The organism is Streptomyces sp. NBC_01003 (assembly GCF_045162695.1).
Lineage (GTDB): Bacteria > Actinomycetota > Actinomycetes > Streptomycetales > Streptomycetaceae > Streptomyces.
Map to the genome: position 1 here is coordinate 7,571,934 of NZ_CP108707.1, position 43,067 is coordinate 7,615,000.

General features: G+C 70.6%; 43 protein-coding genes and 1 pseudogene (1 of these 44 only partly in view). 25 read left to right on the plus strand and 19 right to left on the minus strand.

Going from position 1 to position 43,067, the window contains the following annotated elements; genetic code table 11:
- From OG698_RS34540 to OG698_RS34560, 5 genes are all read left to right on the plus strand, one after another.
- A protein-coding gene (locus OG698_RS34540) for an amidohydrolase family protein (protein WP_406107692.1) crosses the window boundary here: on the plus strand, window positions 1–184 show its 3' portion. 1,043 nt of this gene lie to the left of the window's left edge; the window shows 184 of its 1,227 coding nt (coding positions 1,044–1,227); its start codon lies beyond the left edge, outside the window; its stop codon occupies window positions 182–184.
- 21 nt (window positions 185–205) lie between these two features.
- Window positions 206–928, plus strand: coding sequence for a VIT family protein (locus OG698_RS34545; RefSeq protein ID WP_406107693.1), 723 nt, complete (start codon window positions 206–208; stop codon window positions 926–928).
- A gap of 124 nt (window positions 929–1,052) precedes the next feature.
- Window positions 1,053–1,955: a sterol desaturase family protein gene (locus OG698_RS34550; protein WP_406107694.1), complete on the plus strand. Its 903-nt coding sequence runs from the start codon at window positions 1,053–1,055 to the stop codon at window positions 1,953–1,955.
- A complete protein-coding gene (locus tag OG698_RS34555) occupies window positions 1,952–2,677 on the plus strand; it encodes a lysoplasmalogenase (protein WP_406107695.1) in 726 nt (241 codons plus the stop codon). Before OG698_RS34550 ends, OG698_RS34555 begins: the two co-directional genes overlap by 4 nt.
- 58 nt (window positions 2,678–2,735) lie before the next feature.
- Window positions 2,736–3,779, plus strand: a complete 1,044-nt coding sequence (locus OG698_RS34560; protein WP_399979696.1) for a zinc-dependent alcohol dehydrogenase family protein — start codon at window positions 2,736–2,738, stop codon at window positions 3,777–3,779.
- A gap of 18 nt (window positions 3,780–3,797) precedes the next feature.
- On the opposite strand, the gene OG698_RS34565 is transcribed toward OG698_RS34560, so the two are convergent.
- From OG698_RS34565 to OG698_RS34580, 4 genes are all read right to left on the minus strand, one after another.
- Window positions 3,798–4,820 carry a CopD family protein gene (locus tag OG698_RS34565; RefSeq protein WP_406107697.1) on the minus strand — a complete coding sequence of 341 codons (1,023 nt, stop codon included), beginning with the start codon at window positions 4,818–4,820 and terminating at the stop codon, window positions 3,798–3,800.
- Between the two features lie 93 nt (window positions 4,821–4,913).
- Window positions 4,914–6,320, minus strand: a complete 1,407-nt coding sequence (locus OG698_RS34570; protein ID WP_406107698.1) for a CoA transferase — start codon at window positions 6,318–6,320, stop codon at window positions 4,914–4,916.
- A gap of 87 nt (window positions 6,321–6,407) precedes the next feature.
- Window positions 6,408–7,955, minus strand: coding sequence for a S8 family serine peptidase (locus OG698_RS34575; protein ID WP_406107699.1), 1,548 nt, complete (start codon window positions 7,953–7,955; stop codon window positions 6,408–6,410).
- 103 nt (window positions 7,956–8,058) lie between these two features.
- The gene (locus tag OG698_RS34580; protein WP_406107701.1) at window positions 8,059–9,600 is read right to left on the minus strand and encodes a S8 family peptidase; all 1,542 of its coding nucleotides are present in this window, start codon (window positions 9,598–9,600) and stop codon (window positions 8,059–8,061) included.
- Between the two features lie 335 nt (window positions 9,601–9,935).
- On the opposite strand from OG698_RS34580, the gene OG698_RS34585 reads away from it, so the two are divergent.
- From OG698_RS34585 to moaA, 3 genes are all read left to right on the plus strand, one after another.
- The gene (locus tag OG698_RS34585; protein WP_406107702.1) at window positions 9,936–10,304 is read left to right on the plus strand and encodes a DUF485 domain-containing protein; all 369 of its coding nucleotides are present in this window, start codon (window positions 9,936–9,938) and stop codon (window positions 10,302–10,304) included.
- Window positions 10,301–11,929 carry a cation acetate symporter gene (locus OG698_RS34590; RefSeq protein WP_399979707.1) on the plus strand — a complete coding sequence of 543 codons (1,629 nt, stop codon included), beginning with the start codon at window positions 10,301–10,303 and terminating at the stop codon, window positions 11,927–11,929. Before OG698_RS34585 ends, OG698_RS34590 begins: the two co-directional genes overlap by 4 nt.
- A gap of 144 nt (window positions 11,930–12,073) precedes the next feature.
- Window positions 12,074–13,063, plus strand: a complete 990-nt coding sequence (gene moaA, locus OG698_RS34595) for a GTP 3',8-cyclase MoaA (protein WP_399979709.1) — start codon at window positions 12,074–12,076, stop codon at window positions 13,061–13,063.
- Window positions 13,064–13,073: 10 nt separating this feature from the next.
- Here moaA and OG698_RS34600 read toward each other — a convergent pair whose 3' ends face one another.
- Window positions 13,074–13,295 (minus strand): hypothetical protein, encoded by a 222-nt coding sequence (locus OG698_RS34600; protein ID WP_100592515.1) that lies wholly within the window; start codon window positions 13,293–13,295, stop codon window positions 13,074–13,076.
- A 196-nt stretch (window positions 13,296–13,491) separates the two neighbouring features.
- On the minus strand, window positions 13,492–13,878 hold the full coding sequence (locus OG698_RS34605; protein WP_406111467.1) for a DUF3099 domain-containing protein: 387 nt from the start codon (window positions 13,876–13,878) through the stop codon (window positions 13,492–13,494).
- A 215-nt stretch (window positions 13,879–14,093) separates the two neighbouring features.
- Here OG698_RS34605 and OG698_RS34610 point away from each other — a divergent pair, with 215 nt between their 5' ends.
- Window positions 14,094–14,369 carry a GlsB/YeaQ/YmgE family stress response membrane protein gene (locus OG698_RS34610; RefSeq protein ID WP_329574648.1) on the plus strand — a complete coding sequence of 92 codons (276 nt, stop codon included), beginning with the start codon at window positions 14,094–14,096 and terminating at the stop codon, window positions 14,367–14,369.
- 70 nt (window positions 14,370–14,439) lie between these two features.
- Here OG698_RS34610 and tyrS read toward each other — a convergent pair whose 3' ends face one another.
- The 3 genes from tyrS to OG698_RS34625 form a co-directional block, all read right to left on the minus strand.
- Entirely contained in the window at window positions 14,440–15,708 is a 1,269-nt protein-coding gene (gene tyrS / locus OG698_RS34615; protein ID WP_406107705.1) for a tyrosine--tRNA ligase, read from the minus strand.
- 82 nt (window positions 15,709–15,790) lie between these two features.
- Complete coding sequence (locus tag OG698_RS34620) at window positions 15,791–17,185, minus strand: metallopeptidase TldD-related protein (protein WP_406107707.1); 1,395 nt, start codon at window positions 17,183–17,185, stop codon at window positions 15,791–15,793.
- Window positions 17,182–18,705 carry a TldD/PmbA family protein gene (locus OG698_RS34625; protein ID WP_406107709.1) on the minus strand — a complete coding sequence of 508 codons (1,524 nt, stop codon included), beginning with the start codon at window positions 18,703–18,705 and terminating at the stop codon, window positions 17,182–17,184. Before OG698_RS34625 ends, OG698_RS34620 begins: the two co-directional genes overlap by 4 nt.
- A gap of 244 nt (window positions 18,706–18,949) precedes the next feature.
- On the opposite strand from OG698_RS34625, the gene fabG reads away from it, so the two are divergent.
- From fabG to OG698_RS34640, 3 genes are all read left to right on the plus strand, one after another.
- Complete coding sequence (gene fabG / locus OG698_RS34630; RefSeq protein WP_116502852.1) at window positions 18,950–19,666, plus strand: 3-oxoacyl-[acyl-carrier-protein] reductase; 717 nt, start codon at window positions 18,950–18,952, stop codon at window positions 19,664–19,666.
- A 5-nt stretch (window positions 19,667–19,671) separates the two neighbouring features.
- Window positions 19,672–20,439, plus strand: a complete 768-nt coding sequence (gene fabI, locus OG698_RS34635) for an enoyl-ACP reductase FabI (protein ID WP_406107711.1) — start codon at window positions 19,672–19,674, stop codon at window positions 20,437–20,439.
- 153 nt (window positions 20,440–20,592) lie between these two features.
- On the plus strand, window positions 20,593–20,970 hold the full coding sequence (locus tag OG698_RS34640; RefSeq protein ID WP_406107713.1) for a hypothetical protein: 378 nt from the start codon (window positions 20,593–20,595) through the stop codon (window positions 20,968–20,970).
- 27 nt (window positions 20,971–20,997) lie between these two features.
- Here the strand turns inward: OG698_RS34640 and OG698_RS34645 are convergent, their stop codons facing one another.
- A complete protein-coding gene (locus OG698_RS34645; protein ID WP_406107714.1) occupies window positions 20,998–21,681 on the minus strand; it encodes a FadR/GntR family transcriptional regulator in 684 nt (227 codons plus the stop codon).
- Window positions 21,682–21,798: 117 nt separating this feature from the next.
- On the opposite strand from OG698_RS34645, the gene OG698_RS34650 reads away from it, so the two are divergent.
- The 4 genes from OG698_RS34650 (at window position 21,799) to OG698_RS34665 (ending at window position 24,314) form a co-directional block, all read left to right on the plus strand.
- On the plus strand, window positions 21,799–23,091 hold the full coding sequence (locus OG698_RS34650; RefSeq protein WP_406107716.1) for a CynX/NimT family MFS transporter: 1,293 nt from the start codon (window positions 21,799–21,801) through the stop codon (window positions 23,089–23,091).
- Between the two features lie 60 nt (window positions 23,092–23,151).
- Window positions 23,152–23,271, plus strand: coding sequence for an SGM_5486 family transporter-associated protein (locus OG698_RS34655; RefSeq protein WP_264484672.1), 120 nt, complete (start codon window positions 23,152–23,154; stop codon window positions 23,269–23,271).
- A gap of 223 nt (window positions 23,272–23,494) precedes the next feature.
- On the plus strand, window positions 23,495–23,710 hold the full coding sequence (locus OG698_RS34660; protein WP_406111469.1) for a hypothetical protein: 216 nt from the start codon (window positions 23,495–23,497) through the stop codon (window positions 23,708–23,710).
- Between the two features lie 85 nt (window positions 23,711–23,795).
- The gene (locus OG698_RS34665; protein WP_406107718.1) at window positions 23,796–24,314 is read left to right on the plus strand and encodes a SixA phosphatase family protein; all 519 of its coding nucleotides are present in this window, start codon (window positions 23,796–23,798) and stop codon (window positions 24,312–24,314) included.
- Between the two features lie 98 nt (window positions 24,315–24,412).
- Here OG698_RS34665 and serB read toward each other — a convergent pair whose 3' ends face one another.
- Complete coding sequence (gene serB / locus OG698_RS34670) at window positions 24,413–25,651, minus strand: phosphoserine phosphatase SerB (RefSeq protein ID WP_100592527.1); 1,239 nt, start codon at window positions 25,649–25,651, stop codon at window positions 24,413–24,415.
- A gap of 113 nt (window positions 25,652–25,764) precedes the next feature.
- Entirely contained in the window at window positions 25,765–27,582 is a 1,818-nt protein-coding gene (locus OG698_RS34675) for a streptophobe family protein (protein ID WP_406107720.1), read from the minus strand.
- Window positions 27,583–27,810: 228 nt separating this feature from the next.
- Here OG698_RS34675 and OG698_RS34680 point away from each other — a divergent pair, with 228 nt between their 5' ends.
- Window positions 27,811–30,375 carry an FHA domain-containing protein gene (locus tag OG698_RS34680; RefSeq protein ID WP_406107722.1) on the plus strand — a complete coding sequence of 855 codons (2,565 nt, stop codon included), beginning with the start codon at window positions 27,811–27,813 and terminating at the stop codon, window positions 30,373–30,375.
- A gap of 87 nt (window positions 30,376–30,462) precedes the next feature.
- Here OG698_RS34680 and OG698_RS34685 read toward each other — a convergent pair whose 3' ends face one another.
- The 3 genes from OG698_RS34685 to OG698_RS34695 form a co-directional block, all read right to left on the minus strand.
- The gene (locus OG698_RS34685; protein ID WP_406107724.1) at window positions 30,463–31,161 is read right to left on the minus strand and encodes a transglycosylase SLT domain-containing protein; all 699 of its coding nucleotides are present in this window, start codon (window positions 31,159–31,161) and stop codon (window positions 30,463–30,465) included.
- Window positions 31,162–31,456: 295 nt separating this feature from the next.
- On the minus strand, window positions 31,457–32,539 hold the full coding sequence (locus OG698_RS34690; protein WP_406107726.1) for an S-adenosylmethionine:tRNA ribosyltransferase-isomerase: 1,083 nt from the start codon (window positions 32,537–32,539) through the stop codon (window positions 31,457–31,459).
- Window positions 32,536–33,237, minus strand: a complete 702-nt coding sequence (locus tag OG698_RS34695) for an SDR family NAD(P)-dependent oxidoreductase (protein WP_399979740.1) — start codon at window positions 33,235–33,237, stop codon at window positions 32,536–32,538. Before OG698_RS34695 ends, OG698_RS34690 begins: the two co-directional genes overlap by 4 nt.
- A gap of 201 nt (window positions 33,238–33,438) precedes the next feature.
- Here OG698_RS34695 and OG698_RS34700 point away from each other — a divergent pair, with 201 nt between their 5' ends.
- The 4 genes and pseudogenes from OG698_RS34700 to OG698_RS34715 all read left to right on the plus strand — a co-directional run bounded on the left by OG698_RS34700 (window position 33,439) and on the right by OG698_RS34715 (window position 36,101).
- Window positions 33,439–34,584, plus strand: a complete 1,146-nt coding sequence (locus OG698_RS34700) for a GAF domain-containing sensor histidine kinase (protein ID WP_406107728.1) — start codon at window positions 33,439–33,441, stop codon at window positions 34,582–34,584.
- Window positions 34,577–35,221 (plus strand): response regulator, encoded by a 645-nt coding sequence (locus OG698_RS34705; RefSeq protein ID WP_406107730.1) that lies wholly within the window; start codon window positions 34,577–34,579, stop codon window positions 35,219–35,221. Before OG698_RS34700 ends, OG698_RS34705 begins: the two co-directional genes overlap by 8 nt.
- 198 nt (window positions 35,222–35,419) lie before the next feature.
- Window positions 35,420–35,662: a chaplin gene (locus OG698_RS34710; protein WP_100592533.1), complete on the plus strand. Its 243-nt coding sequence runs from the start codon at window positions 35,420–35,422 to the stop codon at window positions 35,660–35,662.
- A gap of 189 nt (window positions 35,663–35,851) precedes the next feature.
- Window positions 35,852–36,101: pseudogene (locus OG698_RS34715) on the plus strand (chaplin).
- A 210-nt stretch (window positions 36,102–36,311) separates the two neighbouring features.
- Here OG698_RS34715 and OG698_RS34720 read toward each other — a convergent pair.
- Complete coding sequence (locus OG698_RS34720; RefSeq protein ID WP_399979749.1) at window positions 36,312–37,100, minus strand: hypothetical protein; 789 nt, start codon at window positions 37,098–37,100, stop codon at window positions 36,312–36,314.
- A gap of 123 nt (window positions 37,101–37,223) precedes the next feature.
- On the opposite strand from OG698_RS34720, the gene OG698_RS34725 reads away from it, so the two are divergent.
- The 3 genes from OG698_RS34725 (at window position 37,224) to OG698_RS34735 (ending at window position 39,590) form a co-directional block, all read left to right on the plus strand.
- Window positions 37,224–38,021, plus strand: coding sequence for an ABC transporter ATP-binding protein (locus OG698_RS34725; RefSeq protein ID WP_399979751.1), 798 nt, complete (start codon window positions 37,224–37,226; stop codon window positions 38,019–38,021).
- A 64-nt stretch (window positions 38,022–38,085) separates the two neighbouring features.
- On the plus strand, window positions 38,086–38,517 hold the full coding sequence (locus tag OG698_RS34730) for an NfeD family protein (protein ID WP_399979754.1): 432 nt from the start codon (window positions 38,086–38,088) through the stop codon (window positions 38,515–38,517).
- Window positions 38,518–38,657: 140 nt separating this feature from the next.
- Window positions 38,658–39,590 (plus strand): SPFH domain-containing protein, encoded by a 933-nt coding sequence (locus OG698_RS34735; protein WP_100592537.1) that lies wholly within the window; start codon window positions 38,658–38,660, stop codon window positions 39,588–39,590.
- 73 nt (window positions 39,591–39,663) lie between these two features.
- Here OG698_RS34735 and OG698_RS34740 read toward each other — a convergent pair whose 3' ends face one another.
- From OG698_RS34740 to OG698_RS34750, 3 genes are all read right to left on the minus strand, one after another.
- Window positions 39,664–40,170: an HNH endonuclease gene (locus OG698_RS34740; protein ID WP_399979758.1), complete on the minus strand. Its 507-nt coding sequence runs from the start codon at window positions 40,168–40,170 to the stop codon at window positions 39,664–39,666.
- Window positions 40,171–40,315: 145 nt separating this feature from the next.
- Complete coding sequence (locus OG698_RS34745; RefSeq protein WP_399979761.1) at window positions 40,316–40,855, minus strand: YbhB/YbcL family Raf kinase inhibitor-like protein; 540 nt, start codon at window positions 40,853–40,855, stop codon at window positions 40,316–40,318.
- A 95-nt stretch (window positions 40,856–40,950) separates the two neighbouring features.
- A complete protein-coding gene (locus OG698_RS34750) occupies window positions 40,951–41,733 on the minus strand; it encodes a sporulation protein (protein ID WP_326776450.1) in 783 nt (260 codons plus the stop codon).
- A gap of 193 nt (window positions 41,734–41,926) precedes the next feature.
- Here OG698_RS34750 and OG698_RS34755 point away from each other — a divergent pair, with 193 nt between their 5' ends.
- Window positions 41,927–42,568 carry a DNA-3-methyladenine glycosylase gene (locus OG698_RS34755; protein WP_406107733.1) on the plus strand — a complete coding sequence of 214 codons (642 nt, stop codon included), beginning with the start codon at window positions 41,927–41,929 and terminating at the stop codon, window positions 42,566–42,568.
- The last annotated feature ends 499 nt before the right edge of the window (window positions 42,569–43,067 follow it).

The following is a 43,067-nucleotide window of genomic DNA, read 5'->3' on the forward strand; positions in this document are numbered from 1 at the left end:
CGAGATCGCCGCGATGGTCGGCGGCAACACGGCCCGTGTCTACGGCTTCGACCTCGGTCTGCTCGACCCGATCGCGGCCCGCGTCGGACCGACCGTCCAGGAACTGGGCGAACCCCTCGACGAGGCGCCGAAGGACGCGACAAGTCCGGTGTTCGCCCGGGGAGGGTCGGTCCGGATCTGGTGACACAGGTGCGATGCTCGTCGGGTGACTGACGATGTGCAGGACGCACCGCACGAGGAGTCCCACGGCGGCGCGCTCGGAACGCGGCTCAACTGGCTGCGCGCCGCCGTGCTCGGCGCCAACGACGGCGTGGTGTCGACCGCCGGGCTGGTCGTCGGCGTGGCCGGCGCCACCGAGGACCGCAGCACGCTCCTGACGGCGGGCCTCGCCGGGCTGCTCGCCGGCTCCATGTCGATGGCCGCGGGGGAGTACGTCTCCGTGTCCACGCAGCGCGACTCGGAGAAGGCGGCGCTCGCTCAGGAGAAGCGGGAGCTGCGCGAGTACCCGGAAGCCGAACTCGTGGAGCTGACGGGGCTGCTCGAGGACCGAGGGCTCAGCCCCGAAGTGGCGCGGGAGGCCGCGGAGCAGCTCACCTCGCGTGACGCGCTGCGGGCGCACGCGCGCGTGGAACTCGGCATCGACCCCGACGCACTCACCAACCCGTGGCACGCCGCCTGGGCGAGCTTCCTCGCCTTCACCGTGGGCGCGCTGCTCCCGCTGCTCGCGATCGTCCTGCCGCCCAGCGCCTGGCGGCTGCCCGTCACCGTGGTCTCCGTGCTCGCGGCGCTCGCCCTCACCGGCTGGAGCAGTGCCCGGATGGGCTCGGCGGCGGTGCGGCCGGCGATGTGGCGGAACATGGCGGGCGGGGCGCTCGCGATGGCCGTGACGTACGGGGCGGGGTCGCTCCTGGGGGCGGCCGGGGTCTGAGTGAACGCGCGGGAACCGGCGGAGAGCAATGGGGGAAGGCACCAACAACGAGAGTCTTACCACTGGTAATACTTGTCGGTAACAACGTCTAGCCGTGGCCCGTCCGTGGCTCTACGGTGCAGGCATGTCGCCGAACCTGCCCGATGTCGTGCTCTGGTCGATCCCGGCCTTCGTGCTGCTCACCGTCGTCGAGATCGTGAGCGTGCGCATCCATCCCGATGACGACGCCGCAGGCTACGAGACCAAGGACGCCGCGACGAGCATCGGCATGGGACTCGGCAGCCTCGTCTTCGACTTCCTGTGGAAGATCCCGATCGTCGCGATCTACACCGCGGTCTACGAGCTGACGCCGCTGCGCGTGCCGATCCTGTGGTGGACGATCCCGCTGATGCTCCTCGCGCAGGACTTCTTCTACTACTGGTCGCACCGCGGGCACCATGTCATCCGCATCCTGTGGGCGTGCCACGTCGTGCACCACTCCAGCCGCAAGTTCAACCTGTCGACCGCGCTGCGCCAGCCGTGGACGAGCCTGACGGTGTGGCCGTTCTACCTGCCGCTCATCGCGTGCGGCGTGCACCCGGCCGCGCTCGCGTTCTGCTCTTCGGTGAACCTCGTCTACCAGTTCTGGATCCACACCGAGCGCATCGACAAGCTGCCGCGCGCCTTCGAGTTCGTCCTCAACACACCCTCCCACCACCGCGTCCACCACGCTTCCCAGGGCGGCTACCTGGACCGCAACTTCGGCGGCATCCTCATCGTCTGGGACCGCCTCTTCGGGTCCTTCGTGCCCGAGGTCGAGCGCCCGGTGTTCGGTCTGACCAAGAACATCAGCACGTACAACCCGCTGCGGGTCGCCACGCACGAGTACGCGGCCATCGCCAGGGACCTGAAGGCGGCCGGCAGCTGGCGCGAGCGCGGCGGCCGGGTGTTCGGCGGACCGGGCTGGCAGCCGAAGGACGCGCCCACGCCGGTCCAGGCCCCCGCCGCGGGCCGGACCACCGAGAAGGCGACCGAGGGCGCCGCGTGACGCCGACTCCCGCCCCGGCGCCTGGGGAGGCGCCGGCACCCGCTCGTGAACGCGCGGTCCGCCTCCTGCTCGCTGCCTTCGCGGTGGCGACCGCCGTCGACCTGATCGCCCTGCTCGCCGGGACCGACCTCGTCCACGCCGTCGCCAAACCGCTCCTCATGCCGCTGCTCGCCGCGTCCGTCGTCGTGCGCGGCGGCCCGCGGCTCCTGACTGCCGCGCTGCTGTTCGGGTGGGGCGGCGACCTGCTGCTGCTCTTCGACGCCGATCTCGCGTTCCTCGCGGGCATGGGGTCCTTCGCCGCCGGACACGTCTGCTATCTCGTGCTCTTCAAGCGCGCGGGCACGCCACGCGCGCGTGGCGGGCTGCTCGCGGCCGCGTACGGTATCGCGCTCGTGACGACCGTGGCGCTCCTGTGGCCCGACCTGCCGGCCGACATGCGCGGGCCCGTCGCCGGTTACAGCCTGCTCCTGACCGCCATGGCGTACGGCTCCTCGCGCATGGGCCGCACGGCGGGGTGGGGCGGCGCGCTCTTCCTGCTGTCGGACACGCTCATCGCGACGGGCGTCGCCGATTGGCCGCAGCTCCCGCGGCCCGACTTCTGGGTGATGCTCACCTACGTGGCCGCCCAGTACCTGCTGGCGCGCGGCGTGCTCGGACACCCCCTCGATGCGCGCGCGATACCGGTGGCGGCGTACCGTGAAAAGCGCACGACCACCTCCTGAGGCGCCCCGCACGCGATCCGTCAGCGGCGCCTGTGACCAGCACGAAGGACCCCCACTCATGCGCGCCACCACCATCCATGCCCCGTTCGACATGCGCGTGGAGGACGTGCCGGAACCCGTCGTCCAGCTCCCCACCGACGCCGTCGTCAGGGTCCTGCGGGCCTGCATCTGCGGCAGCGACCTGTGGGCGTACCGCGGCGAGGCGGCCCGCCAGCCCGGCCAGCGCATCGGACACGAGTTCCTCGGCCTCGTCGAGGACACCGGCTCCGAGGTGACCGGCGTCCGGCGCGGCGACCTGGTCGTAGCCCCCTTCATGTGGTCGGACGGTGTCTGCGACTACTGCACGGAGGGCCTCACCACCTCCTGCGAGCACGGCGGCTTCTGGGGCGCGGTCGGTTACGACGGCGGCCAGGGCGAAGCGGTCCGCGTCCCGTACGCCGACGGCACCCTCGTCCAGCTGCCCGCCGACGCCGCGTCCGACGACCACCTCCTGACCGCGCTGCTCACGCTCTCCGACGTCATGGGCACCGGCCACCACGCCGCGCTCGGCGCGGGTGCGCGCGCGGGCGCCACGGTCGCCGTCGTCGGTGACGGCGCCGTCGGCCTGTGCGCCGTCCTCGCGGCCAAGCGGCTCGGCGCCGAGCGGATCATCGCGCTCGGCCGCCACCAGGTCCGTACCGACATCGCGCGCCGCTTCGGCGCCACCGACGTCGTCGCCGAGCGCGGGGACGCGGCGATCGAGGCCGTCCGTGAGCTGACCCGCGGCCAGGGCGCCCACGCCGTGATCGAGGCCGTCGGCACCGAGCAGTCCATGAGCACGGCCGTGAACATCACCCGCGACGGCGGCGCCATCGGCTTCGTCGGCGTGCCGCACGGCAGCGGCACCGGTCTCGACCTCAGCGTCATGTTCGACCGGAACATCGCCCTGCGGGGCGGCGTCGCTCCCGTGCGCACGTACATCCCGCAGCTGCTGCCCGACATTCTCGACGGCAAGATCGACCCGTCGCCCGTCTTCGACCTGACCGTCGGCCTCGAAGGTGTCCCGGACGGCTACAAGGCGATGGACCAGCGCACCGCGCTCAAGGTGCTCGTCACCAACTGACGCCCCGCGCGCGGGGGCTCACGACCAGCGGATCGGGAGCGGCAGCGCGGTCAGGACGGCCGACACCGCTACCACTACGCCCAGGACCGCCACCTCCGCGCGCGCGGGCGCGTACGCGGCCCCCAGGCCGCCGTGGCGCTGCCGGCCCCGCGCGACCAGGGCCAGCACGGAGACGACGGCCACGAGGATCACCTTCGCCAGCAGGGTGCGCCCGTAGGCCGTCGTCACCAGCTGATCGAGGACCGTGCTCACCGGCATCCGCCGCAGCGTGCTGCACACGCCCGTAGCGGTGATGGCGGCGAGCAGGACGGCCGCCACGCGCGCGTAGAGCCCCAGCAGCGCGGCCCCCGCCTCAGGAGCCGTCGTACGCCAGCGGCGCAGCGTCCGCAGGACGTGCAGCAGACCGCCCACCCACAGCGCGGCACACGTCAGATGGGCGAGGGTCAGGGCCGAGCCCAGGTACGCCGTGTGCTCGGCCGGCGGGTGGGCGCGCAGCGCCTCGCCCACCACGACGGCGGCCAGTGGCGCGAGTGCGGTCGCCGGGCGGCGTGAGCGGGCGCACAGGGCCGCCACCACGAAGGCGTTGACCTCAAGGAGGGCGAGGGTGCCGTCCCTGGTCCCGTAGAGCCCGGCGATGTCCAGGTCGGAGAGCGCATGCGGCACGAGGTTGCCGTTCGCCACGATCGACGCGAGTCCCAGCGCGGCCAGGAACCCCGCCCAGGGCGCGTACGCCGCCCAGCTGCGCGGTGCGTCCCCGGGCGGAGCCCCGGGCACCCGCCGGGCGAGCCGCGCCGCGAACACCTCGCCCAGCTGCACACAGAGGGCGGCGAACAGGAGCGTCCGAAGGAGCGCCACACCGGTGACCCCGGGCGCCGCCGCCTCACCCGTTCCGTCGAGGACGGCGGAGGGCCCGAGCAGGGGGATCACCGCGGCGGCGGCCACGAGGACGAGCACGGCGACGGCCCGCCCGGTGGCGGGCCGCCGGGCGTGAGGGGCGGTGTCGTCCCCGGCCGGGGTGGGCACCTCGGTGGTCGGTCGCATGGAACTCACCTCAAGATCTTCACCAGCTGGGACAGATCCGGGCAAGGCCGGGAAAACAACTGGCGCAGCGGCATTCCGCCTGAGCGGCCGGCTTCAGCAATGGCGCCACTCGGGCGCGTCGGTACCCCAAAGCCCGGACGGGCGCGCCCAGTTGACGGGCCCTCCGGCGAAACCGGCCGGCGGCAGCGCGTGCCGCAGCCGCCCCGCGGGACTGTCGGTCTCCGTGAGCCAGCGCGCCGGGTCCTCGGCGTCGTACGTCTCCGTGGCCGCGGTGGGCCCGCGCTGGAGCTCCCGCGTCAGCCAGTGCGCGGTCCGGGCGAGCGCCAGCCGCAACGCGCGCGTGCCGCCCTCGTCCAGCTGCTCGGTGACGGCGCGCAGGACGGCCGCCGCGAGGAGATAGCCCGTGCCGTGGTCCAGGGCCTGCGCGGGCAGCGCCCCCGGCCGCTCCCCGGACCCTTCGACGGCCGCGATGCCCGTCGCCACCTGCACCACGCTGTCGAAGCCGCGCCGCTCGCCCCACGGCCCGTACGCGCCCCACGCGGACAGCTGCGCCACCACGAGCCCGGGCCTGCGGGAGGCCAGCGCCTCGGGAGCGAGGCCGAACCGGTCGAGCGAGCCGGGCCGGTAGCCGGTCACGACGACGTCCGCGCCCGCGAGGAGGTCGTCGAAGGCGCGCCGGTCCGCCGTGCCCGTCAGATCGAGCCGCGTGGACCGCTTCCCGAATCCGGTGTCCGCGTGGGCCTCCGGATCCTCAGGCAGCTGCGGGGCGTCGACGCGCAGCACGTCCGCGCCGAACAGCGCGAGGGTGCGGGTGGCGACGGGACCGCCGGTGACCCGCGTCAGGTCGAGGACGCGCAGCCCGGACGCGGGCAGCAGCGGGTCTCCCGTGAGCGGGGACGGCGATCGCGGCGCCGCGACGTCGAGCCGCTCCCGGTCGAGCAGCGGCCGTCCGGCGACCGCCTCCCCTTGCGGGTGCGCGGCCCACTCCTCCATGGTCCGCAGGGCGACGGCCAGGCCACCGGCGGCATACACGGTCTCCTCGACCTCGGCGGCCGACCGCTGCGCGAGCAGCGCGGCGACCCGTTCCACGGACGCGTCGTCGCCGAGCCCGAGGGCGGCCAGCAGGCGCGCGCGGTGGTGCGGATAGTTGGCGTGGGTGCGCAGCCATCCGTCCGCCGTGCGCCAGAACCGGGACAGCGGCGCGAAGTTGACCGTCGCGCGCCCGTCGATCAGCAGATGCCGCTCGCTGACGAACGCGGTGGCCAGCGCCCCGTCGTCGAGGACCACGCGCGGCAGTGGCCGTCCGGCGCGCCGGGCGGCCAGCTCGGCCGCGGCCAGCGAGCACGCGCCCACGCACGCACGCGCCAGGTCGATCACGGGCAGCCGCGCGGGCAGTGCCCCTTCGCGTACGACGGACGCGATGTGCGAGGTCAGGGCCGGGTCGCCGCCGAGAGCCGCCCAGGCCGTCCGCGTTCCCTCACCCACCGGTGCATGTGTCATGCAGGCACTATCGCGCACGGCCCGCGGAACGAAACAGGTGGGCCGGACGCAGCCGCCCGGCCCACCTGAACTGCTCTGCCTACGCGGTTACTTGGTCACCGCGTCCAGGGCGTCGGCGATGCCGTGCCCGTAGAAGCCGTTCTTGTTCTTGCCGCCCTCGCACACCGCGTCGACCTTGCCGTCGCCGTCGATGTCGTACGGGTCGGTGCACGGCGTGGCGTCGGCCTGCGCGTACAGGAGCGCCTTCACGGCCGCCGCGGACGCGTGCGGGTGCGTCGACTTGATCAGCGCGGCGACGCCGGCGACGTGCGGGGACGCCATCGACGTACCGGCCATGTAACCCCACTTGCCGCCGGGCAGCGGGCCGAGGATCAGGCCGCTCGTGGCGGGCGGCGCCGGCGTCTGGTACGCCGTCGAGTCGCCGCCGGGGGCCGCGATGTCGATGGTGCCCTGACCGTAGTTGGAGAACGACGACTTGAGGCCGTTGGCCCCGGTCGCCGCGGTCGTGACGACGCCCGGCAGCTGCGTCGGGATGTCGAAGCACTTGGACGGGTCGACGACCCGGTCGCCCGGGGTCGTGTCGTTCGGGCTCGACGGGTCGGTGATCTCGTCGGAGGCGAGGTCGTAGTTCTCGTTGCCCGCCGCCGCGACGTTCACGGCGCCCTTCTTCTCCGCGTACTGAGAGGCCCGCGCGACGGCCTTCACCAGGGCCTTCTGGTCCGGGTCGTCCGTGCAGTTGAAGTACCACGGGTCGGTGTAATAGCTGTTGTTGGTGACGTCGACGCCGTGCTCGGCCGCGAACACGAAGCCGCACACCACGGCCTCCGTGTAGAAGAAGCCGTCCGGGTTGCCCACCTTGATGCCCGAGACCTTCACGCCGGGCGCGACCCCCGTGATGCCGACGCCGTTCTTGGCGCCCGCGATCTCACCCGCGACATGCGTGCCGTGCGGGCTCTCCGAGGCGCTGGGACGCCAGGAGCCGTCCGTCGTGTCCGGCTTGCCCGAGACACAGTTCGCGGACGCCCCGCGGTCGAAGTTCGGCGCGATGTCCGGGTGGGTGTCGTCGACGCCGGTGTCGATCACCGCGACGGTGACCTTCTTGCTGCCGAGCGACTTCTCGTGCGCCTTGTCCGCCTTGATGGCGGGCAGGTCCCACTGCAACGGCTCCAGCGGGTCCTGTCCGGCGGCGGCCTGACCGGACGTGGCCTTCAGCTGGGCGGCGGTCAGCGCCTTCGGGGTGCCGAGGTCGGCCGTGGACTGGGCGGGCAGCGGAGCGGTGCGCGTGGCACCCGCCGAGTCGACCCCGCGGGCCTTGCGGATCGTCTTCGCGAAGTCCGGGTTCGAGGAGTGCGCGACGATGACACCGATCTTGTCGTACGCGATGACGACGGTGCCGCCGGCCTTGGTGATCTCCTTCTGGACCGCGGCCGAAGTGCCGTGTCCGGAACGCACGTTGACCACATAGCTGAGCGAGGGGCCGTCCGTGGCGACCGGGGCCTGAGGGGCCTGCGGGGCCTGACCCGCGGCCGACGCGGTCGCGTTCGGCAGGAACGCGAGCGCCGTGGCCATGACCATCCCGGCCGGGACGGCTATCGAACGGCGGATGGAGCGGGAGCGCGCGAGGGGCGCCGTCATGGTGTCTCCTGGGTTCGTTGCGTTCGGGATGCGTGGAGCGGCAGGCAGCCGGAGCCGCCCCAGGTACCTCTGGTGCAGGGCTGCCCGGCGGGTCGCGTCCGCGTCACTTCTTGACGGCGTCGAGCGCGTCGACGATGCCGAAGCCGTAGAAGCCGTTGACGCGCTTCCCGCCCTCGCAGGTGGCGTCGACGACACCGTCGCCGTCCCCGTCGTACGGGTCCGACGGGCAGCCCGGGTTGTCGGCCTCGGCCTTGAGCAGGGCCTGGAGCTGGGCCGGAGTGGCCGTCGGGTGGGCCGACTTGAGCAGCGCGGCGACACCGGCGGCGTGCGGCGACGCCATCGACGTGCCCTGGAGGAAGCCGTACTGGCCGCCCGGCATCGTCGAGAGGATGCGGCCGTTCTTCGACGGGGTGTCCGGGATCTGGAACTTGTCGCCGCCCGGCGCCGCGATGTCGATGACACCCTTGCCGTAGCTGGAGTAGTACGACTTGGCGCCCGTCGGGCCCGAAGCGCTGACGGTGACGACGCCCGGGAGCTGCGTCGGGATGTCGAAGCACTTGTGCGGGTCGATCGTGCGGTGGACCGGCGTCGAGTCGTCGGGGCTGGAGTCGTCGACGAGCGCGTCCGAGTCCAGGTCGTCGTTGGAGTTGCCGGCCGACGCCAGGTTGAGCGTGCCCTTCTTCTCGGCGTACAGCTGGGCCCGGTTGACCGCGTCGACGATGGCCTTCTGGTCCGGGTCGTCCATGCAGTTGTAGAGCCAAGGGTCCACGTAGTAGCTGTTGTTCGTGACCTCGACGCCGTGGTCGGCAGCGAACACGAAGGCGCAGACCACGTTCTCCGGGTAGAACAGGCCGTCGTTGGGGTCGCTGACCTTGATGCCCGCGACCTTCACACCGGGAGCGACCCCGGCGACGCCTATGCCGTTGCGGGCCGCGGCTATCTCACCGGCGACGTGCGTGCCGTGGTAGTCCTCGGCCGGGTCGTAGGGGCGCCAGGCGCCGGGCGAGGTGTCCGCCTTGCCGCCGACACAGTTCGCGGACTGCGACGCGGAGAAGTTGGGGGCGAGGTCCGGGTGGGTGTCGTCCACGCCGGTGTCGATGACACCGACCGTGACGTCGCGGCTGCCCGGGTTGATCCTCGCGGCCTGGTCGGCGCCGATCGCCCGCAGGTCCCACTGGTCGGCCTCGAGCGGCTCGGCACCCGAAGTTGCGTGCGCGGCAAGGGACTTGGCCTGCTCCTTCGACAGGACCTGGGCGCCTCCCTCGTCCGTGGTGCCGGCGGCGACCAGCGGGGACGTACGCGTGGCGCCCGCCGACTGCACGCCCTTGACGGCGCGGATCTGCTTGCCGAAGTCCGGGTTGGACGCGTGGACGACGATCACGCCGATCCGGTCGTACGAGGCGACGACGGTCCCGCCGGCCTCGGCGATCGCCCTCTTCACGGACGCGAGGGTGCGGTGGTCCGTCCTGGTGTTCACGACGTACGCGAGTGCCCCGGCGTCGGCCGTGGCCGAACCGGCCGTGGTGGCACGGGAGTCGGCGGGTGCGGCCGACGCGGCGCCGGGCAGGAAGCCGAGGGACGCGGTCAGCGCGAGGCCGAGCGGCAGGGTGAGCGCCAGCCGGCGTCTGGAGCGCAGATGAGCCATGGGATCTCCACATCATCCGTCGTATATGGAAAAGCCCGAACACAGTTGGTGCCCGGGCAGGTACATGACGCGTGGTGCTCGGGTGAACGTATCCCGGGTCCTCGCAGGCCAGCAATGAAATCCCAAAGAAAACGCATGACTGGGCAACGCGGTTGAACCGGTGTGCGCGTGTCCCCGTGACGTTGAGCAGGGGGCCTGCACACGATCCCCACCCCCTGTCGGATCACGCCGGGTGGCTCTACCATCGCCTCCCGGCCCAGGTGATCCAGATCACTGTGAGGTCTGAGAACCACATGTCCGTTTCACCCGCCGCACCCGCACCGCGAGGAGACTCCGTGGCCACCGATGCACCGCCACCGCCGAAAAGCGGCTCCCGCAACCAACCCGCACCGCCCTCCACGGAGGAATTCATCGCGGAGCAGGAGAGCGCGGAGTTCGCCGAACTGCGCCACGCGCACCGCTCGTTCGCCTTCCCGCTGACCGTCGCCTTCATCACCTGGTACCTGCTGTACGTACTGCTGTCGAACTACGCGGGCGACTTCATGGGCACCAAGCTCTTCGGCAACATCAATGTCGCGCTGGTCCTCGGGCTCGCCCAGTTCCTGACCACGTTCCTCATCGCCTGGTGGTACTCCCGCCACGCCGCCACCAAGCTCGACCCCAAGGCCGAGGCGATCAAGTCCCGGATGGAGGGCGGCGCATGAGCTCCGCAGTCACGCAGGTAATCGCCGCGGGTGAGGCCAGCGAGCACCGGCCGCTGATCATCTCCCTGTTCGCGGTGTTCGTCCTCGCCACCCTGGTGATCACCGTCTGGGCGGGCCGCCAGACGAGGAGCGCCTCCGACTTCTACGCGGGCGGGCGCCAGTTCACCGGCTTCCAGAACGGACTCGCCGTCTCCGGCGACTACATGTCCGCGGCCTCGTTCCTCGGCATCGCCGGAGCCATCGCCCTCTTCGGCTACGACGGATTCCTCTACTCCATCGGCTTCCTCGTCGCCTGGCTCGTCGCCCTGCTCCTGGTCGCCGAGCCGCTGCGCAACTCCGGCCGCTACACGATGGGCGACGTCCTCGCGTACCGGATGCGCCAGCGCCCGGTCCGCACCGCCGCCGGCACCTCCACGATCGTCGTCTCGATCTTCTACCTGCTCGCGCAGATGGCGGGCGCGGGCGTCCTCGTCTCGCTGCTCCTCGGCATCACGTCCGACGCGGGCAAGGTCGGCATAGTCGCCCTCGTCGGCGTCCTGATGATCGTGTACGTCACCATCGGCGGCATGAAGGGCACCACCTGGGTCCAGATGGTCAAGGCGGTGCTCCTGATCGCGGGCACGATACTGCTCACCTTCCTGGTCCTCCTGAAGTTCAACTTCAACATCTCCGACCTGCTCGGCAAGGCGGCCACCAACAGCGGAAAGAGCGCCGCGTTCCTGGAGCCCGGACTCAAGTACGGCGCCACGTCGACGTCGAAGATCGACTTCATCTCGCTCGGCATCGCGCTCGTCCTCGGCACCGCCGGACTGCCGCACATCCTGATCCGCTTCTACACGGTCCCCACCGCCAAGGCCGCCCGTAAGTCCGTGAACTGGGCGATCGGCATCATCGGCGCCTTCTACCTGATGACGATCGCGCTCGGCTTCGGCGCCGCTGCCCTCATCAAGCCGGACGAGATCATCGCGTCCAACCCGGCGGGCAACACCGCGGCGCCGCTGCTCGCGCTGCACCTCGGCGGGGTCGACTCGTCGTGGGGCGCGATCCTCCTCGCGACCATCTCGGCGGTCGCCTTCGCCACGATCCTCGCGGTCGTCGCGGGCCTGACCCTCGCCTCGTCCTCCTCGTTCGCGCACGACATCTACGCGAACGTCATCAAGAAGGGCAAGGCCTCCGAGAAGCAGGAGATGAAGGCGGCCCGCTGGGCGACCGTCTTCATCGGCATCGTCTCCATCGGCCTCGGCGCACTCGCCCGCGACCTGAACGTGGCCGGCCTGGTCGCCCTCGCCTTCGCGGTCGCCGCCTCCGCCAACCTGCCGACGATCCTCTACAGCCTCTTCTGGAAGCGCTTCACCACGCAGGGCGCGCTCTGGTCGATCTACGGAGGCCTCTTCACGGCGGTCTTCCTGGTGCTGTTCTCGCCGGTCGTCTCCGGCAACCCGAAGACGTCCATGTTCAAGGGCGTCGACTTCCACTGGTTCCCGCTGGAGAACCCCGGCATCATCTCGATCCCGGTCGGCTTCCTGCTCGGCTGGCTCGGCACCGTCCTGTCCAAGGAGAAGGCGGACGCCGGCAAGTACGCGGAGCTCGAAGTCCGCTCCCTCACCGGTACGGGAGCCCACTGACCTCGGGATTCGGACGGCCGCGTCGCAGATCCTCGTATGGATCTACGACGCGGCCGTCCCGCTCCCGTGGGATCGGGAGCCCGCTGATGTCAGGCCCATCACGTAGGCTCGCACTATTAGATCCGTATCGGAGAGGGGGCCCACGTGCTGATCGACACTTATGGCCGAGTGGCCACCGACCTCCGCGTCTCGCTGACCGACCGGTGCAATCTCCGCTGTACGTACTGCATGCCCGAAGAGGGCCTTCAGTGGCTGGCCAAGCCCGATCTGCTCACGGACGACGAGATCGTCCGGCTCATCCGGATCGCCGTCACCCAGCTCGGCATCACGGAGGTCAGATTCACCGGCGGCGAGCCCCTGCTGCGCCCCGGCCTCGTCGGCATCGTGGAGCGGGTGGCCCAGCTGGAGCCCCGCCCCCAGATGTCCCTGACGACGAACGGGATCGGACTCAAGCGCACCGCCGCCGCCCTCAAGCAGGCCGGCCTCGACCGGGTCAACGTCTCGCTGGACACCCTGCGCCCCGACGTCTTCAAGACGCTCACCCGGCGTGACCGCCACAAGGACGTCATCGCCGGCCTCGAAGCCGCCAGCGACGCCGGACTCACCCCCGTCAAGGTCAACTCCGTGCTGATGCCGGGGCTGAACGACGACGAGGCACCCGACCTCCTCGCCTGGGCCGTCGAGCACGACTACGAACTGCGCTTCATCGAGCAGATGCCGCTGGACGCCCAGCACGGCTGGAAGCGCGACGGCATGATCACCGCCGGTGACATCCTCGCCTCCCTGCGCACGCGCTTCGACCTCACGGCCGAGGGCTCCGACGAGCGGGGTTCCGCCCCCGCAGAGCGCTGGCTCGTGGACGGCGGACCGCAGCGCGTCGGCGTCATCGCCTCCGTCACCCGCCCGTTCTGCTCGGCCTGCGACCGCACCCGGCTCACCGCCGACGGACAGGTGCGCACGTGCCTGTTCGCCAGTGAGGAGACGGACCTGCGCGCGGCCCTGCGCTCGGACAGCGGGGACGAGGAGATCGCCCGCATATGGAAGCTCGCCATGTGGGGCAAGAAGGCCGGCTCCGGCCTGGACGACCCGAAGTTCCTCCAGCCCGAGCGCCCGATGTCCGCGATCGGCGGCTGACCCGGGGCGCTCAGCCCTCGCGGTCCCCGGACTCCCAGTCCTTCAGTGCGACGACGTCCTTCAGGAAGCCGCGCACACCGAGGAACTGGGAGAGATGTTCGCGGTGTTCGTCGCACGCGAGCCACGTCTTGCGCCGCTCCGGCGTGTGCAGCTTCGGGTTGTTCCAGGCGAGCACCCAGACCGCGTCGACGCGGCAGCCCTTGGCGGAACAGATCGGGTTTTCGTCACTCACAGGTACCGCCCCAAACACTTACGCGCCCAAACAAAGGCGACGCCGAGCAGCCACGGGGGGAGCTGCCCGGCGTCGGTCCGTCGCTCCGACGGGGGATGCGGAGCGCGTACGAAGTATGTCATGGGGGACCGGCCGCCCGGCACCGGAACTACATGATTGATCTGAGCTTTTCTTGAGCTTTGCGGATCGCCGGTGGTCAGCCGCGGTCACCCAAGTGATCACGCTGCTCCTCGTCGTGCGCACCGGTGTTGTCCTCCGGAACGGATTCCGCGGGGGCGGTGGCGGCGGGCGGTGCGAGCATCGGCCGCATCGGCGCGGTGACGAACGTCGACGGCAGTGAAGGGACGTTCTCCCGGCCCGCGTTGGCGATGACCACGGCGACGTAGGGGAGCAGCAGACCGAGCACCAGGGCCACGATCGCGACCGGGCGTTCCACGTTCCACAGGGCCGCGCCGAGGATCACGGCGAGGGTGCGGACCGACATCGAGATGACATAGCGTCGCTGCCTGCCGCGGACGTCGTCGGCGAGGCCCTGCCTCGCCCCGGTGATCCGGAAGACCTCACTGCTGCTCTGCTTCCGCATCACATTCCACCGCCTGCCTGCCATGCCGGACTCTCCCCGGTCCGGACTGCCTCCACGGTACGCCCGGCTTCCTCCGCGTTCGAGACCGGGGCGGGCCCGGCCTGCGCGTACTTGCTGCGCCGTACCGCGTACGGATGCGCCCGACATGCGCTGTATGGCGGATAAGCCGAGACTGGGCGCAGATGCGCGCAGAGCGCCACAGAGGAGGCGACGACATGAGCTGGTTGTGGGCGATCATCGTGGGTCTGGTGCTCGGACTGATCGCGAAGGCGATCCTTCCGGGCAAGCAGCAGATCCCTCTGTGGCTGACGGTGGTCTTCGGGATCATCGGCAGCATCTTGGGCAACTCGGTCGCCACCTGGATCGGCGTCAACGACACCAAGGGGATCGACTGGACCCGGCACCTGCTCCAACTGGCCGGAGCCGTGGTCATCGTGTGGCTGGGAGACATGGCCTGGGTGGCCATGCGAGGCAACAAACAGCGAGCCTGACACAGCCGGAAGGGCGGCCCCGCACCAGATGCGGGGCCGCCCTTCCGGCTGTGACTTCAGTCCTGCGCGCTCAGGCGCCGACGACCTCGATCGCCGCCAGGTTCTTCTTGCCGCGGCGCAGCACGAGCCAGCGCCCGTGCAGCAGCTCGTCCGCGGTCGGCACCGCGTCCTCGGCGGCGACCTTCACGTTGTTCACGTACGCGCCGCCCTCCTTCACCGTGCGCCGGGCGGCCGACTTGCTCGCCACGAGGCCGACCTCGGCGAGCAGGTCCACGACCGGGCCGAGCGTGTCGACCTTCGCGTGCGGCAGCTCGGAGAGTGCGGCCGCGAGGGTCGCCTCGTCCAGCTCACCCAGGTCGCCCTGCCCGAACAGGGCCTTGGACGCGGCGATGACGGCGGCGCACTGGTCGGCGCCGTGCACCAGCGTCGTCAGCTCCTCGGCGAGGGCCCGCTGGGCGGACCGCGCCTGCGGCCGCTCCTCGGTGACCTTCTCCAGCTCCTCCAGCTCCTCGCGGGACTTGAAGGACAGGATCCGCATGTACGTCGAGATATCCCGGTCGTCCACGTTCAGCCAGAACTGGTAGAACGCGTACGGCGTCGTCATCTCCGGGTCCAGCCAGACGGCCCCGCTCTCGGACTTGCCGAACTTGGTGCCGTCCGCCTTCACCATCAGCGGAGTCGCCAGCGCGTGCACCACGGCGTCCGGCTCCATGCGGTGGATCAGGTCGATGCCCGCGGTGAGGTTGCCCCACTGGTCGCTGCCGCCCTGCTGGAGCGTGCAGCCGTAACGCCGGTACAGCTCCAGGAAGTCCATGCCCTGCAGGAGCTGGTAACTGAACTCCGTGTAGCTGATGCCCTCCTGGGACTCCAGGCGGCGGGCCACGGAGTCCTTGGTGAGCATCTTGTTGACGCGGAAGTGCTTGCCGATGTCGCGCAGGAACTCGATCGCGGACAGGCCCGCGGTCCAGTCGAGGTTGTTCACCATCGTCGCGGCGTTCTCGCCCTCGAAGGACAGGAACGGCTCGATCTGGGAGCGCAGCCGGGACACCCAGTTCGCGACGGTCTCCGGGTCGTTCAGCGTCCGCTCGGCGGTCGGCCGGGGGTCACCGATCTGGCCGGTGGCCCCGCCCACGAGCGCCAGCGGACGGTGACCCGCCTGCTGGAGCCTGCGGACGGTGAGCACCTGGACCAGGTGGCCGACGTGCAGGGAGGCCGCGGTCGGGTCGAAGCCGCAATAGAACGTGACGGGACCGTCCGCGAGCGCCTTGCGCAGTGCATCTTCGTCGGTGGACAGGGAGAAGAGTCCCCGCCACTTCAGCTCGTCGACGATGTCCGTCACGGTCGTGTGTCTCCTTGAACAGTGCTGATGGGTCAAACAGTGCTGGTGAGTACTCGCCAGTGTATGGGCGAGTCTATGGGGGTCAGACGCCCTGACTGACCGAGCTCATGTTGAAGTCCGGCACCCGCAGGGCCGGCATGGCAGCCCTGGTGAACCAGTCGCTCCACTCCCTGGGCAGCGTCTTTTCCGTCCGCCCGGCCTCCACCGCGCGCCCCAGCAGGTCGACGGGCGACTCGTTGAACCGGAAGTTGTTCACCTCGCCCACCACCTCGCCGTCCTCCACGAGGTACACCCCGTCCCGGGTCAGACCGGTCAGGAGAAGTGTCGCCGGATCGACCTCGCGGATGTACCAGAGGCAGGTCAGGAGCAGCCCGCGCCCGGTGGCCGCGACCATCTCGTCCAGGGAGCGGTCCTCGCCCCCGTCCAGGATCAGGTTGTCGATCGCCGGCGCCACCGGGAGGCCGGTGAGGCCCGCGCTGTGCCGGGTCGTCGTCAGATGGGCCAGCTCGCCCTCGCGCACCCAGTCCGTCGCCGTCAGCGGAAGACCGTTGTCGAAGACGGAGGCGCTGTCGCCCGAGGCATGGGCGAGGACGAACGGCGCCGACTCCAGGCCCGGCTCGTTCGGGTCGCTGCGCAGCGTCAGCGGCAGCTCCGTCAGCCGCTCGCCGACGCGCGTGCCGCCGCCGGGCCTGCTGAAGACGGTCCGGCCCTCGGCGGCGTCCCGGGCCGCGGCCGACCACAGCTGGTAGATCAGCAGATCGGCGACCGCGGTCGGTGGCAGCAGCGTCTCGTAGCGGCCGGCGGGCAGCTCGATGCGGCGGCGCGCCCAGTCGAGGCGCTGCGCCAGCTCGGCGTCCAGCGCGCCCGGGTCGACGTCCTTGAAGTCGCGCGTCGAGCGTCCGGCCCACGCGGAACGCGTCCGGTCCGGCGACTTCGCGTTCATGTCCAGCGTCCCGTTCGGCTGGTCGTGCCGCAGGCGCAGGCCCGTCGACGTACCGAGATAGCTGGATACGAGCTCGTGGTTGGCGAAGCCGTACAGCTCGCGGCCTCCGGCCCGGGCGCGGGCGAACGACTCGCCCAGGGCCGGCGCGAAGTCCGCGAAGACGGCCGACGAGGTCTCGGCGGGCGCGTCCGTGAAGTCGCCGGAGTGCGGCACTCCGGACACCAGCGGGCCGGCGTCCTCCGCGGGCGCCGCGCCCCGGGCCGCGGCCTCGGCGGCCCGCACCAGGGGTTCGAGGTCGGCCGTGGTCACTCCCGAGCGCGAGACGACCCCGGAGGCCGTGCCCTCCTTGCCGTCGACGGTCGCGATGACGGTGAGGGTGCGCCCGCGCGTGACGCCGTTCGTCGTGAGCGCGTTGCCCGCCCAGCGCAGATTCGCGGTGGACGTCTCGTCGGCGATGACCATGCAGCCGTCCGCCGATGACAGTTCGAGGGCACGTTCGACGATCTCGTGCGGCTTGTTCGTCCGAGGGCTCATCGACCGGCCTCCTGCGTGGTGTTCAGAATGTTCACGCCCTTGAAGAGGGCGGACGGGCAGCCGTGCGACACCGCCGCGACCTGCCCCGGCTGGGCCTTTCCGCAGTTGAACGCGCCGCCCAGCACGTACGTCTGCGGGCCGCCGACCGCCGCCATCGAACCCCAGAAGTCGGTGGTCGTGGCCTGGTAGGCGACATCGCGCAGCTGCCCGGCGAGCCGTCCGTTCTCGATGCGGTAGAACCGCTGCCCCGTGAACTGGAAGTTGTAGCGCTGCATGTCGATCGACCAGGACCGGTCGCCGACGACGTAGATCCCGCGGTCGACGCCCCCGATCAGGTCCTCGGTCGACAGGCCGCCCGGGTCCGGCTGCAGCGACACGTTCGCCATGCGCTGGACGGGCACATGGCCGGGAGAGTCCGCGTAGGCGCACCCGTTCGACCGGTCGAAGCCCGTCAGCTTCGCGATACGGCGGTCCAGCTGATAGCCGACGAGCGTCCCGTCCCTGACCAGGTCCCAGGACTGCCCGGCCACGCCCTCGTCGTCGTACCCGATGGTCGCGAGGCCGTGCTCGGCGGTGCGGTCACCCGTCACGTTCATGATCTCGGAGCCGTACCTGAGCTTCCCGAGCTGGTCGAACGTGGCGAAGGAGGTACCCGCGTACGCGGCCTCGTAGCCGAGCGCACGGTCCAGCTCGGTCGCGTGGCCGATCGACTCGTGGATGGTCAGCCACAGGTTGGACGGGTCGACCACGAGGTCGTACAGGCCGGCCTCGACGCTGGGCGCCCGCATCTTCTCGGCGAGCAGCTCCGGGATCTCGGCCAGCTCGCGGTCCCAGTCCCAGCCGGTCCCGGTGAGGTACTCCCAGCCGCGGCCCACCGGCGGCGCAAGGGTCCGCATCGAGTCGAACTCGCCGCTCGTCCCGTCCACGGCGACGGCCGTCAGCTGCGGATGCAGCCGGACGCGCTGCTGTGTCGTCACGGTTCCCGCCGTGTCGGCGTAGAACTTGTTCTCGTGCACGGTGAGGAGTGAGGCGTCCACATGGTCGACGCCGTCCGCCCCGAGCAGCCGCGCACTCCAGTCGGCGAGCAGCCCGGCCTTCTCCTCGTCCGGCACGCGGAACGGATCGATCTCGTACGAGGACACCCACGTCCGGTCCTCGTGCACCGGCTCGGCGGCCAGCTCCACTCTCTCGTCCGAACCCGCGGCCTTGATCACCTGCGCCGACAGCTTCGCCATCGCGACGGCCTGCGACGCCACCTTCGCGGCGGCGTCCATCGTCAGATCCACGCCCGACGCGAAGCCCCACGTGCCGCCGTGCACGACCCGTACCGCGTACCCCAGGTCCGTGGTGTCCGACGAACCCGCGGGCCGCGCGTCCCGCAGCCGCCGCTCCGCGCTGCGCACCCGCTCCAGGCGGAAGTCCGCGTGGTCGGCGCCGAGAGCCCGCGCGCGGGCCAGCGCGGCATCGGCGAGGGCCCGCAGCGGCAGCGCCGCGAAGGCTTCATCGATCGAATGGGGCACGGATGTTCTCCCTGCTGTCGGAGACGCTGTCGTAAGCGCTGTCAGGAGCCTCGGGCACCGGCCGCTCCCGGGTGCGGGCACCGGCCGGCCTCGATCATGTCGCGTCGGCGGCCCCCGCGGCCACACTTTTCTGTAGGGACCCGACAGCGACTCTCCTGCGCCACTGTCGGTGGCCGATTCTCCGTATCCAGGGCGGTACCGATAGGTTTTCGAGGTACCAGACCGCTATGGAAAGGGTGATCCGTTGAGCCGCTCGGTTCTCGTCACCGGAGGAAACCGGGGCATCGGCCTCGCCATCGCCCGTGCATTCGCCGACGCCGGCGACAAGGTCGCGATCACATACCGCTCGGGCGACGCGGCCGAGCTGGAGAAGGCCGGCTTCCTCGCCGTCAAGTGCGACATCACCGACAGTGAGCAGGTGGAGCAGGCCTACAAGGAGATCGAGGAGAAGCACGGTCCCGTCGAGGTGCTCGTGGCCAACGCCGGCGTCACCAAGGACCAGCTCCTCATGCGCATGTCCGAGGACGACTTCACGTCGGTCCTCGACACCAACCTCACCGGCACCTTCCGCGTCGTGAAGCGTGCCAACCGCGGCATGCTGCGAGCCAAGAAGGGCCGCGTCGTGCTGATCTCCTCCGTGGTCGGCCTCCTCGGCTCCGCGGGACAGGCGAACTACGCCGCGTCGAAGGCGGGTCTGGTCGGTTTCGCGCGCTCCCTCGCCCGTGAGCTCGGGTCGCGCAACCTCACTTTCAACGTCGTCGCGCCCGGTTTCGTCGACACCGACATGACCAAGGCGCTCACCGACGAGCAGCGCGAGGGCATCGTGAAGCAGGTGCCGCTCGGCCGCTACGCGCAGCCCGAGGAGATCGCCGCGACGGTGCGGTTCCTCGCCTCGGACGACGCCTCGTACATCACTGGAGCCGTCATTCCCGTTGACGGCGGATTGGGCATGGGTCACTGATCACCATGAGCGGAATTCTCGAGGGCAAGCGCGTCCTGATCACCGGTGTGCTGACGGAGTCCTCCATCGCCTTCCACGCCGCGAAGCTGGCCCAGGAGCAGGGCGCGGAGATCATCCTCACCGCCTTCCCGCGGCCCACGCTGACCGAGCGCATCGCCAAGAAGCTCCCCAAGCCCACCAAGGTCATCGAGCTCGACGTCACCAACGACGAGCACCTCGGCCGCCTCGCCGAGGTCGTCGGCGAGGAGCTCGGCGGCCTCGACGGCGTCGTGCACTCCATCGGCTTCGCGCCGCAGGACGCCCTCGGCGGCAACTTCCTCAACACCCCGTTCGAGTCGGTCGCCACGGCCATGCACGTCTCCGCCTTCTCCCTGAAGTCGCTGACCATGGCCTGCCTGCCGCTGATGCAGAACGGCGGCTCGGTCGTCGGTCTCACCTTCGACGCCCAGTACGCCTGGCCGCAGTACGACTGGATGGGCCCCGCCAAGGCTGCCCTCGAGGCCACCAACCGGTACCTCGCGCGCGACCTCGGCAAGCAGAACGTCCGCTCGAACCTCATCTCGGCGGGCCCGCTCGGCTCCATGGCCGCCAAGTCCATCCCGGGCTTCAGTGAGCTGGCCGCCGTCTGGGACGACCGCGCCCCCCTGGAGTGGGACCTCAAGGACCCGGAGCCGGCCGGCCGGGGCATCGTCGCTCTCCTGAGCGACTGGTTCCCGAAGACCACCGGCGAGATCATCCACGTCGACGGCGGTCTGCACGCGATCGGCGCCTGATCACCCGTACGTGGCCGACGCCCCGTTCCCCGCAGCGCGCGGGGGGCGGGGCGTCACCCGTTCGGCCCACTGGCCGGGCGGGCGCGACGGGTGAGCACGCAGGCTGAGAAGGCGTTCGTTCCCCCTCTCCCGTACGGCCGAGGAGGTCCCCTTGTGCGCCTTTTCCCGCGCGGTACCCCGGTACTCGCAGCCCTCGTACTCCTCTTCGCGGTGCCGTACGACGCCGCTTCCCACCCCGTCCGGACCGCGCCCCACGCGCGCGTGCCCGACAGCGGGGAGGACCGCAGGACCGAACCCTTCGGAGCGGACTGCCGGGTGACTGTCGCCGGTTCGGACGTGACGGCGTACTGCCACAACCCGTATCCGGCGACCGACGCGGTCAGCCTCCACGTCGAGTGCGACCGCTGGTGGGACATAGACAGCGACGGCGGGCAGGTCCCGGCCGAGGCCGCCGAGACCGTGCGGCTCACCGGCCGGTGCTGGAAAGAGGTCCGCTCGGCCTGGATCAGCCACGCCAAGGTCGACAGCTGAGCGCTGGGCCCCCGCTCGGGTCTCTACTCAGTGAGCGGCGGGCCGGCCCGGCAGGCACAGGAACGGATAGCGCGCCGCCTCCGCCGCGGCGGCCTCCGCGTCGCCCACGCGGATCGCGTCGAGCAGACCCGCGTGGTCCATGTGGTTCTCGGGCCGCAGCTCATCGCCCACGTCCACGCGCAGGACGTCCCGCAGGACCTCGCCGAGGTCCGCGTACATCGCTGTCATGACGTCGTTGTGGGACGCGGCCACGACCGCCAGGTGGAAGGTCGCGTCGGCCGCCACGAACGCCTCCGCGTCACCCGACGCCCACGCGTCCTCCCGGCGCACCATCAGCGCGTCGAGCTGCTTGAGATCGCGCTCCGTACGGCGCTGCGCGGCGAGGCTCGCGGCGCTGGACTCCAGGGTCGAGCGCAGCTCGGCGATGTGCCGGGGGTCGGCGTCGGCGAACCTGCGCTGCATCACGCCCGCCAGCTCGCTGGTCGCGACGACGTACGTGCCCGAGCCCTGCCGGATGTCGAGCAGGCCGTTGTGGGCGAGCGCGCGCACGGCCTCGCGCACCGTGTTGCGCGCGACGCCGAGCTGCTCGACCAGCTCGGGCTCGGTCGGGATGCGGGAGCCCACCGGCCACTCGCCCGACGAGATCTGGGCGCGCAGCCCGGCGATGACCTGTTCGGAGAGAGCCGAGCGACTGGGGGAGGTCAGCGGCATGACGGTCCTTGGTTCGATGACTGGGGCGGGCAGGGAACGGGTGCGGGCGGTGCGTCGCGCCGAGTGTGACGCAAACCGATTGGACACCCAATCATCCCATGATTCTAAGATGGGGTCATGGCCAGTGAGGAAACCCCGACGATGACGCAGACCCCGATACGTACTGAGAGCGCACCCGAAGCGAAAACAGCCCCCACGCGCGCATGGGCCGTGCGCCTGATGATCGTGGGCATCGTCCTCGCGGCTCTGAACCTGCGCCCCGCCATCACCAGCCTCGGCGCCCTCCTCGAAGAGGTGCGCGACGGGCTCGGCATGAGCGGCAGCGTCGCCGGCCTCCTCACCTCCGTACCCCCGCTCTGTTTCGCGATCTTCGGAGTGATGGCGCCCCGGCTCGCCCGCCGCTTCGGTCCCGGCGCCGTGGTGTGCGCCGGCATGGCCGCGATCGCCGCCGGTCTGGTCATCCGCCCGTTCACCGGCAGCACCGTCGGCTTCCTCGTCGCCAGCGCCCTCGCCCTCATGGGCATCGCGGTCAGCAACGTCCTGATGCCCGTGATCGTCAAGCGCTGGTTCCCCGACCGCGTGGGCTCCATGACCGGCCTCTATTCGATGGCCCTCGCGCTCGGCACCTCCCTCGCGGCGGCCGTGACCGTGCCCATGACGGACGCGCTCGGCGGCAGCTGGAAGACCGGACTCGCCCTCTGGGCCGCGCTCGCCGTGGCCGCCGTCGTCCCGTGGGTCCCACTCGCACGCGAACGGGGCACCGAGGGCGGTAACACCGCCGGCACCCCGCAGCGGGACGACGGCCTGCGCATCACCCGCAGCCGCACCGCCTGGGCGCTCGCCGTCTTCTTCGGTCTCCAGGCCACCGCGGCCTACATCACCATGGGCTGGATGGCGCAGATCTTCCGCGACGCCGGCGTCTCCGCGGGCACCGCGGGCGTGCTGCTCGCCGTCACCATGGCGATGGGCGTACCGCTCGCGTTCGTCATCCCGCGCCTCGCCACGCGCCTGCCCAGCCAGGGCCCCATCGTGATCGCCCTCGGTGTGTGCGGCCTCGCCGGTTACGCGGGCCTCTACTTCGCCCCGTCCGGCGGTGCCTGGGCGTGGGCCGTCCTCCTCGGCATCTCCAACTGCGCCTTCCCGCTCGCCCTGACGATGGTCGGCATGCGGGCGCGGACCGGCACGGGCGTCGCCAAGCTCTCCGCCTTCGCCCAGAGCACCGGCTATCTGATCTCGATCCCCGGCCCGCTGCTCGTCGGCGTGCTCTACCAGCACAGCGGCGGCTGGGGCGTCCCGATCGCGCTCATGGCGGCGCTGATGGTGCCGCAGATCGTGGTGGGCGTCATCGCGGGACGCAACCGAACGGTCGAGGACGAGGCCGCTCCGGCAGCGGCGGCAGCGGCGGCCTGACATCGGCCCATGGCCCACCCCGGCTCCGCGAGCCGGGGCAAAGGGTGCGAGACTGACCGCATGTCGCCTGTGCTCGACCCGAACCCCCAGAACGGCCAGAAGAAGCTCCTCATCGTGCTCGGCTCGATGCTGGCCATCACCGTGATCATCGCGGTCATCGCCTCGATCGCCTCACCGTGACCATGGCCGTCATCGTGGTCGTCGCCTCACCGTGACAGCGGTCCCGGGCCTGTTCGCAGTCGGCGTTGGTAGTGCTAGCACCACCAACCCCTAGGGGGTCAGTGTCAGGGTCAACTGGGTGGATCACCGGATGGGTTGAGGGCCTGACCTTCCGTAAATTCGAGATGTGACCGCGAGCACCGCGGGCCACGGCACCGAGCATCTCGAGGACCCCGGAGGCGTCATGTCGGCCCCTACGCACACCCGGCCCCACCCGGCCCCAGCGGGCGGCGTCGACGTCAGGCTCCCGTGGTGGGCGATCGCCCTGCCCGCGATCACATTCGCCGTGCTCCTGCTCCTGATAATCAACCCGGCCGACGCCCACGCCGCGACCGGCGACCCGATGGTCGGCCAGCTCCTCGACCGCATCCAGCAGGCGGTGCTGCACACAGCCCCGTGAGCCGCCCGCAGGGCGCGTCACCCGTGCCGGTCGAGCCCGTCAACTCCCTGCGCCCCGTGGCCGGTTTCATGCGAAGCTGGGACCCATGAGCGTCGCAGAACCCCGCAGGATTGTCCTTTTCCGGCATTCGAAGGCGGACTGGCCCCAGATCTCCGACCACGAGAGGCCGCTCGCCGAGAGGGGCCGAAAGGACGCCCCCGTCGCCGGCCGCAAGCTCGCCGACTCCGGTATCGACCTCGACCTGGCCCTCTGCTCGACCGCCGCGAGGACCCGAGAGACGTGGAAGCTCGCCGTCCACGAGCTGCCCCACCGGCCCAGGACGGTGTACGAGGAGCGGATCTACGAGGCCTCGCCCGGTGAGCTCATCGCCGTGCTGAACGAGACCCCGGACGACGTGCGGAGCGCGGTGCTGGTCGGCCACAACCCTGGGATCCAGGGCCTCGTCGAGATCCTCTCCGGGCAGGTCGAGGGCGACGCGGGGGAGCGGATGGCCCAGCGCGGCTTCCCGACCTCCGCCTTCGCGGTCCTGTCCTTCACCGGCTCCTGGAAGTCCCTCGAACCGGGCACCGCCACCCTCATCGACTACTGGGCACCGTCCAAGTGACCCGTCGGCCGGCGGCCGGACCCTGATACGCCGACGGGCCCCGGTACCGCATGGGTACCGGGGCCCGTCGCATCAGTAACTGTCCGCGTCGACCCGAGTCAGTCGTCGTGGGCGTCCGCCGCCTCGACCTCTTCACGGGTGATGCCGAGGAGGTAGAGGACGGTGTCGAGGAACGGCACGTTCACCGCGGTGTGCGCGGCCTCGCGGACCACGGGCTTCGCGTTGAAGGCGACGCCGAGCCCCGCCGCGTTCAGCATGTCCAGATCATTGGCGCCGTCACCGATCGCCACGGTCTGCGCGAGCGGTACCCCGGCCTCCGCGGCGAACCGGCGCAGCAGCCGCGCCTTGCCCGCGCGGTCCACGATCTCGCCGGTGACCCGGCCGGTGAGCTTGCCGTCGACGATCTCCAGGGTGTTGGCCTGGGCGAAGTCGAGCCCGAGCCGGTCCTGCAGATCGTCCGTGACCTGGGTGAACCCGCCGGAGACGACGCCCACTTGATAGCCGAGCCGCTTCAGCGTGCGGATCAGGGTCCGCGCGCCGGGCGTGAGCCGCACCTCGGTGCGGACCTTGTCGACGACCGACGCGTCGAGCCCGGCGAGCAGCGCGACCCGCGCGTGCAGCGACTGCTCGAAGTCCAGCTCGCCGCGCATCGCCGACGCGGTGACCTCGGCGACCTTGTCCTCGCAGCCCGCGTGCGCCGCGAAGAGTTCGATGACCTCGTCCTGGATGAGGGTCGAGTCGACGTCCATCACGACGAGGCGCTGGGCGCGGCGGTGCAGCCCGGCCGCGACGACCGCGACATCGACGCCGAGCGCAGCCGACTCCGTCGCGAGCGCGGTGCGCAGGGGCTCGGTCTCGGCGCCGGAAACGGCGAACTCGACTGCGGTGACGGGGTACTTCGCGAGCCGGAAGATACGGTCGATGTTGCCGCCGGTGCCGGTGATCCTGGCGGCGATGGCGGCCGTCGTCTCCGCGGTCAGCGGGTGGCCGAGCACGGTGACGAGGGAGCGGCCGAGCCCGCGCGGACGGTTGTCGCCGATGCCCGAGATGATCTCGGCCTGCATCCGCATGGACTCCGCCCAGCTGTGGACGGTGGACCGCAGATCGCCCTCGAGACCGGGGGGCGGCTCCGTCACCAGGGCGCACAGCACGATGCGTCCCCGGGTGACGACCTGCTCGATGTCGACGACATCGACGGAGTAGGCGGCGAGGGTGTCGAAGAGCCCGGCGGTGATGCCGGGGCGGTCCTTGCCGAATATCTTGACGAGGAGCGTCGGGACGTCGTCCGGAACTGCGACCGGGACATCAGCGGGGTGGCGGGGCTGCGAAGCACTCATGGTGGTCCCACGTTATCCGGCCCGCGTCGCGCGGCGCGGCGGTGGTCCGCGTGGCGGACATGTGCGACGCGCACCCCGACCGGTCGGTTCGCCGTCCGCCGCCCGCGCTCGGCTCAGCCGCGCGGGCTCCTCCGAGGTGGTGGCGGCCCTTCTTCCTCCGGCGACGACGGCGATGGCGACGGTGGCGAGTGCGGAAGTGGTGGTGGGGGAGGAGGTGGTGGCGGTACGGGCCATCCGCCCTTGCCGGACCCGGACCCGGGCCGCCCCCGCGGACGAGGCGGCACCGGGGGCCTGACCGGCCCCACCATTGTCGGCGCCCCGTACAAATCGTCCGGCAGATCGTCCCGCCCATCGCCCGCCCGTTCGTCCGGCGGCTTCAGATATGGGTTGGTCCCGTCCGGCGACCCCCGGTACGGAGCACTCGGCCGATACGGCCCTGCCTCCTGAGGCGGGACGGGCGGGACGGGCCGGACGGCGCCGTCCCCCGGCGCCCCGTCCACCACCCGACCCTCCGGCTCCACGCCGCCCCCGCCCAGCGCAGCCGGAGCGGCTCGTCGCCCCGCCGCCCCCGCCCCGTGAGCGAGCAGCGCCCCCACCGCTCCCGCCGCCGCTCCCCAAGCGGCCCCGAGCAGCAGTGCCATCCCGAGATGTCCGTGCAGCTCGATCCCGGCCCCGAAGGCGTCGAAGCCGAGTACGGACAGTGAGGCGTCCGCCGATACGTCCGTCAGCCGCACGAGCAGCGGCAGGCCGAGCGCCGTGACGGCCCCGAGCCGCAGCGCGCACCTCCCGGCGAAGCCGACGACCCCCATCGGCGGCGACCCGGGCCCGCCGGCCACCGCAGGCGTCCGTACGGCGGTCAGCACGCCGGCGAGCAGCATCACCAGAACCATCGCGAGGGCCAACAGCCATACCCTGCCGTCCAGTTCGGCTAGACGGCTCAGGGTCACCGGCTCGTTCGCGCGCATCCGCAGCAGCCCGTCGACCGGATGGGGAAGGGCCTGCGCGAGTGCGCCCGTCGCCTTGCCGTCCCAGGGGACGAAGAGGCCGAGGGGAATGCCGAGCCACGCCCCGTTGGGCGCCCCGAGCAGCGCGGCGCCCACGATCCGCCGCGGATGGTCGTCGCCGATCACCGCGTACGCCGCCGCCGCGAGCCCCGCGGCGACAGCCACCAGTAACACCGTGACCAGCGACGAAGCAGCGGGGCGGACCACCCGGTGCACCGCGTCCAGGGAGCGCGGGAGCGGAGTACGTCGCGACGCGAGCAGCGCGATCAGCAGGACGCCGATCACCCACGCGGCGCCGCCCAGCAGTGAGGCCCCGGTCTCGACGGTGAACCCGACGGTCGCCTTCGCGTCCACGAGGCCGCCGATGTGGTCCGGCAGGAGCCCTCCGAGGTCGAGGCCGCCCGGCAGCCTGTCCTTGATGCGGCCCGGCAGATCCCCGTCCGGTATCCGGTCGAGCCCGAGCTTCCCGCCGTCAATCGTGATGAGGTCGTGACCCGCCCAGGCGAGCCCTGCGAGCATCGCCAGAAACAGCGCGACCACGCTCCCCACGCGCGCCGCGAGTTCGGCCGGCGTGACCTCAACTCCCGCCCCACGCAGGGAACGTAGGAAGAACCAGCTGAGCAGCAGCGCGCCCGTGAGACCCACACCGAGCGGCGCGATATCGATCGTGGTGTGGGCCTGCGCGCCCTCCAGGCCAAAGGCTGAGACGTCTCCCGACGGCGTGACTTTCCCACCCGCCCCAAGTGCCACCACAGCGGCCGTCATCGGGCCGAGCGGGCCCGCGGAATCCGCACCGAGCAGATGGAGGCCGGCCGCGGCGACCGTCGCCATCCCGATGAACGCCCAGCTCACGGAGGCGACCGCGGAGAGCAGTACGTCACCCCAGTGCACGCCCTCGCGCCCGCTCCGCCGCACAACGGTCTCCATCAGGGCCCCCGATCCGTACAGTGATGTATCGGATGTCCCATTCGCGCATGATCCGTAGGCACTTGTGGGTGCTTACCACTCTCCGTGGCTGTTTCTGCGCCGTCAACGGGGCGGGCGCGAAGGCGGGTAGGCAGTCTTCACAAGGCCCGCCGCAAGGCCCGACTTTCGGTCAGGGGGCTCCGCCTGAAATAGTTCCCCACGAAGTTCGACATCCCTAGACTCCCCAAGATGGGGGCTAGCTCGGGGGACAACTCAGTGGGGCATGGAGTGCCGGAACTCGTACTGGAATTGAATGGAAGGACCTGGACGCTCGACCCGTCCAGGCCATACACCCTCGGACGTGATCCGCAGGGGGACGTCGCGATCGACGATGCCAGGGTGTCCTGGCGACACGCCACGATCAGCTGGGGCGGCCGGAGTTGGGTCATCGAGGACCACGGCTCCACCAACGGCACGTTCGTGCAGGGCCAGCGGATCCATCAGATGGAGATCGGCCCGGGCTCGACGCTGCACCTCGGCAACGCGACGGACGGTCCGCGGGTCAACCTCTCGGGCAGCGCCTCCGGCGCGGCCGTGCCCGCGGCCCAGCAGGCCCAGCAGCAGGCCCACCCGCAGCAGGCACCGGTCCAGCAGCCGCAGGGCGGTGACCCCGGCTGGGCGCACAACGCGCCGCCGCAGCAGCAGGTGCCCGCCCAGCAGAGCTGGCAGCAGCCGCAGCAGGCGCAGAACATCCCGCCCCAGCAGGGGCCCGGCGGTGTCGCGGGGGCTCCGCCGGTCTACGGCGACCGCAGCCCCACCACGTTCCACCAGCTGGCCCTCGGCCGTGTGATGCGGATCGGCCGTGCGCTCGAGAACGAACTGGTGGTCTCCGACCTCCAGGTCTCGCGCCTGCACGCCGAGTTCCACGCGACGCCCGACGGCCGCTACGAGATCCGCGACCTCGGCTCGCACAACGGCACGTACGTCAACGGTATGCCGATCGCCAAGGGCGGCTCCGCGCTGCTCGGCCCGAACGACATCGTCGGCGTCGGCCACTCGACGTTCCGCCTCGTCGGCGACCGCCTCGAGGAGTTCGTCGACACCGGTGAGGTCTCCTTCTCCGCCCGTCATCTGACGGTGACGGTCGACGGCGGCAAGGACATCCTCAAGGACGTCTCCTTCGGAGTCCCGGAGAAGTCGCTCATCGCGGTCATCGGCCCCTCGGGTTCCGGCAAGTCCACGCTGCTCAAGGCGCTCACCGGCTACCGGCCCGCCAACAAGGGCGACGTGCTCTACGACAACCGGAACCTGTACAAGCAGTTCGCCGAGCTGCGCCAGCGCATCGGTCTGGTCCCGCAGGACGACATCCTGCACAAGGAACTGACCGTCAAGAAGGCCCTCAAGTACGCGGCCAAGCTGCGCTTCCCCTCGGACACCAGCGAGCAGGAGCGCGAGCAGCGCATCGACGAGGTGCTGCGCGAGCTCAAGCTGGACATCCACAAGGAGAAGAAGGTCACCTCCCTCTCCGGTGGCCAGCGCAAGCGCGTCTCCGTCGCCCTGGAGCTGCTCACCAAGCCGTCGCTGATCTTCCTGGACGAGCCGACCTCCGGCCTCGACCCGGGCATGGACCGCGACGTCATGCAGCTCCTGCGCGGCCTCGCCGACGACGGCCGCACGGTCCTCGTCGTCACGCACTCGGTCGCCGAACTGGCGATCTGCGACAAGCTCCTGGTGATGGCGCCCGGCGGTTCGGTGGCGTACTTCGGTCCGCCCGAGGAGGCCCTGAACTTCTTCGGCTACAGCACCTGGGCCGACGTCTTCTCCGCCTTCGAGAACTACCGCGACTACGACTGGGCGGGCCGCTGGAAGGGCTCGCAGCACTACCAGATGTACGCAGCGGACATCGACGCCGTCGCCGCACAGTCCGTACACATGCCGCCACCGCAGGCGATGAAGCCGCCCAAGCCGCAGGGCTGGGGCTCGCAGCTGTGGACCCTGATCCGCCGCTACACGTCGGTGATCGCGTCCGACAAGGGCTTCCTGGGCCTGATGGTGATCCTGCCGGCGGTCCTCGGCGTGGTCAGCACGGTGATCCCGGCCGACTTCGGCCTGGCCCCACCCAAGCCGCCGTCCCGGTTCAACGGCGACGCCGGCACGATCATGCTGATCCTCGCGGTCGGCATGTGCTTCTCGGGCGCGGCCAACTCCGTACGTGAGCTGATCAAGGAACGCGTCATCTACGAACGGGAGCGGGCCACCGGCCTCTCCCGCTCGGCGTACCTGATGTCGAAGGTGATCGTCCTCGGCGTCGTCACGGCCATCCAGGGCGTGATCATCTGCGCCATCGGCTTCTTCCCGCGCGACCTGCCCGCCGAGGGCCTGATGATGCCGCCGGCCGTCGAGCTGTGCATCGTGATCATCGCGCTGGGATTCACGTCGATGATGTTCGGCCTGGTCATCTCCTCGCTGGTGAAGACCGCCGAGAAGACGATGCCGCTCCTGGTCATGTTCGCGATCGTCCAGGTCGTCTTCACCGGCATCCTGTTCCAGGTGTACGGCTCGCCGGGCCTGGAGCAGTTCGCCTGGCTGATGCCGTCGCGCTGGGCCATCGCCGGCGCCGGTTCGACGCTGGACCTCGCGCACCTCATGCCGCCGTGGGACCAGGCGCACCCGAACGACCTGGACCCGCTGTGGGAGCACTCGGTGAGCCAGTGGGGCATCAACCTCGCGATCCTGATCGCGCTCGGTGTCATCTGCGGCTTCGCGGTCGCGCGCCTGCTGCGCCGCCACGAGCCCGAGGTCATGCGCAAGTAGCGTGACCCGCGCACGGATGAAGGGCGGCACCCCGCACGGGGTGCCGCCCTTCGGCGTTCACAGAGACCCTGAGGTCCAGGGAGAGTCTCAGTAAGCGCTGTTCACGTTGTCCATCGAGCCGTACTTGTCCGCGGCGTAGTTCGCGGCGGCGGTGATGTTGGCGACCGGGTCGTAGATGTTCCACGAGGTACCGGGGACGTGGTACGCGGTGAAGGTCGGCGGGATGACCTGCAGCAGACCCTTCGAGGGTATGCCGTTGATCGCGTTGATGTCCCAGTTGTTGATGGCCTTCGGGTTGCCGGAGGACTCGCGGATGATGTTGCGGTGCAGGCCCTCGTAGGAACCGGGGATGCCCTTGGACTTCATGATGTCCAGGGACTGGCGGATCCAGCCGTCCAGGTTGTTCGCGTAGACGGGCTTGCGGGCGGCGGAGCGGCTGGCCGCCTCCTTGACCGCACGGTACTTCTCGGTCTTGACCTTTGCAGCTGCGTCGGCCTTCGCCGCGGCGCTCTGCGCGGCCTTCAGCTTGGCGGCCGCGTTCTTGGCCTGCTGGTCGGCGGTGGCCAGCTGGTTGGTGACGCTGGCGTGCACGTCCTTGATCTGGGGCTTGCCGGCGGCCACCTCGAAGGCGACCGGAGCCGCCGAAATCGTCTCGGCCTCCGCGTTGGAGTTGCCCGGCACCAGCGTGAACGCGAGGGCAGCGGCGCCGAGCGTGGCGATACCGGCGATCGAGTACTTGTGGGTCTTCGTCAGGGGACTATGACCGGAGAAGCTGAGCTTGGACATGGAGGACCTCTTCGAATCGGGGAAGTCGCTCACCGGTCCAAAGCAGGACCGCTCATGTTTCGGTCATGAACGCTGTGGGTAGAGGCCCACGCTGTCGAGCAACGAGAGCCATTGTTAGCGGCCGCAAAATTCCGTGGCAATCGTGTGACGTACGAAGCCAGGTAGTAGATCAGACCCCCCGTCGAGGTCCGTTTCGCCCCTCCTGCCCCGGTGTCGCCGCCCACAGCTAATTCCTAGCCGCCTTCGTACGTGACGTGCGTCCTATGTGCGGGCTCACATCGGGCACGTAACAAACTCACCAAGCGTTGCCATTGCAACGCGCTCCGTGACCGGATTCATCGGGAAGTATCAGATTGACGTCCCCGAACTCGTGCCACAGGTAAAAATGTCCCAATGCTTCCGTATATGTACGGGTAATTGCCTTGACTCCCGCGATCGCCTCCAACATCAGCAGATGCGAGGCCTCAGGCTCGTGCAGCCCCGTGAGGAGCCCGTCCACCACCCGCACCCCCCGCTCGGGCGTCACCACGAGGTCCGTCCAGCCCGAGGCCGCCCGCACCACCCCGTCGGGCCCCGCGGCCGACTCCACGGCCCGTACGGCCGTCGTACCGACCGCCACCACCCGCCCGCCCCCGGCCCTCGCCGCGTTGATCAGCCGCGCGGATGCCTCCGGCACCTCGAACCGCTCCGGATACGGCGGCTCGTGCGACTCCGCCGACGCCACCCCCGTATGCAGCGTGATCGGCGCGAACTGCACCCCCCTGCTGACCAGCTCCGCCACGAGCCGCGCCGTGAACGGACGCGCCGCACTCGGCATCTCCGCACTGCCCGCCCCGTCGGCGTACGGCAGTGCGAACACCGTCTGATAGACGGAGAGCGGCTGATCGCGCTCCGTATAGGAGTAGCGGATGGGTCTGCCGTGGCGCCGCAGCAGCGCGGGCACGTCCCCCGCGACCCGCGCCCACCACAACCGCGCCCCGCCGCCCGCCAGCGGCTCCTCCCAGATGAGACGTACGCCCCCGGGGAGCACAGCCACCGTCCCCTCCGGACCGCCCGCACGCGGGCGCGTGGTGCCATGCCCGTCCGGGTCCCGCAACTCGACGGCCCAGCGACCGTCATCGCCACGCGTGGAGAAGTGCACCACCACGCGCGCGTGCCCGACCCGCCCGTCGACCGCCGCGGCCAGCGTCGGCGACGTATTGACCACGAGCAGATCCCCGGCCCGCAGCTCTCCCGGCAGCTCGGCGAAGTCCCGGTGCGTGACGTCCGTGCCGCGCGACACGAGCAGCCGCACCGCGTCCCGGTCCAGGCCGGGCCCACGCTGCTCCGCCGGCACCCGGGCCGACAGCTCCTCCGGCACCCGCACCGCGACCGTCACCGTGCCTCCAGAAGAAGAGAGGGGGCGGCGTACCGCCCGCTGTCCGGCCGCTCGTCGAGCAGCCGCAGGAAAGCCGGCACCACCGTCTCCGGCAGCGGCCGGTCCGAGTCGTCGTCGAGGGGCGCCGCCGCCCGATAGAGATCCGTGCGCATATCGCCCGGATCCACCGCCCACACCCGCAGCCCCGGCTCCTCCACCGCGAGGACCGCGGACAGCTGGTCGAGCGCGGCCTTCGAAGCGCCGTAACCGCCCCACGTCTCGTACGCCTCTGCCGACGCGTCCGAGCTCACCGACACGACCGCGCCCCCGGCCGCCCCGCGCAGCAGCGGCAGCGCCTCCTGCACCAGCCCGAGCGCCGCCACGACATTGACCTCAAGGGCACGCCGCAGCCCTTCCACCGGCAGGGCGTCGAGACGCACCAGCGGTTCGGCCCCCAGCGCGCTCGCGTTGTTCACCAGCAGATCGAGACCCCCGAGACCGCGCGCCGCCGCCACCAGCTCCGCACGGTGCGCCGTGTCCGTGACATCCCCGGGCAGCGCCTCCACCCTCGTCCCGTACTTCCCCGCCTCGTCCGCCGCCTCCCGCAGCACCGCCCCGGACCTGGCGTCGAGCACCAGATCCCAGCCGCGCCGCGCGAGCGCCACGGCGAGCGCGCGACCGAACCCCTTCGAAGCCCCCGTGATGATCGCCACCGGCATGACATCCGTCCCCTCGGGCCCGTCGGGCCGCCCTATTGCCTACGTGCTTCGATCCGCCTCCAACGTAGGAACCGACACGCCCCCGGCGCCTCGTCCGCGGGCCGCACCTCACGAGGGCCCTTCGCCCTACGTCCACCGGACCAGAAGGCGGCCGCCACAGGCCCGATACGCGCTGTCACACCCCGCCGGTACCTTGAGGCCATGAGTCACGGCCCACGATCCGGCCTCTCCGCGGTGAGTTCCGCGCTGCTGGCCATGAGCAGACACCTCGAGGTGCGCGACGTCCTCAAGACGATCGTCGCGTCGGCCCGCGAGCTGATCGACGCCGAGTACGCGGCCCTCGGAGTGCCGGACGACCACGGAGGCTTCGCCCAGTTCGTCGTCGACGGCGTGAGCGACGCGCAGTGGAAGGCCATCGGCCCGCTCCCGCGCCAGCACGGCATCCTCGCCGCGATGCTGCGCGACGCGAAGACCGAGCGCCTGGGCGACGTGCGCGAGGACCCGCGCTTCGAGGGCTGGCCCTCCGCACACCCCGACATGTCCGACTTCCTCGGCCTGCCCATCCGGGACGGGGACGAGGTCATCGGCGCCCTCTTCCTCGCCAACAAGAAGTGCCCGAAGCCGCAAGGGGGCTGCGGCTTCACCCTGGAGGACGAGGAGCTGCTGACGATCCTCGCCCAGCACGCGGCCATCGCTCTGACGAACGCCCGCCTGTACGAGCGCAGCCGCGAGCTCACCATCGCCGAGGAGCGCTCGCGCCTCGCCCATGAACTGCACGACGCCGTAAGCCAGAAGCTCTTCTCCCTGCGCCTGACCGCCCAGGCCGCCGCGGCGCTCGTCGACCGCGACCCGTCCCGCGCCAAGGGCGAGTTGCAGCATGTGGCCGAGCTGGCCGCCGAAGCCGCCGACGAACTGCGCGCCGCGGTGATCGAGTTGCGCCCCGCAGCGCTCGACGAGGACGGCCTGATCGCCACCCTGCGCACGCATATCCAGGTCCTCGACCGGGCCCACTCGGCCCACGTCACCTTCGACTGCGGCGGCATCCGTGCCCTGCCCGCCGCCCAGGAGGAGGCCATGCTCCGCGTCGCCCAGGAGGCGCTGCACAACGCGCTGCGCCACTCGGGCGCCGAGCACGTCCGCGTGACGCTCGACAAGCGAGGCCCCGGAGCCGTCCTGCGCGTCACCGACGACGGCAGCGGCTTCGAACGCAAGGCAGTCCGGCGCGCGGGACGCCACCTCGGCCTGGTCTCGATGCGCGACCGGTCCAGTGGCGTCGGCGGCCGTCTGACGGTGGAATCGGAGCCCGGCAAGGGCACCACGATCGAGATGGAGGTCCCCGGTGGCTGACAACAGGATCCGGGTGCTGCTGGTCGACGACCACCAGGTCGTCCGCCGGGGGCTGCGCACGTTCCTCGAGGTCCAGGACGACATCGAGGTCGTGGGGGAGGCGTCCGACGGCGCCGAGGGCGTCGCCCTCACCGAGGAGCTGAAGCCCGACGTCGTCCTGATGGACGTCAAGATGCCCGTCATGGACGGCGTGGAGGCCCTGCGCAAGCTGCGCGAGCTCGCCAACCCCGCGCGCGTGCTCATCGTCACCAGCTTCACCGAGCAGCGCACCGTGGTCCCCGCCCTGCGCGCGGGCGCCGCCGGGTATGTCTACAAGGACGTCGACCCGGATGCCCTGGCCGGCGCCATCCGCTCGGTGCACGCCGGTCATGTGCTGCTCCAGCCGGAGGTGGCCGGCGCCCTGCTCTCGCAGGAGGAGGCCAATGGCGGGCAGGGGAGAGGCAATTCCCTGACCGAGCGGGAGCGCGAGGTGCTCGGCCTGATCGCGGACGGCCGCTCGAACCGCGAGATCGCCCGCGCCCTCGTCCTCTCCGAGAAGACGGTCAAGACCCATGTGTCCAACATCCTGATGAAGCTCGACCTGGCGGACCGCACCCAGGCCGCCCTGTGGGCCGTACGCCATGGGGCGGCCGGCTGAACCGTGCCGCGGCTGCGGGACGGTATGCGGCTCCGCCGGGCCGGACGGGGGGACGGCAATTCGGATGGTTCCGTTCCGGGCTGAGATTCATACTGTCGTGTGTATGTCCCCCGGATGGCGCATCCTGCGCGAGGCTCCGGCGTTCTCCAGTGCGTGCTGCGGCGGCTCGTCGCAGTGATCGCCTAGGAGGGTCAAGAAGTGAAGAAGCTGAAGAGGGTCGCGGCCGTATCGATGGTTGCCGGTGGGCTCGTCGCCGCCGGTGCCGGTATGGCCTCAGCCACCGACGCGCACGCGGACGGCCAGGCCGTGCACTCGCCGGGCGTCGTCTCTGGGAACGTGATCCAGGCTCCGGTCCACGTCCCGGTCAACGTCGTCGGCAACACCGTGAACGTCATCGGTGTGCTCAACCCGGCCTTCGGCAACCTCGGCGTCAACCACTGACGTACGCCTCAGGTCCACCAGTGACCACCGGCCCCCGGGTATCCCCGGGGGCCGGTCCCGTTTCCGGCCCGGCCGGGGGCCAGTTGATCCGTACGTGCGTATCGCCGCCCCCGCCGTGGCATCCGCCCGGCCTGCCCGTTGCACAGCGTGCGACCCCGTGGCTGGGGTCGCATCGCCGTGGCTGGAGGAATACTTCTCAGGAACATCGCCAAGAAGGCCGCCCTGACCGTCGCCGTCGCGGGTCTCGCCGCGGGCGCTTGTGTCGGAGCCGCTTTCGCGGACGCGGGCGCCGACGGCCAGGCAGCCAACTCCCCGGGTGTGGGCTCGGGCGACCTGGTCCCAGGTCCCGGTCCACCTCCCGGTCAACGCCACCGGAAACAGCGTCAACGTGATCGGCCTGCTGAACCCGACGTTCGGCAACGCCTCCGAGAACAACTGACACACCCCCAGGAAGGGCCCCACGGACACGGATCCGCGGGGCCCTTCCGGCGAGTTACACGATTCCGGAGCGGCCTGCGCTGCGGCGCCCCCAACTCAGGCTCGTGTTACGCCGCTACCGAGCTCCGGCGTCCCCGGATCCGGCGCTCCGGCGCGCATCCGGCTCCCGCGCACCGACGCTCTGCGCCCCGCCCCGACGCGCACCCCCACCTCACCGCCCCCCGCGCTCCCGCTCCTCCACGAACGCGTTGTACGCCGCGACCTGCGCCCGACGGGCCGTCCGCTCCACCGGACGCAGCGCCTCCGACCGCGCCGCCATCTCCGAGGCACTCATGGCCCCGCCGTGCCCGCTCTCATGCGCTACCGAGATCAGCAGCCCGACGCGCTGCGCCAGCTCCAACACCCTTACCGCGCGAGGCGGATAACCCGGCGCGAGGACCTCGCGCCCCCGCTCCGCCCGCGCCCGGTACGCGTCCACCGCCGCCTCGGCCACCGGCCCCGACCCGGCCACGTCGAGCCGCGAGAGCACAGCCGTCGCGTCCCGCAGCGCCTCCGCGAGCTCCCGCTCGGCCTCACCGAGCGAGGGCACATCCGCAGGGGGCGCCTCCCGCACGGGAAGGCAGTGCCACAGGACGTCGACATGGACGTCGCCGGCGGGCCCGGCCTCGTACACCTCGGGCACGAGCCCGAGCGCGGCCCCCTGGCACACGACGGCCTCCTCCGCGTCGAGGGCGCGCGCGTTGAACTCGGGAGGACCGCTCAGGCCGAGCGGATGGCCAGGCGCGGGCAGCGCCACCCGCAGCCCCGTCGCCCCCAGCGTGCGCAGCCGCCCCAGGGCCAGCGTCAGCCCCACCGGCGCCGCCTCGCCCGGCAGCCCCTCCACCCGGTGCACCGCGTCCTCACCGACTATGGCGAGCGCGGCGTCATCAGGAGCAACAAACCCGGCCAAAAGGGCATTTCCCCATGAGGCCAACCGACCTGAGCGTGGTTCCGAAAGCATGGGCTCTACCCTAAAGACCGGCCGATGGATTGGACCGGTCGACCGGTGGCGTAGGTTTTCCCATGGGGATGCGTCCACAAGACGCACGCGACTGCCGAGACTGCAATGGGAGACAACGCGCTCATGAGCGATGTACTGGAGCTGGTGGACGTATCCGTGGTCCGCGAGGGCCGGGCTCTGGTGGACCAGGTCTCCTGGTCGGTCAAGGAGGGTGAGCGCTGGGTCATCCTCGGCCCGAACGGCGCCGGCAAGACGACCCTCCTGAACGTCGCCTCCAGCTACCTCTTCCCCAGCCAGGGCACCGCCGCGATCCTCGGCGAGACCCTCGGCAAGCCCGGCACCGACGTCTTCGAGCTGCGCCCGCGCATCGGCGTCGCCGGCATCGCGCTGGCCGAGAAGCTCCCCAAGCGCCAGACCGTCCTGCAGACGGTCCTCACCGCCGCGTACGGCATGACCGCCGGCTGGCACGAGGACTACGAGGACATCGACGAGCAGCGCGCCCGCGCGTTCCTCGACCGCCTCGGCATGAGCGACTTCCTGGACCGCAAGTTCGGCACGCTCTCCGAGGGCGAGCGCAAGCGCACCCTGATCGCCCGCGCCCTGATGACCGACCCCGAGCTCCTCCTCCTCGACGAGCCCGCCGCCGGTCTCGACCTCGGCGGCCGCGAGGACCTCGTACGCCGCCTCGGCCGCCTCGCCCGCGACCCGATCGCCCCCTCGATGATCATGGTCACGCACCATGTCGAGGAGATCGCCCCCGGCTTCACGCACGTCCTCATGATCCGCCAGGGCAAGGTCCTCGCCGCGGGTCCCCTGGAGCTGGAGCTGACCTCCCGCAACCTCTCCCGCTGCTTCGGCCTCCCGCTCGTCGTCGAGCAGCGCGGCGAGCGCTGGACCGCGACGGGCCTCCCGCTGGGCTGACCCGGCGCGGGCCGCCCCCACGGCACCCTGTCCCCGGAGGTGACCCCGGTCCTACCATGACCATGTGGCAGACATCGACGCATGGGTGTGGTGGCTGATCGGGGCGGCCGCGCTCGGAATCCCCCTGGTCATCACCGCGATGCCCGAATTCGGCATGCTCTCCGCCGGCGCCGTCGCGGGCGCCGTGACCGCCGGCCTCGGCGGCGGGATGGTGATGCAGGTTCTCGTCTTCGCCGCGGTCTCGGTCGCGCTCATCGCCGTCGTACGGCCCATCGCGGCCCGCCACAGCGCCGGGCGGCCCGTGCTCGCCACCGGAATCGAGGCCCTGAAGGGCAAACAGGCCGTCGTCGTCGAACGCGTCGACGGCAGCGGTGGCCGCATCAAGCTGGCCGGAGAGATCTGGTCCGCCCGCTCACTCGACGATTCCGAGAGCTACGAGCCGGGCCGTCACGTCGACGTCGTCGACATCGAGGGAGCCACCGCGATCGTTGTGTGATCATGGTGACCTGATCGGGGAGGTGGCTTGAACTCCCCACGCTGCAGGGCCCGTTCTGACAGACTCGACCAGCAAGATCCTCAAGATCTTCCGGCGGGACCCGCTGGAACGACGACGGCACGAAGGGCACGGGAGACGCGATGTCAGCGATCATCATCGTCCTGATCATTCTGGTGGTGCTGGTCTTCATCGCCCTGATCAAGACCATTCAAGTCATCCCGCAGGCGAGCGCGGCGATCGTCGAACGCTTCGGCCGCTACACCCGCACACTGAACGCGGGCCTGAACATCGTCGTCCCGTTCATCGACTCGATCCGCAACCGCATCGACCTGCGCGAACAGGTCGTGCCCTTCCCGCCCCAGCCGGTGATCACCCAGGACAACCTGGTCGTGAACATCGACACCGTCATCTACTACCAGGTGACCGATGCCCGCGCCGCGACCTACGAGGTCGCCAGCTACATCCAGGCCATCGAGCAGCTCACCGTCACCACCCTGCGCAACATCATCGGCGGCATGGACCTTGAGCGGACCCTGACCTCCCGCGAAGAGATCAACGCGGCCCTGCGCGGCGTGCTCGACGAGGCCACCGGCAAGTGGGGCATCCGCGTCAACCGCGTCGAGCTCAAGGCGATCGAGCCGCCCACCTCCATCCAGGACTCGATGGAGAAGCAGATGCGCGCCGACCGTGACAAGCGCGCCGCGATCCTCACCGCCGAAGGTATCCGCCAGTCGCAGATCCTCACCGCCGAAGGTGAGAAGCAGTCCGCGATCCTGCGCGCCGAAGGTGAGGCCAAGGCCGCCGCCCTGCGCGCAGAGGGCGAGGCCCAGGCCATCCGTACGGTCTTCGAGTCCATCCACGCCGGCGACGCCGACCAGAAGCTCCTCGCCTACCAGTACCTCCAGATGCTCCCGAAGATCGCCGAGGGCGACGCCAACAAGCTCTGGATCGTGCCCAGCGAGATCGGCGACGCACTCAAGGGACTCTCCGGCGCCATGGGCAACTTCGGCCCGATGGGCGGCGGTTCGGCCCCCGCGGGCGCCGAGCGCCGCGAACAGCCCCCCATCGACTGACCCGCCCCGCACACGAAGAGGCCCGCCCCGGGACCCCGGAGGCGGGCTTTTCCGTGCGTCACCGCGTCCCGCGCTACGCCGCCGTACGCGCCAGCCAAGCCGGCAGCGCGGCCCGCTCGGACTGCCCGAGCGTCAGCAGCATCGCGTCGGCCGGCGTGGGCTCGAACGGCTCCCGCAGCAGCGGCATCCCCGCCTGCTCCGGAGTCCGGTCCGCCTTGCGGTGGTTGTCCTCCGCGCACGAGGCGACCGTATTCAGCCAGGAGTCCGCACCACCGCGCGACCGCGGCACCACGTGGTCCACAGTCGTCGCCCGCCGCCCGCAGTACGCGCAACGGTGCTGGTCACGCACCAGCACACCCCGCCTCGACCACGGCGCTTGTCTTCGGAAAGGCACCCGTACATACCTGCAGAGCCTGATCACCTGCGGCACCGGTATGTCCACGGCGGCCGCACGCACACGGAGTCCGGGGTGGGCCTGCTCGACGACGGCCTTGTCCTGCAGCACCAGCACGACGGCCCGGTTGAGCGTCACCGTCGACAACGGCTCGAAGCTGGCGTTCAGTACCAGCGTGTCCCGCATCTCGCCCACCTCCCGTACGTCCCCGGCCCACCCCCGTGGCGGGCTTGGATCAACTCTGGCCGGGCGCGCCGAGATGGACAACGCAATAAAAATGCCCGCCCCCGATCACTTCCATGACCGGGGACGGGCAAACAGACGATGAACGCTAGCTATCCGCGGAAGCCGCGTACTCAGCGATCACCTGCGCACGCGCCAGCGTGTGAAAGCGCAGGTTGAACCCGACGACAGCCGGCGAGGCGTCCGAGTCGGGGCCCAGCTTCTCCTGATCCACCGCGTACACGGTGAAGACGTAACGGTGGGCCGGGTCACCGGGCGGCGGCGCGGCGCCCCCGAAGTCCTTCGTCCCGTAGTCGTTGCGCACCTGCACCGCACCGGAGGGAAGCCCCTCGAACTTGCCGCTGCCCGCGCCGGCCGCCAGCTCGGTCACCGAAACCGGGATGTCGAACACGGTCCAGTGCCAGAAACCACTGCCCGTAGGGGCGTCCGGGTCGAAACACGTCACCGCGAAGCTCTTCGTCTCGGCGGGGAAGCCTTCCCACCGCAGCTGCGGCGAGGTGTTCCCGGCCGCGTAGACCTGAGCGTCCTTGAGTACCGCGCCCGGCTCGAAGTCCTCGCTCACCACCGTGAACGACGGCACCTGCGGATGGAAGTCATGGGGAAGCGGCGGCCTCTTGAGGTCGGTCACGTCGGCACCTCCTGATCGGCGAAAACTCTCGGTGCCGAGCCTATGCCCCGCCCGGCCGGCGGCGGACAGCGCCGCCACCGGCCGGCGCACAGGGGTCAGAACCAGTTGCGCTTGCTGCCGACCTCGGACAGCCACTGGTGCAGATACGCCGACCAGTCCGTTCCCTGGAAGTCGTTGTGCCCGACGACGAACGACCGGAAGGTGTCACTGCTCTCGCTGAAGAGCCCCGGCTTCTTGTCCATCTCCAGGACGACGTCCATCTCGCGGTCGTCCGCCACGAAGCTCAGCTCGACCTGGTTGAGCCCGCGGTACTGCTGCGGCGGGAAGAACTCGACCTCCTGGTAGAACGGCAGCTTCTGCCGCGTCCCCCGGATGTGCCCGCGCTCCATGTCGGCGTTCTTGAACCGGAAGCCCAGCCCGATGAACGCGTCCAGGATTGCCTGCTGCGACGGCAGCGGGTGCACGTTGATCGGGTCGAGGTCACCGGAGTCCACGGCGCGCGCGATCTCCAGCTCCGTCGTCACACCGATGTTCATGCCGCGCAGCTGCTGCCCGTCGATCGTCGTGACCGGCGTCTCCCACGGGATCTCGAGCCCGAACGGCACCGCGTGCACCGCGTTCGCCTGCAGCTGGAACGCCCCGCCGAGGCGCAGCTTCGTGAACTCGATGTCCTGCTTGGTCTCCTGGTCGGCGCCCTCGACCTCGACGCGCGCCTGCAGACCGACCGACAGACCCTCGATGTCCTGGTCCACGGACCCGCCCTGGATCCGCACCTCACCCTGGACGACGCCACCCGGCACCACATTGACCTCGGTCAGCACCGTCTCGACCGACGCACCGCCCGCACCGAGACTCGCCAGCAGCCGCTTGAACCCCATGACTCCACTCCTCCCCGTGCCACACCCGTGGCCCGTGTCTTCCTGTCGCGATCCTTGATCTCTACCAACGCGATAGACCGGTGACCGGTTCCGCGCGGCTCACCCTGGCAAGCAACGAAGCCCTAGGGCTACCCGTCCACGCCGATTCGCCGCACTTCTCCGTCACTTCTCCGTTGGACTACGCTCGTCCGCCATGATCGCGGCCCCTGACCGTACGCCCCTCCCACGGGAGTTCTTCGACCGGCCCGTACTGGAGGTCGCTCCCGATCTCCTCGGGCGCGTCCTCGTCCGCAACACCGAGGAAGGCCCGATCGAGCTACGCCTCACAGAGGTGGAGGCCTACGACGGCCCGAACGACCCCGGCTCCCACGCGTACCGCTCCCGCACCGCCCGCAACGACGTGATGTTCGGTCCGCCAGGACACGCGTACGTCTACTTCACCTACGGCATGTGGCACTGCCTCAACCTGGTGTGCGGCCCGGAAGGCACCGCGAGCGGAGTCCTGCTCCGCGCCGGCGAGATCACCAAGGGCGCCGACCTCACGCGTAAACGTCGACTATCGGCCCGCAACGACAAGGAACTGGCCAAAGGCCCGGCACGCCTGGCCACGGCCCTGGACGTGGACCGCGCGCTCAACGGCACCGACGTCTGCGCCTCCCCGGACTCCCCGCTCGCGATCCTCGCCGGCACTCCCACGCCACGCGACCAGGTACGGAACGGTCCCCGCACGGGCGTGGCGGGCGAGGGCGGCGTCCACCCCTGGCGCTACTGGACCGTCAACGACCCGACGGTGAGCCCATATCGGCCGCATGCGCCACGCCGCGGTTCAACTTGACTCGCCTCTTGGGGAACCGTAATGTAGCCCGAGCCGCTTGACCCGGTTACGGCAATCTGCCAGCAGCCGAAGGCGGCCAAACCACTACCTACGACTTCCCCTCAGCGGGGGCTTATTCGGCGTGCCTGCATGCCCGAATTCGAATCCGCGGGACTCGATTATGAGGCTCAAGGGAAATCCGCTAACGTAGTGGACACGCCGAAAGGCAGCCGAAAGGCAAAGGCCCCCAACGGCCACCGGAAATGAATTCCGAACCGGAAACGGAACGGAAAACGGATCTGGTAGAGTTGGAAACGCAAGACCGAAGGGAAACTGCCCGGAGGAAAGCCTGAGAGAGTCTCTCGGGTGAGTACAAAGGAAGCGTCCGTTCCTTGAGAACTCAACAGCGTGCCAAAAGTCAACGCCAGATTGACAACCCCGGCCCACCTTTGGTGGGTTGGAGGTTCCTTTGAAAAAGTCCTCACTCCCACACCGGGGTGAGGCGCACTAGCGAGGACGC

Bases quoted from the DNA above. Each gene is read 5' to 3' on its own strand.
- OG698_RS34750 (WP_326776450.1), bottom strand. From the start codon at position 41,733: ATGGGGTTCAAGCGGCTGCTGGCGAGTCTCGGTGCGGGCGGTGCGTCG.
- OG698_RS34720 (WP_399979749.1), bottom strand. From the start codon at position 37,100: ATGCTTTCGGAACCACGCTCAGGTCGGTTGGCCTCATGGGGAAATGCC.
- OG698_RS34650 (WP_406107716.1), top strand. From the start codon at position 21,799: ATGGCCAGTGAGGAAACCCCGACGATGACGCAGACCCCGATACGTACT.
- OG698_RS34590 (WP_399979707.1), top strand. From the start codon at position 10,301: ATGAGCTCCGCAGTCACGCAGGTAATCGCCGCGGGTGAGGCCAGCGAG.
- OG698_RS34580 (WP_406107701.1), bottom strand. From the start codon at position 9,600: ATGGCTCATCTGCGCTCCAGACGCCGGCTGGCGCTCACCCTGCCGCTC.
- OG698_RS34565 (WP_406107697.1), bottom strand. From the start codon at position 4,820: ATGCGACCGACCACCGAGGTGCCCACCCCGGCCGGGGACGACACCGCC.
- OG698_RS34575 (WP_406107699.1), bottom strand. From the start codon at position 7,955: ATGACGGCGCCCCTCGCGCGCTCCCGCTCCATCCGCCGTTCGATAGCC.
- OG698_RS34560 (WP_399979696.1), top strand. From the start codon at position 2,736: ATGCGCGCCACCACCATCCATGCCCCGTTCGACATGCGCGTGGAGGAC.
- OG698_RS34740 (WP_399979758.1), bottom strand. From the start codon at position 40,170: ATGCGGGACACGCTGGTACTGAACGCCAGCTTCGAGCCGTTGTCGACG.
- OG698_RS34655 (WP_264484672.1), top strand. From the start codon at position 23,152: ATGTCGCCTGTGCTCGACCCGAACCCCCAGAACGGCCAGAAGAAGCTC.
- OG698_RS34610 (WP_329574648.1), top strand. From the start codon at position 14,094: ATGAGCTGGTTGTGGGCGATCATCGTGGGTCTGGTGCTCGGACTGATC.
- OG698_RS34755 (WP_406107733.1), top strand. From the start codon at position 41,927: ATGATCGCGGCCCCTGACCGTACGCCCCTCCCACGGGAGTTCTTCGAC.
- OG698_RS34665 (WP_406107718.1), top strand. From the start codon at position 23,796: ATGAGCGTCGCAGAACCCCGCAGGATTGTCCTTTTCCGGCATTCGAAG.
- OG698_RS34660 (WP_406111469.1), top strand. From the start codon at position 23,495: ATGTCGGCCCCTACGCACACCCGGCCCCACCCGGCCCCAGCGGGCGGC.
- OG698_RS34695 (WP_399979740.1), bottom strand. From the start codon at position 33,237: ATGCCGGTGGCGATCATCACGGGGGCTTCGAAGGGGTTCGGTCGCGCG.
- OG698_RS34550 (WP_406107694.1), top strand. From the start codon at position 1,053: ATGTCGCCGAACCTGCCCGATGTCGTGCTCTGGTCGATCCCGGCCTTC.
- OG698_RS34700 (WP_406107728.1), top strand. From the start codon at position 33,439: ATGAGTCACGGCCCACGATCCGGCCTCTCCGCGGTGAGTTCCGCGCTG.
- OG698_RS34620 (WP_406107707.1), bottom strand. From the start codon at position 17,185: ATGAGCCCTCGGACGAACAAGCCGCACGAGATCGTCGAACGTGCCCTC.
- OG698_RS34570 (WP_406107698.1), bottom strand. From the start codon at position 6,320: ATGACACATGCACCGGTGGGTGAGGGAACGCGGACGGCCTGGGCGGCT.
- fabI (WP_406107711.1), top strand. From the start codon at position 19,672: ATGAGCGGAATTCTCGAGGGCAAGCGCGTCCTGATCACCGGTGTGCTG.
- OG698_RS34605 (WP_406111467.1), bottom strand. From the start codon at position 13,878: ATGCGGAAGCAGAGCAGCAGTGAGGTCTTCCGGATCACCGGGGCGAGG.
- OG698_RS34725 (WP_399979751.1), top strand. From the start codon at position 37,224: ATGAGCGATGTACTGGAGCTGGTGGACGTATCCGTGGTCCGCGAGGGC.
- OG698_RS34735 (WP_100592537.1), top strand. From the start codon at position 38,658: ATGTCAGCGATCATCATCGTCCTGATCATTCTGGTGGTGCTGGTCTTC.
- OG698_RS34645 (WP_406107714.1), bottom strand. From the start codon at position 21,681: ATGCCGCTGACCTCCCCCAGTCGCTCGGCTCTCTCCGAACAGGTCATC.
- OG698_RS34685 (WP_406107724.1), bottom strand. From the start codon at position 31,161: ATGTCCAAGCTCAGCTTCTCCGGTCATAGTCCCCTGACGAAGACCCAC.
- OG698_RS34675 (WP_406107720.1), bottom strand. From the start codon at position 27,582: ATGGAGACCGTTGTGCGGCGGAGCGGGCGCGAGGGCGTGCACTGGGGT.
- serB (WP_100592527.1), bottom strand. From the start codon at position 25,651: ATGAGTGCTTCGCAGCCCCGCCACCCCGCTGATGTCCCGGTCGCAGTT.
- OG698_RS34680 (WP_406107722.1), top strand. From the start codon at position 27,811: ATGGGGGCTAGCTCGGGGGACAACTCAGTGGGGCATGGAGTGCCGGAA.